Below are 50,389 nucleotides of genomic sequence, written 5' to 3'. Positions count from 1 at the left end.
GGCGAGGCACCGAGTGGTGGGGCAAAGACCTTTTGGTTACTTTTGGGGCGTTTGCCAAAAGTGACCCGCTGTAAGAGCGGAACCCTAAGTAGCCGTTACCTAAATAACGGATATGTACTCAAAAAAAACTCACACCCAGAAACAATTCCCCCCGCACTCCGCCGCTACCAAAACTGTTCCCATGACGCGCACGTAACCCCCGCCTGTGACCTTTCTCTACGGCAAGGTGCCATCACCGCAAATGCAGTTACCCGCCTACACACTTAAACTCGGAAAAATCACGCACCTTTTTCGCGCATGCATTTCCTACACTGCCCTTTCCTGGATCAGAATCCACGGCGAAACCACCACCGCCCACAAACTCGGGTCCCGCTCAACCAGGTCCAATGCCCGCGTCGCAGACACCTCGCCAAGACTCCCCGCAGCCAGCCAGGCAGCGACTTTCTCACGGTTATCCTCAGCCATGCCCTCGGCGGCCTCGATCAAATCCAGCCCGGCGTCGACCCACAATAGGGCACCCTTGGCAAAGAACGGCTCAAGCTCCTTCCAGGAAATTTCGGCAGTTTCACCAAGCAGCTTGGCATAGAGGGTGCTAGGTTCTTGCGTCATGGGAGTTCACCTGAAGAAAAAATCGGCGCAATCATACCGTCGAGCCCCAGGCAGAAAAACCCAGTTGCAAATGAGGCACCGAACGAAAGTGTCAGGAAAGCCAAGGATTGCCCGAAACTCTGGCATCACCCCGCCGCAATTCTGTCTTTTTCTTTCATTTAAGCGACATACCCGGGTTTTGCCCCCAGCAGCCAGCTTTTCAAGCGATCAACCGGCGCTCTACACTGTACCGGTACAGTTGCCAGGCCGCTGCCGGGGGATATCCGAGATATCTGATCCGGTTCTGCAGCTCACAAGGCCGCTAGAACTATAAAAAATACAACAGTAAGAGTGGAGCACTATGAATAAGGCTACTAAGCAGATTTCCAAACTGTTTGCCGCTATGGTCCTGGCCGGGGTTGCCAGCCATTCGTTCGCAGCTGACACCATCAAGATCGGTATTGCCGGCCCTAAAACCGGCCCTGTGACCCAGTACGGCGACATGCAGTTCATGGGTGCCAAGCAGGCCATCGCCGACATCAACGCCAAGGGCGGCGTAGATGGCAAAATGCTCGAAGCCAAGGAATACGACGACGCTTGCGATCCAAAACAAGCCGTGGCCGTAGCCAACAAAGTGGTCAACGACGGCGTCAAGTTCGTGGTCGGTCACCTTTGCTCCAGCTCCACTCAGCCAGCATCCGACATCTACGAAGACGAAGGCGTGATCATGATCACCCCGGCTGCCACCAGCCCGGAAATCACGTCCCGTGGCTACAAACTGGTCTTCCGCACCATCGGCCTGGACAGCGCCCAGGGCCCTGCCGCCGGTAACTACATCGCCGACCACGTGAAGCCGAAAGTCGTAGCCGTTATCCACGACAAACAGCAATACGGTGAAGGCATCGCCACCGCCGTTAAACAAACCCTCGAGAAGAAAGGCGTGAAAGTTGCCCTCTTCGAAGGCATCAACGCTGGCGACAAAGACTTCGGTTCGCTGATGCAGAAGCTCAAGCAAGCCAACGTCGACTTCGTCTACTACGGCGGCTACCACCCTGAGCTGGGCCTGATCCTGCGCCAAGCCAAGGAAAAAGGCGTGAACGCCAAGTTCATGGGCCCTGAAGGCGTCGGCAACGACTCCATCTCGCAAATCGCCCAGGACGCTTCCGAAGGCCTGCTGGTTACCCTGCCGAAATCCTTCGACGCAGACCCTGCAAACAAAGCCATCGTTGATGCTCTCGTAGCAGACAAGAAAGACCCAAGCGGCCCGTTCGTGTTCCCGGCCTACTCGGCTGTTGAAGTGATCGCCGGCGGTATCGCTGCCGCGAAGAGCGAAGACACCGCCAAGGTGGCAGCGGCTATCCACGCCGGTACCTTCAAGACCCCGACCGGCGACCTGAGCTTCGACGCCAAGGGCGACCTGAAGGACTTCAAGTTCGTGGTCTACGAATGGCACTTCGGCAAACCAAAAACCGAAGTTTCCCCTCAGTAAGCCAGGCGTTACTGGTCAACAAGCCCACTGTGCAAGCAGTGGGCTTTGTTTTACGAGGTTTATGGGCCTGTCACCCGCGATCCGGGCGCTGGCTCACCTGAAAATCTTAAAACCGTCACCAGCGGTTCGCTGGCAAACGCTTTGTGCAACCTGATCACAGAACAGGGCACCGAGCCGGAAATTGACTCCACCAGTGAAATGCGTATCGGGTTTTTAGGAGCGCTGTAATGCCTGAGATCTATCATTTTTTCCAAACGCTGGTTAACGGCATGACCGTTGGCAGCACCTATGCCTTGATAGCCATTGGCTACACAATGGTTTACGGCATCATTGGAATGATTAACTTCGCCCATGGCGAGGTGTACATGATTGGTTCCTACGTGGCCTTCATCGCCCTTGCCGGGCTGGCCATGCTGGGTATCCATTCCCTGCCGCTGTTGATGACCGCTGCGTTCCTGGCGTCCATCGTCGTAACCAGTGCCTATGGCTACAGTATCGAACGCGTTGCGTACCGCCCCTTGCGTGGCAGCAACCGCTTGATCCCGCTGATCTCTGCGATCGGCATGTCGATTTTCCTGCAGAACACCGTATTGCTGTCCCAGGATTCCAAGGACAAATCCATTCCCAACCTGATCCCGGGGAACTTCTCCTTCGGCCCAGGCGGCGCACAAGAAGTGCTGATTTCCTACATGCAGGTCCTGGTCTTCGTCGTCACCCTGGTGGCGATGCTTGGCCTGACCCTGTTCATCTCCCGCTCCCGTCTGGGGCGCGCCTGCCGGGCCTGCGCCGAAGACATCAAGATGGCCAACCTGTTGGGCATCAACACCAACAACATCATCGCCCTGACCTTCGTCATCGGTGCCGCACTGGCGGCTATCGCTGCCGTGTTGCTGAGCATGCAGTACGGCGTGATCAACCCCAACGCCGGCTTCCTGGTGGGCCTCAAGGCCTTCACTGCGGCGGTATTGGGCGGCATCGGCAGCATTCCGGGCGCGATGCTCGGCGGGCTGGTGCTGGGGGTGGCTGAAGCCTTTGGCGCCGATGTGTTCGGCGACCAGTACAAGGACGTGGTGGCATTCGGTCTATTGGTTCTGGTGCTGTTGTTCCGGCCGACCGGCATTCTGGGCCGTCCGGAGGTTGAGAAAGTATGAGCAGATATCTTAAATCGGCGTTTTTCAGCGCCTTGCTGGTCTGGGCCGTGGCCTTCCCGGTACTCGGGCTCAAGTTGAGCATTGTCGGGATCAACCTTGAAGTGCATGGCACCGGTCCCGTGACGTTGACCATCATTGCCCTGTGCTCGGTGCTGATGTTCCTGCGCGTGCTGTTCACCCAACAGGTCGGTGCGCTCCTCAAGTCCAACCGTGGCCCGTTGGTATCGCCCAAGGTCAGCCAGTTCCTGACCCTGCCGCGCACCCAGCGCTACATCATCATCGGGCTGATCGTGGCTGCGTTGATCTGGCCGTTCTTCGGTTCCCGTGGTGCGGTGGATATCGCGACGCTGATCCTGATCTACGTGTTGCTGGGCCTGGGCCTGAACATTGTGGTGGGTCTGGCCGGCCTGCTCGACCTGGGCTATGTGGGCTTCTACGCGGTGGGTGCCTACACCTACGCGCTGCTCTCGCATTACCTGGGTTGGGGCTTCTGGATCTGCCTGCCACTGGCCGGCATGGCGGCAGCCACATTTGGCTTCCTGCTGGGCTTCCCGGTACTGCGCTTGCGCGGTGACTACCTGGCGATCGTGACCCTGGGCTTCGGTGAAATCATCCGTCTGTTCCTGCGTAACCTCACCGATATCACCGGCGGCCCCAACGGCATCAGCAGCATTCCCAAGCCAACGTTCTTCGGGCTGACGTTCGACCGCACCGCGGCCGAAGGCATGCAGACGTTCCACGAGTACTTCGGGATCGACTACAACCCGGTGAGCAAAGTGGTGTTCCTGTACCTGGTGGCCCTGCTGCTGGCACTGGCGGCGCTGTTCGTGATCAACCGCCTGCTGCGCATGCCGATCGGCCGTGCGTGGGAAGCGCTGCGCGAAGATGAAATCGCCTGCCGTGCGTTAGGCATGAACCCGACAGTCATCAAGCTTTCGGCATTCACCCTCGGGGCGACCTTCGCCGGTTTTGCCGGCAGCTTCTTCGCCGCGCGCCAAGGCCTGGTGACCCCGGAGTCGTTCACCTTCATCGAGTCGGCAATCATCCTCGCCATCGTGGTACTGGGCGGCATGGGCTCGCAGCTCGGCGTGATCCTCGCGGCGATCGTGATGATCCTGCTGCCGGAAATGATGCGTGAATTCAGCGAATACCGCATGTTGATGTTCGGCGCCATGATGGTGCTGATGATGATCTGGCGACCTCAAGGCCTGCTGCCCATGCAACGTCCCCACATGGAGCTGCGCAAATGAGCCGCGAGATCCTGAAAGTCGAAAACTTGAGCATGCGCTTCGGCGGTTTGCTGGCGGTCAACGGCGTGGCCCTGACCGTGCAAGAGAAACAAGTCGTGGCCCTGATCGGCCCCAACGGCGCCGGCAAGACCACGGTGTTCAACTGCCTGACCGGCTTCTACAAGCCGGCTGGCGGCACCATCCTGCTGGACGGCCAGCCGATCCAGGGCCTGGCCGGCCACGAGATCGCCCGCAAGGGCGTGGTGCGCACCTTCCAGAACGTGCGGTTGTTCAAGGACATGACGGCGGTCGAGAACCTGTTGATCGCCCAGCATCGCCACCTGAACACCAACTTCTTTGCCGGCCTGTTCAAGACGCCGTCGTTCCGCAAGAGCGAGCGCGAGGCCATGGAATATGCCGCGTACTGGCTGGACAAGGTCAACCTCACCGAGTTTGCCAACCGTCCTGCCGGCACCCTGGCCTACGGTCAGCAACGGCGCCTGGAAATCGCCCGCTGCATGATGACCCGTCCGCGGATCCTCATGCTCGACGAACCGGCCGCCGGCTTGAACCCGAAGGAAACAGAAGACCTCAAGGCGCTGATCAGTGTGCTGCGTGAAGAAAACAACGCCACCGTGCTGCTGATCGAACACGACATGAAACTGGTCATGAGCATTTCCGACCATATCGTCGTGATCAACCAGGGCACGCCACTGGCCGACGGTACGCCGGAGCAGATCCGCGACAACCCGGAAGTGATCAAAGCCTATTTGGGGGAAGCGTAAAATGCTGCAATTCGAAAACGTTTCCACTTTCTACGGCAAGATCCAGGCGCTGCACAGCGTCAACGTGGAAGTGCGCCAGGGCGAAATCGTCACCCTGATCGGCGCCAACGGTGCCGGTAAATCCACGCTGCTGATGACCTTGTGCGGTTCGCCCCAGGCTCACAGCGGCAGCATCCGCTACATGGGTGAGGAGCTGGTGGGCCAGGCCTCCTCCGAGATCATGCGCAAGAGCATTGCCGTGGTTCCGGAAGGCCGCCGGGTATTTGCCCGCCTGACCGTGGAAGAGAACCTCGCCATGGGCGGGTTCTTCACCGACAAGGGCGATTACCAGGAGCAGATGGACAAGGTGCTGCACCTGTTCCCGCGGCTCAAGGAACGCTTCAGCCAGCGCGGCGGCACCATGTCCGGCGGCGAACAGCAAATGCTCGCCATCGGCCGCGCGCTGATGAGCAAGCCCAAGCTGTTGTTGCTGGACGAACCGTCCCTGGGGTTGGCGCCGATCATCATCCAGCAGATCTTCGACATCATCGAACAGCTGCGCAAGGACGGTGTGACGGTGTTCCTGGTGGAGCAGAACGCCAACCAGGCGCTGAAGATTGCCGACCGCGCCTATGTGCTGGAAAACGGCCGCGTGGTGATGCAGGGCAGCGGCGAACAACTGCTGACCGATCCGAAAGTACGTGAGGCTTATTTGGGCGGTTGATGCCGCCTGGAAGTAAAAGCCGGCCTCTGTGGGAGCTGGCTTGCCTGCGATAGCATCGCCTCGGTGGAACTGAAACACCGAGGCGTCAGCATCGCAGGCAAGCCAGCTCCCACATTTGTTTTGCGAAACCTGAAATTATTTTCCCCGGCTTTGTAACGAATCCCTTCCCCCTTTCTCTAGTGGTGTAAGCAGGCGAACATGCTTGCCAACTCAACCCACTGCTGGAGATACACCATGACTACCAAAACCCGCTCGCTGTCCGCCGCCACCCTCGTCCTGGCCCTGGGTTCGGCCCTGAGCCTGTCCGCCCTGACCACCACCGCCCACGCTGCTGACGACATGCAGAAATGCTTCGGTGTGGCCGAAGCCGGCAAGAACGATTGCGCTGCAGGCGCCGGCACTTCCTGCGCGGGCACCTCGAAGGTCAAGGATCAGGCCAACGCCTGGAAACTGGTCCCGGCCGGTACCTGCCTGAAAACCCCAAGCACCACCTCGCCAACCGGCTTCGGCCAGGAAGCTGCCTTCACCGCCAAGTCCTGAATCCCTGCGCAGCCTGAGTACTGACGATGACGCTCTCACTCACTCCCACCATCTCCCAGGCTCAGGCGCCCGGCCTCCCCCATCGGGCCGGGCTGGGGCTCAAGAACGAGCACTTCAGCGAAGTGCTCGAGACTGCCCCCGACATCGGTTTTTTTGAAGTCCACGCCGAAAACTACATGGTGGCCGGCGGGCCTTTCCATCACTACCTGGGCTTGATCCGCGAACAGTACCCGCTGTCGCTGCACGGTGTAGGCCTGTCCATTGGCGGCGAAGGTCCGCTGAACGACGAGCACCTTGAGCGCTTGGCCACGCTGATCGAGCGCTATCAACCCCACTCCTTTTCCGAACACCTGGCCTGGTCCAGCCACGGCCCGGTGTTTCTCAATGATCTGCTGCCACTGGCGTATGACGATGAAACCCTGAAGCGGGTGTGCGAACACATCGACCAGGTGCAAACCCGCCTGCAGCGGCCAATGTTGCTGGAGAACCCGTCGACCTACCTGCAGTTCCAGTGCTCCACCCTGGAAGAGACCGACTTCATCAGCGAAGCGATCCGCCGCACCGGCTGCGGGCTGCTGCTGGACGTGAATAATGTGTATGTGTCGTGCATCAATCATCAGCAAGACCCGCTGAAGTACATCGAGGCCTTGCCATTACACGCCGTGGGCGAGATTCATCTGGCAGGGTTTGCCGAAGACACCGACAGCCTCGGTGATCGTTTGCTGATTGATGATCACGGCGCGCCGATCGACAACGCGGTGTGGCAGCTCTACCAACACGTGCTCACCCGCACCGGGCCGGTCGCCACGCTGATTGAACGCGACAACCAGGTGCCGGCGTTCAGCGTGCTGCATGCTGAAGCGCGCCAGGCCGACCGGTTTTTGCTGGAGGTGCGTACATGAGCCGCCAGGATGTATTTGCCAGCGCCCTGCTGTCGCCCGACGAAAGCTGCCCGCAAGGTGTGTTCAGCCGTAACGGCGCCGATCCAGCCAGTCGTTTTGCGGTGTACCGCAACAATGTCCATAGCTCGCTGATCAACGCGCTGGCCGCCGGCTACCCGGTCACCCTGCAACTGGTGGGCGATGAGTTTTTTCGGGCGATAGCCGGTGTGTATGTCCAGGGTTTCCCGCCGAGAAGCCCTCTGATCAATGAATACGGCGGCGACCTGGCGGACTTTATCCAGGGCTTCGCCCCCGCCACCAGCGTGCCTTACCTGGCTGACGTGGCGCGCCTGGAGCGATTGCGGGTGAGGGCCTACCACGCGGCAGACGCACAGCCGCTGGATCAACAGGAGGTCATCGCCACCCTGCAACGACAGTCGAACCTGGGCGAACTGCGCCTGCAACTGCATCCATCCCTGGCCACCCTGAACTCGGCTTACGCCGTGGTGGCTTTATGGGCGGCGCATCAGACCGGCGAATCCCTCGCCACCCTCGACCCCTTCTATGCCCAAAGCGCGCTGGTGCTACGCAATGGCCTGCACGTGCAGGTATTTCACATCGACAGCGGCTCAGCGACGTTTATCAACAGCCTGAACAACGGTTGGCCATTGGAAATGGCCGTGGCCTACGCCCTCGATGCGGCCGCCGAATTTGACCTGCACCAATGCCTGGCCCTGCTGATCGGTCACGGCGCCATCACCCATTTGCACATAGAACCCAAGGTATCGCCATGAACACCACCGCTCCCGGGCTGATCCAACGGATCATCCAGCTCTTCGAGAAAATCCCCTACAGCCTGATCGCCTTCGTCGCACGCTTCTCCATCGCGGCGGTGTTCTGGAAATCCGGACAGACCAAGGTCGAAGGCTTCGCCGTGGACCTGATCGGCAGCACGTTCCAACTGGGCTGGCCGCACTTGGCGCCGTCCACCCTGCCGCTGTTTCGCAGCGAATACCACGTGCCGCTGCTGTCAGCGGAAGTGGCGGCGCATATGGCCGCGTTCACCGAGCATTTTTTCCCGGTGCTGATCCTGGTGGGGTTTGCCACGCGGTTCTCGGCGTTGGCGTTGCTGGGCATGACCCTGACCATCCAGCTGTTCGTCTACCCGGACGCCTACCCGACCCACGGCACCTGGATCGCACTGTTGTTGCTGTTGATGGCCAAGGGGCCGGGCTGCTTCTCCATTGATCACCTGATTGCGCGACGCTTGCGCTAAAGGCGATCCAGGGCCTCGCCGCTGCGCTTGAACCAGCCCACCAGATAATCCGCCAGTACCTGGGTGCGGCGCGGCAGGCCGCCCTGATACGGATGGACCAGGTACATCGGCATGCTGCGAGTCTGATAATCCCGCAGGAGCCAGTGCAGCCGCCCGTCAGCCAATTCCGCGTGCAGCACGTAGGACGGCAAGCGCGCGATGCCCGCCCCCACCAGTGCAGCCTTCTTCAACAAGTTGTAATGGTTGGAGGCAAAGGTCCCGGATACGCGAACCCGCAGCAGCTCATGCTGCTGGTGATACAGCCACTCTTCACGACCACTGTAGTGGCTGTTCAGCAGGCAGTTGTGGCCCACCAGTTCCGCCGGCGTCAGCGGCTCGCCGTGCTGTTCCAGGTAAGCCGGGCTGGCGCAGGTCATCTCGTGCCAGGCAAGCAACGGCTTGGCGACCAGACGCTCGTCGTTGGCGACCTCCGAACGTACCGCCAGGTCGAAGCCATCCCGCGCCAGGTCCCGGTACTGGTTGTTGAGTTCCAACTCGATCTGCACCTGTGGGTACTCCCGGGAAAACTCCAGCAACAGACCGTCGAAGAAGGTTTCGCCCAGGGACACCGGAACCGTCATACGCACCGGGCCGACGAGATCATCCTTGAGCCTGGCCAATGCCTGACGTGCCCGCTCCACCTGGACCACCAACGCCTGGGCTTGCGGCAACAGCGCCGCACCCGCCGCCGTCAGGCTCAGGCGGCGGGTGGTGCGATGCAACAACACCACCGAAAACTGCGCTTCCAACTGGCTGATGCGCTTGGACAGTTGCCCTTTGCTGCAGCCCAGTTGCTGGGCCGCCAAGGTAAAGCTGCCGGCTTCGATCAACACGGCAAACGCGGCGAGGTCATCCATTTCGCTCATGGATTGTTTCCAATTGAAAACCAAAGGTTGCCTATTAGTGCACTTATCCGCGCAAAAAATCACTCTAGACTGAACCCTCACCTACACATCTGGAGGAAGGCACGATGAAAATCCTGTTGATTGGCGCAAGCGGTACCGTGGGTTCGGCGGTGAAAGCAGAACTGTCCCAACGTCATGAAGTGATCAGCATCGGTCGCAAAAGTGGCGACTTCCAGGTCGATATCAGCGACAGCGCCTCGATCCGCAAACTGTTCGAACAGACCGGCAAATTCGACGCACTGATCTGCGCCGCCGGCAGCGTCAACTTCGTGCCCCTGGGCGACATGAGCGAAACCGATTTTGACCTGGGCCTGCAAGACAAGCTGATGGGCCAGGTCAACCTGCTGCTGATTGGCCGCGAGTTCGCCAATGACGGCGCGTCGTTCACCTTCACCAGCGGCATTCTCAACCGCGATCCGATTCGTACCGGTGCTTCGGCTGCCCTGGTCAACGGCGCGCTGGATGCATTCGTGAAAGCCGCTGCGATCGAACTGCCCCGCGGCCTGCGCATCAACTCGGTCAGCCCTACCGTCCTGCTGGAAGCCATGGGCAGCTACGCGCCGTACTTCCGTGGGTACAAACCGGCTCCGGGTGCAGACGTGGCGTTGGCCTACGCGAAAAGCGTGGAAGGCTTGCAGACCGGGCAGACGTTTATCGTTGGTTGATTCAACCTGTGTCCCGGGCTTGTGATGCACCGCCAGCCTGCGTAACGTGGCGGCACTTATCAGGAGACCCGATAATGCGTGCCGCCCGTACCCTAGCCTTGTTTGCCCTGCTGCCCCTGTTCGCCGCCTGCCAGATGTTCGATAACGAGCCGGCCAAGCCCTCTCTCGCCGGGATGACCCGCATGCAGGGCGAGTTGACGGCCCAGGGTGACAAACTGCTGTTCCAGCCCTGCAACGACAAACGCAACTATGTGGTCAACGACACTGGTGGCACCAGCATCCTGCAGGAGGCCGCCTCCCTGGCCGGCCAGCAAGGCGCACTGTTTGCCGACCTGCGTGGCAAGTTCTCCGGCGTCGCCAGCGGCACCCAGGGCACGGTGGACTTGCAACAGGTGTACCGTGTCGAGCGCTCGACCTCGGCCTGCGATGACCCGGATTTCAAGCGCATGATCCTGCGGGCCAACGGCCACAAACCGGCCTGGGCGATGAATGTCACCGCCAAGGGCATGGTGCTGGAGCGTGAAGGCCAGCCACCATTGGCCGTGCCGTATGTGGAAGAGCAATCGGGCGACGGACGGTTCAACCTGATGACCGAAGCGAATAACCAGCACATCGAACTGTGGGTGGCCCCGCAACGCTGTGTCGACAGCGCCAGCGGCAGCCTGCAGCACATGTCCGCCGAGCTGCGGGTCAACGGCCAGGTGCAACGCGGTTGCGCGTCGTTCGGCGGTTCGCGAGACGACTGATTGCGCCCTGCGCTGTTTTAGCATGACGGGAAACCGCTGTTGGGGCTTATAATCGCCGGTTTGCAAAACAGCCGGCCTCTTTGCCCGCCGCCTACCGGATTCCTGTCATGTTACGAATCACCGAACTCAAGCTGCCCATCGACCATCCCGAAGAAGACCTGCGGCCTGCCATTGTGCAACGCCTGGGCATCGCCAGTGATGACCTGCTCGATTTCACCCTGTTCAAACGCAGCTACGACGCCCGCAAGAAATCGTCGGAGCTGTGCTTCATCTACACCATCGACCTGGAAGTCAAAGGCGAGGCGGCCCTGCTGCTCAAGTTCGCCGACGACCGCAACGTCAACCCGGCGCCGGACATCAGCTACAAGGTCGTGGGCCATGCACCGGAAGGCCTGACCGAGCGGCCGATCGTCGTCGGTTTTGGCCCGTGCGGGATCTTCGCCGGGCTGTTGCTGGCACAGATGGGTTTCAAGCCGATCATCCTCGAGCGCGGCCGCGAAGTGCGCCAGCGCACCAAGGACACCTGGGGCCTGTGGCGCAAGAATGTGCTGAACCCGGAATCCAACGTGCAGTTCGGTGAAGGCGGCGCCGGGACCTTCTCCGACGGCAAGCTCTATAGCCAGATCAAGGATCCGAAATTCCACGGTCGCAAGGTGCTGCACGAGTTCGTCAAGGCCGGTGCGCCAGACGAAATCCTCTACGTCAGCAAGCCGCACATCGGTACGTTTCGCCTGACCGGCGTCGTGGAAAACATGCGCCAGCAGATCATCGCCCTGGGCGGTGAAGTGCGCTTTGAGCAGCGGGTCACCGACGTGCTGATCGAAGACGGCCAGTTGAATGGCGTGGTGGTGGATGGCGGCGAGCAGATCCTGTCCAAGCACGTAATCCTGGCCCTCGGCCACAGCGCCCGCGATACCTTCCGCATGCTGCATGGCCGTGGCGTGTACATGGAAGCCAAGCCGTTCTCGGTGGGTTTCCGTATCGAACACCCGCAGTCGCTGATCGACGCAGCACGCCTGGGCAAGTACGCCGGCCACCCGAAACTCGGGGCCGCCGATTACAAGCTGGTGCACCACGCGAAGAACGGTCGTTCGGTGTACAGCTTCTGCATGTGCCCGGGCGGTACCGTGGTCGCGGCGACATCCGAGCCGAACCGCGTAGTGACCAACGGCATGAGCCAGTACTCGCGCAACGAGCGCAACGCCAACTCCGGGATCGTGGTGGGCATCACCCCGGAAGTGGATTACCCGGGCGGCCCGCTGGCCGGGATCGAGTTGCAGGAACGCCTGGAATCCCACGCGTTCATCCTCGGCGGCAGCAACTACGAAGCACCGGCGCAGTTGGTGGGTGATTTCATCGCGGGCAAGCCGTCCACCGCCATCGGTACCGTGGAGCCATCCTACAAGCCCGGCGTAGCCCTGGGTGACCTGGCGCTGGCGTTGCCGCAGTTTGCCATCGAAGCCATCCGCGAAGCGTTGCCGGCGTTCGAGAAGCAGATCAAGGGCTACTCGCTGCACGACGCGGTCCTGACCGGGATCGAGACCCGCACTTCATCGCCGCTGCGGATTACCCGTAATGAGTCGATGCAGAGCCTGAACGTGAAAGGCCTGTTCCCGGCGGGCGAAGGTGCCGGTTATGCCGGTGGGATTTTGTCGGCGGGTGTCGACGGGATTCGGATTGCCGAGGCGCTGGCGCGGGATATGTTGGGTATCGAGGCTTAACCACTGCGCTGAAAACGCAGCAGATCAAATGTGGGAGCGGGCTTGCTCGCGAATGCGGTGGATCAGCCGAATGATGTATTGGCTGACACACCGCATTCGCGAGCAAGCCCGCTCCCACATTGGTAATGCGGTGTTTCAAATATTGGCGCGCAGGATGCTTTCCGGCAACGGTTGCCCCCGCTCGACACTCGCCGCAACGGCCGCAATCAAACCCTCCAACTCATACCCCTGCCCTGCCAGCCAGGCCTGATCGTAATAGGTCGTGGCATAGCGCTCACCACCGTCGCACAAGATCGCCACGATCGAGCCCGACTCTCCCGCTGCTTTCATCTGCTGCGCCGCGATCAACGCGCCGATCAGGTTGGTGCCGCTGGATCCGCCCACTCGCCGCCCCAAGCGCTGCGCCAGGTAATGCATAGCCGCCAGGGACAGCGCATCCGGCACCTTGACCATCGCATCAATCACTTTCGGCAGGAACGACGCCTCAACCCGTGGCCGACCAATGCCCTCGATACGCGAGCCACACTCCAAACGCAGGCTGGCATCGCCGCTCAGGTAGTAGTCGAAAAACACCGAACGCTCCGCGTCCGCGCACAACACTCGGGTGCAGTGCTGGCGATAACGCACATAACGCCCCAACGTCGCCGTGGTGCCACCCGTGCCGGGGCTGGAAATCAGCCAACTCGGCTCCGGATAACGCTCAAAGCGCAGTTGCTGGAAGATCGATTCGGCGATGTTGTTGTTGGCGCGCCAGTCAGTGGCACGTTCGGCATAGGTGAACTGGTCCATGAAATGGCCACCGCTTTCCTGCGCCAGGCGCTCGGATTCGGCGTAGATCTGCGTCGGATCCTGCACCAGATGGCTCTTGCCCCCGTAGAACGCGATCTGCGCAATCTTTTCCTGGGAAGTGGTGGCCGGCATCACCGCAATAAACGGCAAGCCCAACAGCCTGGCGAAGTACGCCTCGGAAATCGCCGTGGAACCGCTGGAGGCTTCGATCACCGGTGCACCGGGCTTGAGCCAGCCGTTGCACAACGCATAGAGGAACAACGAACGCGCCAGCCGATGTTTCAGGCTGCCGGTGGGATGGCTGGACTCATCCTTGAAATACAACTCGATACCTGGCAAACCCTGCATTGGCAAGGGGATCAGGTGGGTGTCGGCGCTGCGCTGGAAGTCCGCTTCAATAATGCGAATGGCTTCGCGGGCCCATTGGCGGTTGTCGCTCATGATCGGTTTCTCTAAGGATTTCAGACCTGATCTTAGGATGTTTCCTACACTCCACACAGATACAGTCATGACTCAATTGGACACACAATTTTCGGGGTCTGGCGCGCAAGTGATCAGACCGATTCCTTATAACAAATAAGAATATAACTTTTGTTTTAACAACTAACGGTACGGGTTAGGGTACCCACCTATTGAACTTTGATTGGAGAGCATCCCTTGCCTCTGCGTAGCACTTTCACCCGTTTTTTCCAGCTGGAAGCCGCCAGCGGTCTGCTCCTGATCGCTGCTGCCGCTTTGGCGCTGATCATCAACAACTCACCGCTGTCGCACCTCTACGCAAGTTTTCTCGACGTGCCGGTGGTCGCACAAATCGGCGCCCTGAAAATCGCCAAGCCGGCGCTGCTGTGGATCAACGACGGCCTGATGGCCCTGTTCTTCCTGCTCATCGGCCTTGAGGTCAAACGCGAGTTGCTCGACGGCCAACTGTCCAAGCCTTCGCAAGTGGTACTGCCGGGAGCGGCAGCCATCGGCGGCATGGTCGTGCCGGCGCTGATCTATTGGGCGCTGAACAAGGACAACCCGGCCGCCCTGGGTGGCTGGGCAATCCCCATGGCCACCGACATTGCCTTCGCCCTGGGCGTATTGGCCCTGCTGGGCAAGCGCGTGCCGGTTTCGCTGAAGCTGTTCCTGATGACCCTGGCCATCATCGACGACCTTGGCGCAATCATCGTGATCGCCATCTTCTACTCCACCGACCTGTCCGGGGCGTCATTGGCCGGCGCAGCGGCATGCCTGATCGCCTTGATAGCCATGAACCGGCTGGGTGTCGTCAAGCTGGGGCCCTACATGATTGTCGGGCTGATCCTGTGGGTCTGCGTGCTCAAGAGCGGCGTACACGCCACCCTGGCGGGCGTAACATTGGCGTTCTGCATCCCGCTGCGCACCAAAAACGCCGAGCCATCGCCGCTGCTGACCCTGGAACACGCCCTGCATCCCTGGGTGGCCTACGCGATCCTGCCGCTGTTTGCCTTTGCCAATGCCGGCGTCTCGCTGGTGGGCGTCAACCTGGAAAGCTTCACCCACCACGTGCCAATGGGCATCGCCGCCGGCCTGCTGCTGGGCAAGACCGTTGGCGTACTGGGTTTCACCTGGGTCATGGTAAAAACCGGCCTTGCCGCACTGCCCGCCGGCGCCAACTGGGGCCAGGTGCTCGGCGTGGCGGTCCTGTGCGGCATCGGCTTCACCATGAGCCTGTTTGTCGGCTCCCTGGCGTTTGTGCCGGGCAGCAGTGAATACGCGGGTATGGACCGGATGGGCATCCTGACCGGGTCGATACTGGCGGCGCTGATCGGGTATGCAGTGACGGCGATGGCCAGTCGCAAGCAGGCGCTTGTTCAGGCGTAACCGCTTTTGGAGCCGGCTTGCCGGCTCCAACCTCCTCTAGGCCCATTCGGCGCCATCTCACAGAACCGTCCTACATCCACCCTCCGCTGCTTGCAATAACGTCGTGCTCCCGGCTCCGCCGCCGGACGTCGTTATGCAACACGCCAGGAGGGCACGATGGCAAACAGCAAGGATATCCCCCAAGTCTGGCGATGCTACGGGACCGGCACGGGGGGTTACCGTCGGCTCGAGAACATGAGCGAGCGCGAGCTGGCTGATCGTGAGGCCAGGCAGCGAGCATACGAAGCCATGCTTGCCCGTCAGGAGGTCTACGAGGCCAGAGGCAAAGTGGAGCGACCGCCAGCAACATTGCCCATCGCGGGCTGCGTCTTCGCCAAGTCCTGCAACCTGCCGGACGCCCACATCGACTACAACAATCCATCCGGCTATGTACCGCTTGACCCCATAGGAGACTATGGCGAGCACGTTCTGCTGGGTGGTCGTGAAACGGACATCGAGGGGCTGCTGTCACTCAAAAAGATCAGCGGCAGCGCACTCCCGGCTGGGCTAGGGACATTGGCACTGGGTGGCTCAGCGGTTAGTGGCGCCTCCAGCATCGCAGCGAGTGTTGGAACAGCTGGGGCCGGACTGATGCTTGGGGTTGCAGCCCTCGTCTGGCCCTCCAGCCTGGGCGATAGTGCGCTTTACAGCGACCGTCAACTGCGCTCAATGCCACGGGCACGCACCCGAGCCCGCCTGCATATCGAGCAACTTGCTGACGGCACGCTCAAGGGATACGCCTTCTACACCGGGAAAAATCGCGACTGGGAAATGGTTGATGTCGTGCAGTTTGGCCAGCGCGGCACGCAGCAGGTCGCGGACTTGGGCGACGGCGTCGAGCTGATCTGGACGCCTGCTGTCGACCCCGCTGACACCCTCGGCATTCCTGCGTTGGAGGCTGCACCGCAGGCGCCGCAAATCTGGGTGTATCCGCCAACCGAGAAGGCCGACAACATCATCGTTGATCCGATCTATCCGCCGGAATACAGGGATTTTATTCTGGTGTTTCCGGCGGGTTCGGGTATTCGACCTCTGTATATCGTCGTAAGCCTGAGGTATGAGGACGCCCCCTATCACGGAAAAAAAGATAACGCTGTCAAAAGCAGAAAGCCGACTAACGGCCTGGATGCGCTTAATAACTCGGTAGAGCTGAATCCGCCAAACTCACGTAGACGCATAGGGATTGACCCACACACAAAAGAGTTTGTAGTGATCGATCGCACCTCAGAAGGCGTTTACCACGGTCATGTGAGACTGTGGAGTGAGCTAAGACAAGAGATGAAAAATGCTTTAATAAAAGCGAACAAAACAGATCGAAAAGGAAAGATTCTGGGAGCCGAAAAATGAGTTTGCGCTATCACGACCCTTCTTTAAGTCAGGATGAAGCTATAAGCTTTATAGCCACTAATGACCTGACCAAGGTCACAGAAGCTCTAATATCCATCGGCCTTAACGAGACAGATGCTATCTGGGCACAAGAAACCTGTCTCAAGTACGCAAACAATGACAACGAGGACATCGCGTCGGCTGCCATCATCGCGATAGGCCACATTGCACGCCGTTTCGGCGAGTTGGACATGGCGAAAGTTACGCCCGTACTGCAACAGGCAAAAAGGAAATCTCCTTCTCTGAGCGGAGTCGTACAAGACACGCTTGACGACATTCAGATGTTCACCTGATATCCCACATATACCCCAACAAAAAACCCCAACCGGCCACCCGGTTGGGGTTTTTCTTTTCCTGCAACCTTACCCTTAGCGAGTAACGCGGCTGGTTCCGTCCACCGTCATGATGCGAACGCGGTCGCCGATGCGGAAGATTTCGTTCTCTTGAACCGCCTGGACGTAGGCGCGCATGCTGCCATCATCTTCGCGGACGGTGATTTCAACACCCTGGGTGCGGGTCAGGCCTTCCTCGGTGGCCGAGCCCAGCAGGCCGCCGGCGACTGCGCCGATAACGGCGGTCACGATGCTGCCACGGCCGCCGCCGATGGCGCTGCCGCCAACGCCGCCGATGACTGCGCCCGCAGCGCCGCCGATTGGGGTCTTGGTGCCTTCGATTTTCACCGGACGCAGGGATTCGATGGTGCCCATGCGAACAGTCTGTACACGACGAGCTTCGTCACGGGAGTACGAGTCGCCGGTCAGACTCGAGGCGCAGCCACCCAGCAGCAGCGACAGGGTGGTAAAGCAGGCAACTAGTAAAACGGACTTACGCATAGCATCAACTCCAAAGGACAGGTATCCATTAAACCGCTGTGGCTTGCCGCCTGTCACGGCATGCCGGGCAGAAAATTGTTTTCATTCAGCCTTAGTACAGAGAACCTGTACCGAAAAACTCGACGAACGGTAGCAATCCCACCTCCCTCAGGATCTCGATGGACGCTGTCATCATTGTAGCTAACGGCCGCATAACGCAGCGCAGCGCTACCCATCCAAGGCCTCTGACTAGAGACTTCGGCGTGCAGCGCTACATTCAGGCGAGGTGACGAAAGGTGGGCTCAGGGCGCCAGGCGCTCACGGGTCCAGTCGGCCCCCTGCAAGCGGAAGTTCAAGCGGTCGTGCAAACGACTCGCGCGGCCTTGCCAGAACTCGATGCGCTCCGGCAGCAGGCGGTAACCACCCCAGTGTTCGGGGCAATCAGGCTGGGTATCGCTGAAGCGTTGTTCGGTGGCCTTGAGCAGCGCCTGCAACTCTTCGCGGTCCCTGATTACCCGGCTTTGCGGTGAAGCCCAGGCACCCAGGCGGCTACCCAGGGGACGGACCTGGAAGTAAGCATCCGACTCCTCGGGCGAGACCTTGACCACCCGACCTTCGATGCGCACCTGGCGCTCCAGGGTCGGCCAGAAGAAGGTCATGGCGGCAAACGGTCGCGCCGCGAGTTGTTCGCCCTTGGCGCTCTGATAATTGGTGAAGAAGGTAAAGCCCTGTGTATCCAGGCCTTTGAGCAGCAGGATCCGGCAGTGCGGGCGACCGTCCTGGTCCACCGTAGCCAGGGTCATGGCATTGGCCTCCACCGGTGGCTGTTCGGTTTTCACCGCGTCGGCGAACCACTGGTGGAACAAGGCAAACGGTTCATCCGGGGCCTGGGCCTCGCTCAAACCGTCCCGTGTGTAGTCACGGCGCATATCGGCCAGTGCCTGGGTCATGCGGCTTTATCCTTCTTGCTCAAATAATCAGTTCTTCGCCTGGTCGTTGGTAGCAGCTGGAGCGGCGGCCTTGGCAGGTGCTGGCTTTTTAGCGGCAGGCTTGGCCGGGGCCTTTTTGGCAGCCGGCTTGGCGGCAGCTTTCTTGGCGACGGTTTTTTTCGCCGGAGCGGCAGCTTTTTTGACCGGAGCAGCGGCTGGAGCAGGAACGTCCTGCACAGCGACCATTTCAGCCTTCGGCGGGTTGGCCGAGTTGTACTTGCTCAACAGGGCCAGCATCGTGGTGCGCTGGGTGAACATGATTTCCATGCGACGGTTCAGGGCGCGGCCCTGGTTGCTGTCGTTGGCGGCACGCGGCATCAGGTCACCCATGCCACGCAGCATCAGGCGGTCCTGCTTCAGGCCGCTGAGGCTGAAGATCGAAGCGATGGACTGTGCACGTTCCTTGGTCAGGGCCTGGCTCACCGGCTCGGCACCCGAGGTATCTACATGGCCCAGGACCAGTACGGCGGTCTTCGGATCGCCTTCAACGGCCTTGGCAACACGGGTGAACGGACCCAGGGTCACGGGCAGCAACATCGCCGGGCGTTTCGGGTTGTAGGAGCCATCAACCGGGGCAATCACCACCAATACGTTGTCACGGCGTTCCAGTTGCAGGTTGCTGTCCTTGATCGCGAGACGCAGGCGTGGCTCGTAGTCGTCCAGCCAGGCCTGGGTGATTTTTGGATCAGGCATCGGGATGTTGGCGACGTCGACCTTGGCCAATGGCTTTGGCTTGCTTTCGAACGGCCACCACCATTTGGTATCGGTATCCGTCTTGGCAACGGCAGGTGCAGCGGCCGGTGCATCAGCCGGTGCGCCGGAGGCAGGCGTTGCCGCCTTGAGGTCGGCCTTCAGGTCTGCCTTGGCGTCGTCGGCTTTCGACGAAAACGGCCACCAGCTCGAGCCGGTATCCGCCTTCGCAACCGGTGCAGGTGCAGCAGCAGCGGGTGCTACCGGCGCTGGCGCCTTGGCGGCGACCGCCGGCTTGGCATCCGGTTTGGTGTCGGCCTGGCTCACTGCGTCCTTGGTAGCAGCCTTATCGGAGCCAAATGACCACCAATGCCCGCCCTCGGCATCATTTTGTGGGGTTTGTGCACAGCCAGTAATAGTGAGGCATAGCGCCAGTGCCAAGGACTTGTTCGATAACATGAGATATCCACAAAATGAGAAAAAACCAGGGGCCTGAATGACCCGTTAAACAGACGCTTTTGGAACATTAAAGTTACAACATTTTGCCTAGCGTCTTTTTGTATGTGCCTTTGTAACAAAAAAACGCAAGACAGCAAGCTATTTACAGACAACCGGCCAATATTCTTACCAACTTTTGCGCCCGCGGGTCCATAAGTACATAAGGGCCCAATGTATTGGTCACGAAACCAAAGGCTACATCATGTTCCGGATCGGCAAACCCCACCGAACCACCGGCCCCGGGATGCCCAAAGGCCCGTGGGCCAAGGCCGAACGTGGCGTTTGGCACGTGCGGTTGATCCAACATGCAACCCAGCCCGAACCGGGTTTGTGTCAATAAGGTTTTATCCGGGCCGATACTGTGTTCGCGGGTCAACTCTTCGAGCATATCGGCTTCCAGCAAACTACCGTCGAGCAGCCCACTATAAAAACCCGCCAGACTTCGCGCATTACCGTGACCATTTGCCGCTGGCTGCTGCATACGCCGCCATTCGGGTTTATTAGTGCTGGTCAGAATAGACGGTGGATTGGTAAATGCACGGGTAGTCATCGCCGTCGGCTCGCGCATCGTTACTTGAAGTAAACGTTGTGCCGCCTCATCGCCAACATTGCCCTTGCCTCGGGCTATATGGGCAACTCGATAAAACTCTTCATCCGCCAACCCCACATGAAAATCCAGGCCCAGTGGCCGTGCAACCCGGGCCACGATGGACTCGCCCGGCCCACGACCGTCGGCGCGGCGCAGCAACTCGCCCACCAGCCAACCATAGGTAATCGCCGCATAACCGTGCCCTTCCCCGAGCTTCCACCATGGCGCTTCGGCGGCGAGGGCGTCGACCATCATCTGCCAGTCGTACAGGGCTTCGGCGGGCAGCGTTTCACGCAGGGCCGGCAACCCGGCCTGGTGGCAGAGCAGATGGCGCAGGGTGATGGCTTCCTTGCCCGCGGCAACAAACTCCGGCCAGTACTTGGCGACCGGCGCATCCAGCTGCAACTTGCCTTCGGCCACCAGTTGCAGCGCCGTGACGGCCGTAAAGGTCTTGGTGCAGGAGAACAGATTGGCAATGGTGTCGCTGTGCCAGGCCTCGGCACCGTCCTTGTCGGCGGTACCGGCCCACAAGTCGACGACGGTTTCGCCGCCAATCTGGATGCACAGCGCGGCACCACGTTCCTGAGGGTCGTCGAACAGCGCGGCGAAGGCTTCACGCACCGCTTCGAATTGAAGCTCGTAATGACCCTGAATCTGCACCTAAGCCCCCTTGGAAAAGTACTACAGAAAGTGGCCGACATTGTTCCAGCCATTGAGCGATTTGTGAACCCGCTCTCGTCGATCAGCCCCCATCAATGACCTTTGCCGGAATGCCCGCCGGAATGCTCTGCGCCCGGCGCTGCTGCATTGCCTTCACGCCCGGGCTTGCCGCCCTCACCGGCGTGGACCGCTGCGGCAGCCTTGGCCTTTTCGGCCTCCTTGCCCAGCTGATCGACGGCAGCCAGGTTACTTTTGCGCACACTGTCGACAAACCCCTGGAACGGCACATCGGTGATGCCGACCAGGCCGAAGTGGCCGTTTTCGCCGTCAAGCAAACGGCCGGTAACCGGCTGGTCCAGGTACTGGAACCAATGCACGCCGACAATCGACGGCTCGGCCATGGCCTGCTTCAGGAAGTTGGCGTAGGCAACCCCACGATCCTCTTCCCGGGCCAACTGCGTCACGCCGCCCCAGAACGGGCCGCGGTCCGCCGAGCCGAAGTTGAATTCGGTGATCAGCACCGGCTTGTCCAACGTCCGCAGGGCCGCGAAGTCGTAGCCGTCCTGAGGCTTGAGGGTGTACATGTTGAAGCTCAGCACATCGCAATATTGCGCGCAGGACGCCACCGCTTCCGGCGTGCTGACCGCGTATCGGCCACCCAGCAACAGCTGGTTGGGCGCATGCCATTTCAATGCATCGGAGATGGTCTTGAAGTAGGCGTCGGCAAAGGTCTTCTGGAAGTACTTGAAGTCCGCTTCGATTTCCGGGTGCTCCGGGCTTGGCATTGGCGGCACAAAGCCCGGGTCTTCCATCAGTTCCCAGGCGGGCAGCTCAATGCCCCAGGCCCTGGAAAGCCCCTCCTGGTTGCGGTACTTGTCGCGCAATTGCTTGAGAAACGCGCGCTTGGCCGGCACGTCGGTGGTCATGCGCAGGGTGCCGTAGGCCAGGGCGTAGCGGGATTTCGCATCATCACCGGGACCGGCCCAGGCCAGTTCGTTGTCGGCAAAGAAGCCGATCAGCCACGGGTCGTCGCGATGGTCACGGGCGGCAATTGCCACCGCACGCTCGGTGGCCATGGCGAAGCGCGGGTCGAACGGGTCGGGCATGCCGCCCCACCAATCGGTGCCGGTGCTGATGCTCGCGTAATCACCGACGATCGACAGTGGCAAGGTGTAAGGCACGCGGTCGGCGGTCGCCAGCTGCGGCGCACTCCAGTTGCCGACAGTATTGAAACCCCAGGCCCGCAGGCGGTCGAGGGTGTGGCTGACCCAGCGTTTCTGGTCGAAACCTTCCGGAGCACAAGGTGCCGGCGGCACGCACGGCTGGCCATAGGTACGCTGCAGGTTGGCGCCATAGAAGTCGTACCAGCGGCCGACATTAAAGCTGCGCCCCTGATCGGCACCATTGCCGCTGCGGCTGTCACCGCTGCCGTAGTATTTGTCGAAAGGCTCGCCGGCCTTGGGCAGCGCGGCAAACATCCATTCGCGGCCCGCTACGTAGGTCTGGCTGTTGTCCGGGGCGACGGTGTTGACGCCCAGGGAGTAGAACGGATGGCCTTCCGGTGTCACCAGGTACCAGCGCCCGTCGCGCTTCTCGGTGCGGAAGAAGCCGCTGGCGTCAAAGGCCGGGCCCTTGTTCCAGCCGCCGAATTTGTCCAGGGAGGCCTTGTCGCGCTCGGCCAGCCAGCCCTTGAGCTGTTGCTGTTCCTTGACCGCTGCGGCCCTCAACTGCTCGTCGCTGCTGACTTTCTCCGGCCACCGGGCGCGGGTGGACTGCCCATAGGCATCCACCAGATCGCTGTAGGTAGCCTTGAGTACCGGCGCGATGTCCTGCACGCCAAAGCGTTCGAGCAAGATGCTTTGGGCAACGTTCGGCTTGATCATCGACAGGGTCACCGACACGATCTGGCTGCGGTCGATCTCCCCTTCGCTGCTGGCCAGCAGCACGCGCTGGCCATCGACGGTGATCGGCATCGGCGGGCCGGCCTTCATCCCCTGGCTCAGGGGCGAGTTGGCTTGCAGCGGAATCAACAGCGTTTGCGCGGGACCGGCTGGCAGGTCGATACGGCTGAACAGCGTTCGGCCGTCATTGCTCTGCACCTTGACGTACAGGGTCAGCGCCCAGTCCATCGCACTTTGAATACGCAGGCTCATGGCACCGGATTGCGACCAGTCCCAGGCCCCGGTCTGCGGGCTGAGCACCAGGCTCGGTTCGGCCACCGGGTTGAAGGTGATACGGCGCAGCACTTCGCCTTCAGCGGTTTGTTCGGCGTTGTATTGCGGCAGGCTGGCGTCCTGGGTCGCCACCTTGACCACATCGGCGGGCCGTACAAAGTTGAACAAGGTTTGTTGCCCGGCAGGCGCAGCCAGCAATGGCGCGGCAAACAACAGGGCAAAAACAGCGGGCAGCGTGCGAATCATGTGAACAAGGTTCTCCCAAACGGCCGGTGACTGGCCTGATGACGTGAAGCGATGGTGAGATAGACCACAAAGTGGGCGAATTCGCCCACTGGGCCTTAAGAAATTTCCCGCCGAAACGGCGGTAAAGCATTCAGGATAGCTTTCCCATAGCGCTGGGTAACCAGACGCCGGTCAAGCAAGGTGATGGTGCCGCGATCTTCTTCGGTACGCAGCAGGCGGCCGCAGGCCTGGACCAGTTTCAAGGAAGCGTCCGGCACCGAGATCTCCATGAACGGATTGCCGCCCCGGGCTTCGATCCATTCGGCCAACGCGGCTTCCACCGGATCATCCGGCACCGAGAACGGGATCTTGGCGATCACCACGTGTTCGCAGTAGGCACCGGGCAAATCCACACCCTCGGCGAAACTCGCGAGGCCGAACAGCACGCTGGAATCGCCGCCATCCACCCGCGCCTTGTGCTTGTTCAGGGTTTCCTGTTTCGACAGGTTGCCCTGGATAAACACCTGCTTGCGCCAGTCACGGTCGAGGCCGTCGAACACGTCCTGCATCTGTTTGCGGGACGAGAACAACACCAGCGTGCCCCGTGAGCCCTCCACCAATGATGGCAGGTCACGAATGATCGCCGCCGTATGGGCCGGCGCATCCCGTGGGTCGGCCTTGAGGTCCGGTACCCGCAGCACACCGGCGTCGGCGTGATGGAACGGGCTGGGCACCACGGCGGTGACGGCCTTCTTCGGCAGCCCGGCGCGCATGCGGAAGCGGTCGAAGGTGCCCAGGGCCGTCAGCGTAGCCGAGGTGACCAAGGCACCGTAGGCCACGTTCCACAGATTGCGTCGGAGCATTTCCGCCGCCAGGATCGGGCTGGCGTTGACCTCGATATCGAACAGCGCACCGCTTTCCGACAGGGTCAGCCAACGGGCCATGGGCGGGTTGTCTTCCGGGTCTTCGACGGTAAAGGCGGTCCACAACTCCCAGTTGCCCTGGGACCGGGACAGCAGGCTGCCAAACAGCGGGTACCATTCTTCAGCCTGATTGCTGGCGATGCCGATATTGACCTCGCCATCCATGCCTTCCTTGAGCAAATCGGTGAGACGGGTGAACAAGTCGGTCAGGCGCGAAAAGCCCTTTTTCAGCTCGACGCCCATTTCGCGCATGTGCTCGGGGATCAGCCCGCCAACGAAACGATGGCGCGGCCGTTCGCGGCCTTCCACATCTTCGCCGGGCTTGAAGTCTGCCACCTGCTCGCAGGCGCTGAACATGAATTGCTGCTGGGTCTTGATCTCCCGCGCCAGCTCCGGCACCTGCTCGATCAACTTGCCCAGGTCGCCCGGCAGCGGGTGCTGGGCGAGCAACTTGGTGAGGTTCTTGGCGGTGGTTTCCAGCCAGTCGGCGGTGGAGCGCAGCCGCGTGTAGTGAGCAAAGTGGCCGATGGCCTTGTCGGGCAGGTGATGGCCTTCGTCGAACACGTAGAGTGTGTCGCGCGGGTCGGGCAACACGGCGCCGCCCCCCAGGGCCAGGTCGGCGAGGACCATGTCATGGTTGGTGACAATAACGTCGACCTTGCCCATGCCCTCCCGGGCCTTGTAGAAGGCGCACTGGCCGAAGTTGGGGCAATGCCGGTTGGTGCACTGGCTGTGATCGGTGGTCAGCCGTGCCCAGTCGGCGTCTTCCAGGGCATTGGGCCAGCTGTCGCGGTCGCCGTCCCATTTATTGCCCGCCAGTTTCTCGATCATGCTGGTAAACAGCTTCTGACTGACCTCATCGACTTCGATCTTGAAGCCTTCTTCTTCGAACAGCGAGGCAGTGGCAGTTTGCGCGTGGCCTTCCTGCAACAGCACGTCGAGCTTGGACAGACACATATAACGCCCACGGCCCTTGGCCAGGGCGAAGGTGAAATTCAGGCCGCTGTTGCGCATCAGGTCGGGCAGGTCCTTGTAGACAATCTGCTCTTGCAGGGCGACGGTGGCGGTGGCAATCACCAGGCGCTTGCCGGCGGCCTTGGCGGTGGGGATCGCCGCCAGGCTGTAGGCCACGGTTTTACCGGTACCGGTGCCGGCCTCGACGGCCACCACGGCGGGGTCGCCACTGCGCCGACCTTCGTCGTCGGTGTCGATATCCCCGAGGACCTTGGCGACTTCGGCGATCATCAGGCGCTGGCCGTACCGCGGTTTCAAGCTCTTGGCTTCGAGAAAACGCGAGTAGGCGCCCTGGATCGTGGTTTTGAGTTCAGTGCTGATCATGGATAGTCGGGCGCAAAAAACGCTGGATAAATTTTCAGTGGTTCGGATCGGCCGCTATCATACCCCGCTAATTAATCCCGCGCAGAACGGAGTACCCCAATGACCGTCTTTAGCTTCGCTTACACCCTGCATGTACTGGCCGCCCTGATCTGGGTCGGCGGTATGTTTTTCGCCTGGATGATCCTGCGCCCCGCCGCCATGGCCGCGCTGGACGGGCCGGCCCGGCTGAAACTCTGGGTAAATGTGTTTCAACGTTTTTTCGTGTGGGTCTGGGTGGCGGTGCTGGTGTTGCCGATCAGCGGTGTCGGCCTGCTGCAACTGCGCTTCAGCGGGTTTGAGACCGCGCCGCGTTATGTACAGGTCATGATGGGGTTGTATGTGGTGATGACGGCGCTGTTTATCCGGATTCAGGCGCTGAAGTTGCCGGAGCTGCGCGTGGCGGTGGCGGCGGAGGATTGGCCGGCCGGGGCTGCGGCATTGGGGCAGATTCGTAAATTGGTGGGGATCAACTTGATAGTGGGGTTGGTGCTGGTGGCGATTGCTTCGGCACGGCCGATGTTCTGAAGCGCCTAGTAGACCGCTTTCGCTAGCAAGCCCGCTCCCACATTTGGAATGCGTTTCAAATGTGGGAGCGGGCTTGCTAGCGAAAGCGTCAGGCCAGTCGCCTCAGAGCCTCTGAATGGTCACAGCACCCGCAGGCCCCGCTGGCCCCGCCTGCCCTTCCAACCCGGCCCGGCCCTTTTCGCCGCCATCCGCGCGGTACACCAGGCACCCCTTGGACTGCCCGCCTTTACCCGGCTTGCCCGCCGTGCCCGCCAAACCACCGGCTCCGCCGTCCACCCAGACCTTGATCTTCTCGCCCGGGAAGTCCTGCGGCAATTCCACACGGACCTGCGCGCCCGCCGCGCCCGGCAGCCCGTCGCCGCCGTTGTCGCCATTGGCGCCGCGCCCGGCAGAACCCCAGGTGCAGCCAGGGTCTTCGCCGTTGGCACCATCCAGCCCGGCATAACCCTGGGCACCCGCGCCACCGCGGGCATCCACCGACAGCTCATCGGCCGTCAGCGAGTTAATCCGCAACACCAGGTCACGCCCCGCCTTGGCCGGGCGCTCATGGGTACCGGGAGCGCCGCGTGAGGTGATCTGGCTGCCCTGCTCCAGCTGCGCCTGACGCACCTGCAGTTGCAACGTGGTGCTACCGGGCACGATGGCGATTCGCGCGTCGCGGCCCAGGTGCAGTTCATCCACGGTCACCTGGGTGATATTGGCGGGAATCAGCAAGGTGCCGTAATCCGCCACGTCCAGTCGCTCCAGTTGCAACACGCCACTGCTGTTGGGCAGGCGCATCAACGAGTTGGTCTCGACGCTGACGCTCTGGGCCAGGGCAATGGGGCTGACCAGCAGGGCCAACAGAAAAACCTTACGCATGATTGGCCTCCTTGTTTACATCATTAGCCGGTGTCGGCGTCGAAAAGCTCTGCACATGGAACATACCCACCAGCAGGATCTGCAAGCGGTCACGCCAGGGATGGGCACGGGTTTTCACACTGCCGTTGAACAACAGCAGTTCCAGAACATGGGTCAGCAACAACAGGCTGCCGGCCAGGTTGACCAACAGGTGGAACGGGTTGATCAGCGGTGTGATCAGGTTGACCACCACCACGACCCAGAACAGCAACGTCAAGAATTTACCCAGCCCCCAAAACACCTTCATCCCGCACGCTCCCCTTGCACATTATTCTTTGGGCGCACAGTAACGACTTCTACAGGCGTTGTGCCAGTGAAGGATTAAAAAATTGATGAAGGGGCCCCTGGGGATTCCACAGGGGCCTTGAGGCGGGGTCAGCGGTTGATCTGGATTTCCACGCGGCGGTTCAGCGCGCGGCCATCAGCGGTTTTGTTATCGGCTACGGGGTGGCTTTCGCCGGCGCCGGTCACGGAGACAAAACTGCTGCGCGGGATGCCGGAACTGACCAGGTAGTCGGTCACCGAATGAGCGCGTCGTTCAGAGAGTTTCTGGTTGTAGGCATCTTTACCGACACTGTCGGTATGCCCGCTGACGCGCAGTTGCGCACTCGGGGCCTCTTTTTTCAGGCGGGTTGCAATCACGTCGAGCTTGGTTTTGTCGGCAGCGGTGAGCTTCGCGGAGTCGAACTCGAAGTGCACGTCACGAATCACGATGGTTTCTTCCTTGACCACCACCACTTCCTCTTGAACCACCGCTACCGGCACCGGAGGGCAGCCATTGGCGTCGACCTGCACGCCTTTTGGCGTGCCAGGGCACTTGTCGCGACTGTCCGGTACGCCGTCGCCGTCTTCATCACCGTCGCCATGCACCCAGCAATAGGCGCCAGCCATGCCGCCAATCAGCAGTGCGCCGTAGCCTGCATAGGACGAGCTTTGGGTCGCACCAATGGCAGCACCGGTCACACCGCCGACGGCGGCACAGGTGGGCCAGTCGGTTTTTTGCAAGCCTGCGCAACCTGTCAATACTCCGGTTAGCAGAACCAAGGGTAGAGCTGTCCGCATGATGCTCATCTGACTTTCTCCTGAGGGGATCGGCGGGGGCCGACGAGTGGAGTAAAGACGGCTCTTTTCATCTGCGCCAGCGTGTCACACCCCAGTATTCATTGGGCCGAGCGGTTTATTCTCGCCGCCCGCTCTAGGCCCGCACGCTCAGGCAGGCTAGTCTCTACGGTCCTGATGTGAGGATCTTCGATGACTGCCGGTATTTCTTCCCGTACACCCCAGCAAGCGCTCGCTGCGCTGCTTGATCTTCACGCGCCCAAACGCCTGCTGTTATTGGGCGCCAGCCAGTTCCCGGCGCTGGACGCCTTTAAGGAAGCACACCCGGATACCGTGGTGTCCTTCGCCGAGCCCGGCCCCTTGCCCACCGACCTCGCGGCCCAGCGTTTTGACCTGGCGCTGGTGGTCGGTTGCCTGGAACACCTGTCAAAACCTGCGGGCCTGACCTTGCTGGGGGGCATTCGCAACCTCAATGCCAGTCGCATTGCGGTGCTGGTGGACCTGGAGGCCTGCCACTGGAAAGACACCGATTTCTTCTCCCTGGCCCTGCAAGCCAGCGAGCGTTTCCAGCGCGACGATCAGGTTTTGACGCTGTTTACCTATGATCTGCTTGACTATAAACAGGTGCCGGATTGGCTGAACGCCCGCTTCTGGGCCAACCCGCAAAATTTTGGAAAGTATTGGTGGTAACCCGATGAGTACATCCATTTGCCCCTGCGGCAGCGGCAACCTGCTGGATGCCTGCTGCGGTCATTATCACGCCGGCCACCCGGCCCCCTGCGCCGAAGCGTTGATGCGTTCGCGCTACAGCGCCTATGTGCTGGGCCTGGTGGACTACCTGGTGGCAACCACCCTGCCTGCGCAGCAAGCCGGGCTGGACACCACCGCCATCGGCGCCTGGAGCGCCCAAAGCACCTGGCTGGGCCTTTCAGTGGAAAGCTCCGAGGTGTTCGGCGGCCAGCCGGAACACGCCTTCGTGACCTTTACCGCTCGCTGGCATGACAGCACCGGCGAACACAGCCACCGCGAGCGCTCATCTTTCGTACAGAACAATGAGCACTGGTACTTTATCGACCCGACGGTGGACGTGAAGGCCGGGCGTAATGACGCCTGCGTGTGTGGCAGCGGGCAGAAATTCAAGAAGTGCTGTTCCGGCTACCTCTGACATTCATTGATACCCGACAGGCTCTCGCTTGCTATGCTGACTCTTCACACGGAGTAACGGCATGGTTTCTCAGGCGCGGGTATTCAGGACTTACAGCCTTCTGCTGGCATTGATGCTGGGGCTCTCCGGCTGCGCGTCGTGGTTCGCCGACGATACGCCCGCCCCCGAGGTGCGTCTGGTCAAGGTCGACCCCGTGCGGGTCAAGTTGCTGGAGCAGAAGTTCAAGCTGTATTTCCGCGTGGATAACCGTGACGACAACGACCTGACCGTACGCGGCCTGGTTTACAAGGTCAGCCTCGGCACGATGGTGCTGACCGAAGGCGAGTCCAACGAATGGCTGACCGTGCCACCCCACAGCCACGCTTTTTTCCGGGTATCGGTGCGCACCAACCTGTGGCCGCAGATCCGCGATGTGGTCGACATGCTGAAAAATCCGCGCGATCCCGTGCCCTATCGCCTTGAAGGCGAGTTGAAAACCGGTTTATTTATCGGGAACGACGTGCAGGTGTTGCGCAATGGCGAGATAATCCCCGGCGATTTTATTCCGGAGCGACATCGATGACTCAGCAACCCCATGTCCATGGTCCTGACTGCAACCACGATCACGATCATCATGATCACGACCACGGCCATGTCCACGGCCCGAACTGCGGCCACGCTCACCAGGAGCCGGTGCGCAATACGTTGAAGGACGTGGGTCGTAACGATCCTTGCCCGTGCGGCAGCGAGAAGAAATTCAAGAAGTGCCACGGGGCTTGAGTTAAGAAACCCGATTCTCGAAACACTGCACATCCAAATGTGGGAGCGGGCTTGCTCGCGAAAGCGCAGTGTCAGTCAACCTCTCTGTTACTGATACACCGCTTTCGCGAGCAAGCCAGCTCCCACATTTAGCCTGCATTTCAAGGCCAGGATTTGCGCTGAAACTCCAACACCACCTCCAATCCCCCACCCTCCCGATTGCTCAAGCTCAACCGCCCGTCATGGGCACTGGCGATCGTATGCGCGATACTCAGCCCCAGCCCGTAACCACCGGTTTCCACATTGCGTGAGCCTTCCACCCGGTAAAACGGCTCCATCACCTGTTCCAGTTGCTCCTGGGGAATCCCCGGCCCACGGTCGCTGATGACGATCTTCAAGCTGTCCGCCTTGTCTTCTACCCGCACCACCACCTCGGAGCCATAACGCACCGCGTTCTCCAGCAGGTTCTGCACGCAACGCTTGAGACTGCGGGCATACCCCGGCAATGGCTGTTTGGCCCGCCCTTCTATCGTCACCGTCTCGCCCACGTCCTGCAGGTCCGCCTGCAAGCTTTGCAACAAGGCGTTGATGTCGATGTTCTGGCGCTTCTCGTTGATTTCGCCGCTGCTGACGAAGTCCAGGGTGCTGGAAACCATGTGCTCCATTTCTTCCAGGTCGCTGCGAAAACGTTCCTTAGTGCGGTTGTCGTCGAGCATTTCCGTACGTAACCGCAGGCGCGTAATGGGCGAGCGCAGGTCGTGGGAAATCGCCGCCAGGAAGCGGGTGCGCTCGGCGATATTGGCGATCAGCCGCTGCTGCATGGCGTTGAACGCCTGGGCGGCACGGCGCACTTCGGTGGGCCCATCGAGGGCCAGCGGTGGCCGCTGGATGTCCCGGCCCAAGGCTTCGGCAGCCTTGGCCAGGGCGTTGAGCGGGCGAATGGCCAGGCGCACCGCCACCAGGGCAATGATCACCAGCACCAATACCCGCAGCAGATAAATGCGCATCACGTAATCGAACAGCAAGTCCATCGGCGAAGTACTGGTCCAGCCTTGTTCCTCGGTGGCCTGCACTTGCAGCCAGCGCCCGTCCGGCAAACGCAGGTCAATCAGGAATTGCCCCACCACAGGCCTGGAGCTGAGCAGAGTCGACAGCCCGGCATGCTGGCCCTCGGCATCCAGCAGCTTGAGGCTCAACAGATGCAGGTTCTGGGTGTAGCCGGTTTTCTCCGAGAGCACTTTATTCAGCAAGCGCTCGGTGGCCTGGTCGCTGTCGCTGATGCTGCTTGTCACATCACTGGCCTGGTCACTCAGGGTCAGGCGAAAGCGCGGCGTATCAAGCAGCTTGATCAGCACATCCGCCTGCGCCGGATCGCTGTGTACCAGCCGCACCACGTCCGCCAGCCGCGTGGCGATCAGCCGGCTGGGGATTTCCAGCACCTGGCCGTGGCGCATGTCGTACCAGATGCTGCTGGTCAGGGCCTGGGCCGCGAGCATGCCGCTGACCAGGATCAGCACCAGCCGGCCGAACAGCGAACGCGGCAGCAGTTTCACGATTGCAGCGCCACGTCGTCGGCGGTGAGCATGTAACCCTCGTTGCGCACAGTCTTGATCAACCCGGCCGGCAACTGCGAGCGCAGTCGGCTGACGCACACATCAATCGAGCGGTCGAACGGCGTGCTGTCTTTGTCGAACACGTGGTTGAGCAAAAAGTCGCGGCTCAGCGGCCGGTTGGGATGCTGCAACAACAGGCGCAACACCCGGTAATCGGAGTTGCCGAGGCTGACCACCACGCCTTCCGGCGAAAGCAATTGGCGGGCCCGGGTGTCCAGCTGCCAGCCGGCAAAGCTGATGCTCGGTGCTTCATCGAGCCGCGCCCGGTCCGGAAAACTCTGCACCCGGCGCAGCACCACCTTGATCCGCACCAGCAACTCCCGCGGGTCGAACGGCTTGGGCAGGTAATCGTCGGCGCCGATTTCCAGGCCGACGATCCGGTCGATCAGCGTGCCCTTGGCGGTGAGCATGATCACCGGCGTGTTGGAGCTGACGCGCAATTCGCGGCACAAACTCAGGCCGTCTTCGCCGGGCAACATCAGGTCGAGGACGATCAGGTCGATGACATTCAGCGCCAGGCGGCGGCGCATTTCCTTGCCGTCGCCGGCGGTGGACACCTGGAAGCCGGCGTCACTCAGGTAGTCGCACAGCAATTGGCGGATTTGCGGGTCGTCATCAACGATCAGCAGGTGGTCTTGCTTGGCCATGGGGCAATTCGTCCGAAACTCAAAAGGCAGGAGATAGCCGAAACTTCAGCCAGGAGTACGCGCAAATGTAATGGAATGTTGTGGGAAGCGGTAATCACGCATCCACATTACAAAGCCACGGCATGGCGGCCGGTATCGGTCTTTAGACTACCGAATCTAAATGAGATTAATTGTAATTTAGCCTAGGTCACTCCGAATGCCATTGCCTACCCCTCGCGCCCTGTCGCTGCAATCTACCCTTGCGCCGATGTTCGGCCTGCTTGCCGCCGGCAGCGTTTCTCCCACCGCCTGGGCCGATGCGCCGGTGGCGGCGTCGAATGATTCAGTGCTGAGCCTGCCGGAAATCAAGATCGACGGTGAAGCCACATCCGCCTTTAAAGTCGACCGGGTGACCTCGGCAAAGATCAGCCAGCCGCTGCTGGACGCCCCGCAAAGCGTAACCATCGTCCCGCAGCAAGTGCTCAAGGAGCAAAACGCGCAGACCTTGCAGGAAGTGTTGCGCAACGTGCCGGGCATCACCTTCATGTCCGGCGAAGGCAACCTGGGCTGGGGCGACCTGTTTTCGATTCGCGGGTTTTCTTCGGAGCAGAGCCTGACCGTCGACGGTGTGCGCGATGCCGGCCAATCGACCCGCACCGACACCTTCAACCTGCAACAGGCAGAAGTGTTCAAGGGCACCGGCTCGATCGAATCCGGCGTTTCCGCGGTAGGCGGCAGCGTCAACCTGGTGAGTAAAGAGGCGCACCTGGGGGATGCCAACAAACTCTCGGCCGGCATCGGCACCGACAGCTACCGCCGCCTCACCGGCGATTTCAACCAACAACTGAATGACACCACCGCCCTGCGCATCAACCTGATGAAGCACTACAACCAGGTGGCCGAGCGTGACGACGTGGACTACGACCGCTGGGGCATCGCGACCTCCCTCGGTTTCGGCCTGGGCACCGACACCCGCCTGTTTATCGACACCTTCTACCAGAAGGACGACAACACGCCGGACGGCGGCGTGCCGATCCAGCGCGGCACCGACGGCGACCGCATGCCGGGAGTCAAGCGCTCCAACTGGTATGGCGACTCGCACCTGTACACCCAGCAGACCAAAACCACTTCGCTGACCACCCGCTTCGAGCATGATTTCGACTGGAACGAAGCGACCCTGAAGAACCAGACCAAGTGGGAGCGTACCGACAACTTCGCGGTGCTCTCGCCCGCGCGCTTCTTCGCCGCCAACGGCAATGGCCAAAAAACCTGCACCGGCACGCGCTGTGCGACCTTGGGCTACACCGGCGTAGGACCGATCAGCCAAGTGCCCGGCAGCACGGTAAATGCGTACCCGGGATACGCCAACAGCGGTAACACCGCCTACGGTATTTTGCGAGGGAGCGACTTCGGCCAGTCGACGCGCTACACCATCCTCGACAACCAGACCGACTTCGCCTTCAAGCTCAATACCGGCGGGCTGGAACACGCAGTGGTCAGCGGGCTCGAGTTCTATCACGAGACCTACGGCGGCCTGAAACGCAACGCCGAAGTGCCGGCCGGCGACCTGTTCTTCGACATGAACGACCCGAACCACAGCTTTGCCAGCACCGAAGTGACCAAGGGTGAAGGCCAGCCACGCTCGGTGATCGACAACGCCGGCATCTACCTGGGCGACACCGTCACCCTGAATGAACAGTGGCAAGTGCTCGGCTCCCTGCGCTACGACAACTGGCAGGCCGAGACCACCCAACGTGGTCAAGCTTCAATCAACAGCACCGATGGTGCCGTAAGCGGCCGGGTCGGCGCGGTGTACAAGCCGTTGCCTAATGGCAGCATCTACGTGTCCTACAGCGAAGCGGCACAACCGTCAGCCCTGGGTGCATCGACCAACAACCAGATCTACGGCGCCGCGAGCACCAGCAACTACACCCCGGCCAAGTCGAAGACCTACGAGATCGGCACCAAGTGGGACATTGCCCACGACCTGCTGAACGTCACCGCCGCGATCTTCCGCACCGAACTGGACAACTCCTGGGAATACCAGGACGGCGAAAGCGCTCCGGTACGCGCCCTCCCCGCCAAGCGCGTAGACGGTGTAGAACTGGGCCTGCAAGGCAATATCAGCCCGCGCTGGACGGTGTACAGCGGGTTCTCCGCGCTGAAAAGCACCCAGACCAAAGGGGCCAACAAAGGCGAGGAAGCCAAGAACGTTCCCGACCTGACCGCCAACCTGTGGACCACCTACGCCGTTACCGACGACCTGAGCCTGAGTTACGGCGCGCAATACGTAGGACGCCGCCGCTACAGCGACAACAAATACGTCGGCGGCCTGAACAACAACAGCAGCTACGCCACCGGCCCGTCCGGCGTGTACGCGATCTACACCCGCGACCACGAAAAGGCGCCCGGCTACTGGCTCAACAACGTGGCTGCGCAATACAAGGTGAGCAAGCAGACCACGGTCAACCTCAACCTGAACAACGTGTTTAACAAGTTCTACTACAGCCAGATCGGCGCGTCCCTGGACGGCTTCCAGCTCTACGGCATCCCGGGCGCCGGGCGCACGCTCACCGCCAGCGTCGACTATGAGTTTTAAGCCGTGCTGATCGAAATCCCCGGCCTGTTGAGTGCCGAAGAAGTCGCGGTGGCCGTCGCCACCCTGCTCGATCAACCGTGGGTCGACGGCAAGGTCACTGCCGGGCAGCGCTCGGCCATGGCGAAAAACAACCGGCAGCTGTCGGAAGACGCGCCGGTAGCGATTCGCCTGGGTGAGCAGATTCTGTCGCGGCTGTCGGACAACGCGCTGTTCATGTCCGCCGCCCTGCCGAAGAAAATCTACCCGCCGCTGTTCAACCGCTACAGCGGCGGCGAGGCCTTCGACTGGCATATCGACAATGCGATTCGCGGCCTCAAGGGCGTGCGCGAACGGGTGCGCACCGACATCTCCGCCACCTTGTTCCTGGCTGATCCGGCCAGCTACGACGGCGGCGAACTGGTGATCCGCGACACCTTCGGCGAGCACGCGGTGAAGCTGCCCGCCGGGCACCTGCTGATTTATCCCGGCAGCAGTTTGCACAGGATCAACCCGGTCACCCGCGGCGAGCGCATCGCCAGTTTCTTCTGGATCGAAAGCCTGGTGCGCGAAGACAGCCAGCGCCAACTGCTGCTGGACATGGACGTGGCGATTCAACGCCTCACCGCGCAACACGCCGACGACCACGCGTTGCTGCAACTGAGCGGCGCCTATCACAACCTTTTGCGGCGCTGGAGCGATGTCTGATGCGCCGCCTTCACCTGGAGTTCTCGCCATGCTGAAACCCCGCAACTTCCTCAAGCTGGGCGCACTGTTTGCCGTGCTGATCCTCGGCCACGCCGAAACCGCCGCCGCCCATGAAGTCACCGACGTGCTGGGCCGCAAGGTCGAGGTGCCAGACCACGTGCAGCGCGTGGTGCTCGGCGAAGGCCGGCTGATTTCGGCCTTTGCCTTGCTGGACAAGGACGCGCCATTCCAACGGATTGTCGGCTGGCAGAATGACTTGAAACTGTTGGACGCCCACACCTATAACGCCTACGTGGCGAAATTTCCGACGGTAAAAGACATTCCGCTGATTGGCCAGGCGTCGGAGCAAAGCGTCAGCGCCGAGGAAATTCTTTCGCTGAAACCGGACCTGGCGGTGTTCAGCATTTCCGGCCATGGCCCGACTGAACACAGCCCGGTGGCGGACGTGTTGGCCAAGGCGGGCATTGCAGTGTTGTTCGTCGACTTCCGCATCAACCCGGTGCAAGGCACCCACGCCAGCATGACCGCCCTGGGCCAGGCCCTGGGCCGGGAAACCCAGGCCAAGGCGTTCCTCGACTTTTATGACCAGCACATCAAGGTGATCACCGACGCCGTCGCCACCTTGCCGGCCGGGCCGCGCCCGAGCGTGTTCCTGGAATTGCTGGCCGGCGCCTGGCAGGCACCGGGGCACACCACTGGCAAGAGCGGCATGGGTGAAGTGATCAAGCTGGTGGGCGGGCGCAACATCGCCGCCGACGTGGTGCCGGGGGCGCTGGGAGATATCAGTGTCGAGTACGCGCTGAAGGCTGACCCGGATGTGTATGTGGCCACCGGCAATCACAAGCCCGGGTTGATTCTGGGTGCTGGCGTGAGCAACGAAGACGCGCGTGCCGCGTTTGATACCGTGCTGGCCCGCCCTGAGTTTGTGAACCTTCGGGCGATTCGTGAGGGCAATTCCCACGGTCTGTGGCATGACTTCTACAACTCGCCGTACAACCTGCTGGCGATTGAAGCGCTGGCCAAGTGGGTGCATCCGGAATTGTTCGCCAAGCTGGATCCCAAGGCGACCATGGAAGCGATGAACCAACAGTTCCTCGGCATGCCGCTGCAGGGTGCTTACTGGATTGATGGCAAACCCAAGTAATTCTTCTGTAGGAACACGGTAAGTGTGGGAGCGGGCTTGCTCGCGAATGCGGTGCACCCGTCAGCGAATATGTCGACTGATACACCGCATTCGCGAGCAAGCCCGCTCCCACATTTTGATCTCCATCGTTTTCGAGATTGTGTAATCCAATGACCACTCAAACCCTCGACCTCGCCACCGCCAGCCAAGGCTATCGCCGCCTGCTCGCGCGTCGTTGCTGGCTGCTGGCCCTGCTGGGTGGCGCGCTGATGTGCGCGATCCTCGTGGACCTGGCCAGCGGCCCGTCGGGCATGGGCCTTGGCGCCCTGCTCGATGGCTTGCTGCACCCGGCCCACCTGAGCGCCACCGACCAGGTGATCATCTGGAACGTGCGCCTGCCCTACGCCTTGATGGCGGTGTTGGTCGGTTGCGCGCTGTCGCTGGCGGGCGCCGAGATGCAGGCGATCCTTAACAACCCGCTCGCCAGTCCATTCACCCTGGGGGTTTCCTCGGCGGCGGCGTTGGGCGCGTCCCTGGTGATTGTGTTTCCGGTGACGACGCTGTGGGTGTCGGCCAATACGGCGATTTCCATTTCAGCCTTTGTGTTTGCCGCCGCCTCGGTCTTTTTGCTGCAAGCCATGTCGCGCCTGCGCGGTGCCGGGGTGGAAAGCCTGGTGCTGTTCGGGATTGCCCTGGTGTTCAGTTGCAACGCGGTGGTCGCCCTGTTGCAACTGGTCGCCACCGAAGATGTGCTGCAACAACTGGTGTTCTGGACCCTGGGCAGCGTGACCCGGGCCAACTGGGACAAGCTCGGCATCCTCGCGTTGGTGGTCGCCGTGGTCATGCCCTTTTCCTTCGCGGCCGCGCCACGCCTGACCCTGTTGCGCATGGGCGAAGACCGCGCGCAAAGCTTCGGTGTCGATGTGAAGCGCCTGCGGTTTTTCTCGTTGTTGCGTATCAGCCTGCTGTCGGCCACCGCCGTGGCGTTTGTGGGAACCATCGGATTTATCGGCCTGGTGGGTCCGCACATCGCGCGGATTCTGGTGGGTGAAGACCAGCGCTTCCTGCTGCCGGCCAGCGCGCTTGTCGGCGCGTTACTGTTGTCGCTGTCATCCATCGCCAGCAAGCTGATCATGCCCGGGGTGATCGTACCCGTGGGTATCGTCACCGCGCTGGTGGGCGTGCCGATTTTCGTGTTGCTGGTGTTCAAGCGCGGGAGGCAGTTATGAGCAGCGGGCTGTCGATTCAGAACGCCCAGGTCAGTTATGGCCGGCGCCAGATTGTGCATGACCTGAGCTTGCCAACCCTGGCCCACGGCAGTTTGACCGCGTTGATCGGACCGAACGGTGCGGGCAAGTCGACGTTGCTGCGGGCGGTGGCGGGGCTGGAAAAGATGCAGGGCGTTGTCAGATTGGGTGACCTGGACCTGACGAAAATGTCCGTCGGTGAACGCGCCCGGCGTGTGACCTATATGCCGCAAAACCTTCCGCCGGGCTTGAGCCTGAGTGTGATGGAAAGCGTGATCGCCGCGCTGCGGGTGGCGAACGTCGAGGGCATTGCGCTTTCAAGCGACGTGTGCATGCGCGAGGCCTTTGATGCGTTGCAAAGGATTGGCATCGCTCATCTGGCGGATCAGCTATTGAGCACGTTATCCGGCGGCCAGCGGCAACTGGTCAGCCTGGCGCAACTGATTGCGCGCCGGCCACAGGTGATGCTGCTGGATGAACCCACCAGTGCGCTGGACTTGAACTACCAGTTGAAGGTCATGGATTGCGTGCGCGACCTGGTGCGGGAACACAACCTGATCGCCGTGGTGGTGCTGCACGACATCAACCTCGCGGCGCGCTATGCCGACCATATCGCGGTGCTGCGCCAGGGCCGGCTGTACGCCAGTGGCGCGGCGGATGACGTGCTGGATACGGCGCTGTTTGCCGAAGTCTATGGTGTGCGGGTACGCATCGAGCGATGCTCACAACAAACGTTGCAGGTGTTGGTGGACGGCGCGGTGGCTTAGATCCTCTGTGGCGAGGGAGCTTGCTCCCGTTGGGCTGCGTAGCAGCCCCAAAACCTGGGCACGCGCGTCTTCAGGCGGACTGAGGTGAGGCACTCGGGAGCGCTTCGCACTGGAGCTCCAGCCTGGTCCAGCGGGAGCAAGCTCCCTCGCCACAACGGTCACTCCAGCAACTGTTTGGAGGAAATCACTGTGGCGTACTCGCCGTGCAGGTTGCCCAACGACATGGCATGTACCGCCTGCGCCGAATGCATCTGCCCGAAAAAGTCCGCCTTGTCGAAGGTGTAGCAGGCATCTTCGATAACCCACGTCTCAAACCCCAGGTTGCCGGCACTGCGGGCCGTGGCCTCCACCGAGTTATGGGTGGCCACGCCCACCAGCACCACTTGCCGAAGCCCGGCCTCATGCAACCTCGCTTCCAGCCCCGTCCCACAAAATGCGTCCGGCACCCGTTTCTGGATCAACTGCTCACCCGCCTGCGGAATAAACGCGTCCTGAAACTCCACCCCCGACTGCTGCGGCCAGAACACCGACTCCGGCGAATGGGACAGATGCTGCACATGAATCACCGGCCAGCCTTCGCGCCGCCAATGCCCCAGCAACGCCAGCATGCGCGCCTCGGCGTGCGGATTATTGCGCCGTCCCAGCCTGGGATGGTGAATGCCTTTTTGCTGGTCAATCAGAATCAACGCTGCGCCCGCACGAATTTCCATATCGATAGACCCAAATGTTTCATTGAATTTTCGTCACCCTAACATCACCTATACCTACAGGCATTCGCTCAAGCATCACCACCCTTGGAGAGCTTCATGATCGACCTGTATTACTGGACCACCCCCAACGGTCACAAAGTGTCGTTGTTCCTGGAAGAAGCCGGCCTGCCTTACGAGGTACACCCGATCAACATCGGCCAGGGCGATCAGTTCAAGCCCGACTTCCTGAAGATCGCCCCCAATAACCGCATCCCGGCCATCGTCGATCAGAACCCGACCGACGGCGGCGCGCCGATTTCCCTGTTCGAATCCGGCGCAATCCTGCTGTACCTCGCGGAAAAAACCGGCAAGTTCATTCCCCAGGACCTGCGTGGTCGTCAGGAAGCGCTGCAATGGCTGTTCTGGCAAATGGGTGGCCTGGGCCCGATGGCCGGCCAGAATCATCACTTCAGCCAGTTCGCCCCGGAAAAGATTCCCTACGCGATCAAACGCTATGTGGATGAGACCGCCCGCCTGTATGGCGTGCTGGACCGGCGCCTGGCCGACCGCACGTTCGTGGCCGGCGAGGAATACAGCATTGCCGACATGGCGATCTACCCGTGGATCGTTTCCCACAAGTGGCAGAGCCAGAAGCTGGAAGACTTCCCACATGTAGAACGCTGGTTCAACCACATCAAGCAACGCCCGGCGACGGTGCGTGCCTATGAGCTGGTGCAGAAGGTCAATCCGCCAAAATCCTGAAGGTCAACGGGATCAAAATGTGGGAGCGGGCTTGCTCGCGAATGCGGTGGATCACCCACAACTCTTTTAGCTGATACACCGCATTCGCTAGCAAGCCCGCTCCCACACTGATTTGTGCCCGACTGGAAACCTTACGCAAATCCTGAAATAAGCATCGCCTCCCGCTTGCGTCGTTTCGCCGCGCTCACTAACGTAGCGCCTTTACTGACGCTACCCCCCGCAGGAGCTTTGCCATGGCCTCGCCAGCCCTCTCACATTTTCTTCCCCGGTTCGGCGTTGCCGCGGCAATTGCCAGTGCCTTGGGCCTGGCCGGTTGCCAGTTACAGAGCACCCAAGACACCCTGCCTCCGGTTTCCGGCGTACAGCCGATCAAGGGCCTGGCGCAGAACGTTTCGGTGCGCCGCAACGGCCAGGGCATCCCGCTGATTGAAAGCAGCACCTTCCACGATGCGCTGTTCACCCTGGGCTACGTGCACGCCAGCGACCGCATCACCCAGATGGTCACCCTGCGCCTGCTGGCCCAGGGCCGCCTGGCGGAAATGTCCGGGCCGGATGTGCTGGATGTCGACCGTTTCATGCGGGCGGTCAACCTGCGCAAAAGCGCCGGCGAGCTGTATAACGCCTCGTCGCCGCGCCTCAAGCGCTTCTTTGAAGTGTACGCACGCGGAGTCAACGCCTACCTGTTCCGCTACCGCGACAAGCTGCCGCCAGACCTGGCCCAGACTGGCTACAAGCCTGAATACTGGAAGCCGGAAGATTCGGCGCTGCTGTTCTGCCTGCTGAATTTCAGCGAGTCGACCAACTTGCAGGAAGAGCTGTCGTCATTGGTGCTCGCGCAAAAAGTCGGTGCCGACAAACTCGCCTGGCTGACCCCGAGCTACCCGGATGAACCGCTGCCAGTGGCCGAGTCCGACAAGCTCAAGGGCATCAACCTGGGCCAGATCCCGGGCCTCGCTGCGCTGACCCGCCTCAGCGAGCACCTCGGCACCCTCAACACCCTGGGCACGTCCAGCTCCAGCAACTGGGCGATCGGCCCGCAGCGCAGCCGCAGCAACAAGAGCCTGCTGGCCAATGACCTGTCGACCTCGATGCAGGCCCCGTCGCTGTGGAACTACGTGCAGATCCGCTCGCCGAAATACCAGGCCGCCGGTGTGTCCATCGCCGGTTTGCCAACCCTGCTTTCCGGCTTCAACGGCAAGGTGGCCTGGAGCATGAGCCAGGTCTCGGGTGACACCCAGGACGTATTCCTGGAGAAGGTCAAGCGCCAGGGCAACGCGCTGTACTACGAGAACAACGGCAAATGGCTGCCCGCCATCGTGCGCAACGAAACCTACTTCGCCAAGGGCCAGCGGCCGATTCGCGAAGCGGTGTACGAAACCCGCCACGGGCCGCTGCTCAACAGTGCCCAGTCGCTGACCAGCGGCTACGGCCTGGCGTTGCAAACCGCCGATTTCAAGGACGACAAGAGCCTGGACGCGTTCTTCGACCTGTCCCGTGCGCAAACCGCCGGTAAAGCGTCTGACGCCACCCGGGAAATTCGCGCAATTGCCTTGAACATGGTCTTCGCCGACGCCAGCAGCATTGGCTGGCAAGTGACCGGGCGGTTCCCCAACCGCCGTGAAGGCGAAGGCCTGGTGCCATCGCCGGGCTGGGACGGGCGTTTCGACTGGGATGGCTACGCCGACGCGATGCTGCACCCCTACGATCAGGACCCGTCCCAGGGTTGGATCGGCACGGCCAACCAGCGCACCATTCCCCGTGGCTACGGCATGCAACTGTCCAACTCGTGGGCCGCGCCGGAACGCGCCGAACGTATCGCGCAACTGGCCGGCAGCGGCAAGCATGACAGCCGCAGCATGATTGCCATGCAGTACGACCAGACCACCACGTTTGCCGCCAAGCTCAAGAGCATGTTCCAGGCGCCGGGCATGGCCCAGCCGCTGAATCAGGCGATCGATGGATTGCCGGTGGCAGACCAGGCCAAGGCGCGGGAAGCACTGGGCCGCCTGATGGCCTTCGACGGTCGACTGGCATCCACCTCCGCCGACGCGGCGATTTATGAGTTGTTCCTGCAGGAAAGCGCCAAGCAGATTTTCCTCGACGAACTCGGTCCGGAAAACAGCGCCACCTGGAAAGCCTTCATCGGCAACGCCAACCTGTCGTACTCGGCGGTGGCCGACCACTTGCTGGGGCGCGAAGACAGCCCGTTCTGGAATGACGCCCGCACCGGGCAGAAAACCGACAAGCCGGCGATCCTCGCCCGCAGCCTGGCCGCCGCGATCACCGCAGGCGACAGCGCGCTGGGCGCCGATCACAAGGCCTGGCAGTGGGGCAAACTGCACAGCTACACCTGGAAGAACACCAGCGGCCAGGCCATTCGCGGCCCACTGGCCGCGGGCGGCGATCACAACACCCTGAACAGCGCACCGTATAGCTGGGGCCAGAGTTTCGACACGACCCAGGTGCCGGCGCTGCGGATGATTGTCGACTTCGGCCTGGCGGAACCGATGATGGGCCAAAGCGGCATCGGCCAATCCGGCAACCCGGCCAGCCCGAACTATGCCAATGGCATCGACCCGTGGCTGAAGGCGCAATACCTGAGCTTCCCGATGCAGCCGCAGAACTTTGACGGGGTGTACGGGAAGACGCGGTTGACGCTGGTGCCGGGCAAATAACCCGGTTTCCCTGACTCAACCGGATCAAAATGTGGGAGCGGGCTTGCTCGCGAAAGCGGCGGATCAGTCACCAGATCTATTGACTGACACACCGCATTCGCGAGCAAGCCAGCTCCCACATTTGATTGCATGCATTCCGATAGAACTTCTCCACCCGCCCCCGCCTCATAATTAACAAGCCCACCTCCACGGCACGCCCATGGACCTTGTTATCGCCCGGCCCGAAGGCCTCTACTGCCCCGCCGGGGATTTCTACATCGACCCCTGGCGCCCGGTGGAACGTTCGGTCATCACCCACGCCCACGGCGACCACGCCCGCACCGGCAACCAACACTACCTGGCCGCAGCCCCCGGCGAAGGCATCCTGCGCTCGCGCCTCGGCCAGGACATCAACCTGCAAACCCTGGCCTACGGCGAAAGCCTGCGACACCACGGCGTCACCTTGAGTTTCCACCCCGCCGGCCATGTCCTCGGCTCCGCCCAGGTGCGCCTGGAATACCAGGGTGAAGTCTGGGTCGCCTCCGGCGACTATAAAGTCGAGCCCGACGGCACCTGCGCGCCGTTCGAACCGGTGCGCTGCCATACGTTTATCACCGAATCGACCTTCGGCCTGCCGATCTACCGCTGGCAGCCCCAGGCGCAGATTTTTGCCGGAATCAACGACTGGTGGCAGGCCAATATCGCCGCCGGCAAGGCGAGCGTGTTGTTCTGTTATTCCTTCGGCAAAGCCCAGCGGATTCTCCACGGCATCGACGCCAGCATCGGCCCGATCCTCAGCCATGGCGCGGTCGAACCCTTGAACCGGGTGTACCGCGAAGCTGGCATCTATATCCCTGAAACCCTCTACGCCGGCGACTTCAAAAAGACCGACCCTTTATTGCGCCAGGCCCTGATCATCGCCCCGCCCTCGGCCGGCGGCAGCACCTGGATACGCCGCTTCGGCGACTACAGCGACGCCTTCGCCAGCGGCTGGATGCGCCTGCGCGGCACCCGGCGGCGGCGCGGCGTGGATCGCGGCTTTGTGCTCTCGGACCACGCCGATTGGCCCGGACTGTTATGGGCCATTGAGCAAACCGGTGCCGAGCGGGTAATGGTCACCCACGGTTCTGTGGGCGTATTGGTCAGGCACCTGCGGGAAAAGGGCCTGGATGCCCAGGGATTCACCACCGAATACGGCGATGACGAAGAGGAGGCCACGTCATGAAAGCCTTCGCCGAGCTGTACGCCAACCTCGACGCCACCACCTCCAGCAACGCCAAGCTCGCCGCCTTGCAGGCTTATTTCCTACAGGCGCCCGCGGAAGATGCTGCGTGGGCGGTGTACTTTTTATCCGGCGGCCGGCCCCGACAACTGGTGCCCACCCGGTTGCTGCGGGACATGGCCACCGAAGCCGCGAGCATTGAGCCGTGGCTGTTCGAAGAGAGTTATCAGTCGGTAGGCGACCTGGCGGAAACCATTTCCCTGCTGTTACCGGAATCGCCCCACACCTCGGACGATGGTCTGGCCGTGTGGCTGGAAGAAAAACTCCTGCCCTTGCGTGGCCTGCCGCCAGAAGAACTGGCAGAACGCCTGCCCGCGTTGTGGGCACAGCTGGATCAGCCGAGCCTGATGCTCTGCATCAAGCTGATCACCGGCAGCTTCCGGGTCGGTGTGTCGAAGCTGCTGGTCACCCGCGCCCTGGCCGCCATGGCCGGGCTGGACAGCAAACGCGTGGCCCAGCGGCTGGTGGGCTACACCGACCTGTCGAACCGTCCGACGGCCGAAGGCTATTTGAAGCTGATTGCCGCCGAATCGTCCGACGAACACGCCCAGCGTGGCGGGCAGCCTTATCCGTTTTTCCTGGCCCATGGCCTGGCCCAGCCGGTGGAGCAGTTCGATGCCTTGCTCGGCTCCCCTGCTGGCTGGCAAGTGGAATGGAAGTGGGACGGTATCCGCGCACAACTGGTCAAGCGCGAAGGCCGCTTGTGGGTCTGGTCTCGGGGCGAAGAACTGGTCACCGAGCGCTTTCCGGAGCTTCATGACCTGGAAAACAGCCTGCCCGATGGCACGGTGATCGACGGCGAAATCGTGGTGTGGAAGGACTCGGTGCAACCCTTCGCCCTGCTGCAACAGCGCATCGGCCGCAAGACCCTGGGCAAGAAAATCCTCGAAGACGCGCCGGTCGCCGTGCTGGCTTATGACCTGCTGGAACACCACGGCGAAGACTGGCGCAACCACACCCAGGCCGAACGCCGGGCGCAACTGGAGCTGGTGGTCAGCGACTGCGACCAGCCAACATTGCGCACGTCGCCATTGCTGATCGGCGATAGCTGGCAAGACTTGGCCGAGCAGCGTGAGGCGTCCCGCAGCCTGGGCGTGGAAGGCATGATGCTCAAGGCCCGGGACGGGCTCTACGGCGTGGGCCGGACCAAGGACATGGGCGTGTGGTGGAAGTGGAAAGTCGACCCGTTCAGCGTCGATGCGGTGTTGATCTATGCCCAGCGCGGCCATGGCCGGCGCGCCAGCCTGTACAGCGACTACACCTTTGCGGTGTGGGACGGCCCGCCCGGTACTGAGCGTACGTTGGTGCCGTTCGCCAAGGCGTATTCGGGGCTGACCGATGAAGAAATGCGCAAGGTCGACGCCATCGTACGCAAGACCACCGTGGAGAAATTCGGCCCGGTCAGCAGCGTCACGCCGAGCATGGTGTTTGAACTGGGTTTTGAAGGGATTGCCCTGTCCAAGCGGCACAAAAGCGGGATTGCGGTGCGTTTCCCGAGGATGTTGCGCTGGCGCCAGGACAAGGCCGTCGAGGAAGCCGACAACCTGGCGACCCTGCAGGATTTACTGGCCTGACACGCCTCTCACGAACGCCACCGATCAATGTGGGAGCGGGCTTGCTCGCGAATGCGGTGTGTCAGTCAATACATGTACCGACTGATCCACCGCATTCGCGAGCAAGCCCGCTCCCACATTTGAAAACCTCACACGCCCCAAAATAATGCATAGATTGATCAATGCCCATTTTCGGGCATTTCCTACTGGCACAACTCCTTAATCTCACCTTTTAAAACGACCATTCGGAACTATGGTGCAGAAATTGCTACTTGAGTCCGGTCTGACACCGTTCAGTAACAGTCCTAACCGCGCCACAAGCGCTTATCTTGGTTTCCAGGGATTACATAATGAAAAAAGCATTGCTGACCCTTTCTGCACTGGCTCTGTGCATGGCCGCCGGTTCCGCGCTGGCCAAGGAATACAAGGAATTGCGTTTTGGTGTCGATCCGTCCTACGCGCCATTTGAGTCTAAAGCCGCTGACGGCAGCCTGGTGGGCTTCGATATCGACCTGGGCAATGCCATCTGTGCCGAGCTGAAGGTCAAGTGCAAGTGGGTCGAAAGTGATTTCGACGGCATGATCCCAGGCCTCAACGCCAACAAGTTTGACGGCGTGATTTCCTCGATGACCGTGACCGAAGCCCGTGAAAAGGCGATCGACTTCTCCAACGAGCTGTTCTCCGGCCCAACTTCCCTGGTGTTCAAAAAGGGCGCGAACTACTCCACGCCTGAGTCCCTCAAGGGTAAAAGCGTTGGCTACGAGCAAGGCACCATCCAGGAAGCCTACGCCAAGGCCGTACTGGACAAGGCCGGTGTCACCACCAAGGCCTACGCCAACCAGGACCAGGTGTACGCCGACCTGACTTCCGGCCGCCTGGACGCTTCCGTGCAGGACATGCTGCAAGCCGAACTGGGCTTTTTGAAGTCGCCAGCCGGTGCTGACTACGAAGTCAGCAAGGCCATCGACGATCCACTGCTGCCGTCCAAAACTGCGGTCGGTATCAAAAAAGGTAACAAAGACCTCAAGGCCTTGTTGGATAAAGGTATCAAAGCGTTACACGATGATGGCACCTACGCCACCATCCAGAAGAAACACTTTGGCGATCTGAACCTGTACAGCGGCAAATAATGCCTGGGGCGCCCTTCCTCTGGAGGGGCGCTTTTTTATCGCCATAGGTCCTGATTTATGTTCGAAGATCTTTTGCAAACCCTGGGGCTCAGTGCCTTCAGCTTGAAGGGTTTCGGCCCGCTGTTGCTGCAAGGCACCTGGATGACCGTCAAGTTGTCGGTGTTCTCCCTGGCCGTCAGCGTGTTGCTGGGCCTGCTCGGGGCTACTGCCAAACTGTCCAGCCTGCCGTTCCTGCGGATTCCCGCGCAGATCTACACCACCCTGATTCGCGGCGTGCCCGACCTGGTGCTGATGCTGCTGATTTTCTACAGCCTGCAAATCTGGCTGACCAGCTTTACCGACTTTATGGAATGGGACTACATCGAGATCGACCCATTCAGCGCCGGGGTGATCACCCTGGGCTTTATCTACGGTGCGTATTTCACCGAGACCTTTCGCGGCGCGATCCTCGCCGTGCCCCGTGGCCAATTGGAGGCCGCCACGGCCTACGGGCTCACGCGTGGCCAGCGGTTTCGCTTCGTGACCTTCCCGCAGATGATGCGCTTCGCCCTGCCGGGCATCGGCAATAACTGGATGGTGATGCTCAAGGCCACGGCACTGGTGTCGATCATCGGCCTGGCCGACCTGGTCAAGGCCGCGCAGGATGCCGGCAAGAGTACTTATCAGCTGTTCTATTTCCTGGTGATCGCCGCGTTTATCTACCTGTTGATCACCAGCGCATCCAACTTCGTCCTGCGCCGCCTCGAACGGCGCTACTCCGCAGGCTCCCGGGAGGCAGTGCGATGATCGAACTTATCCAGCAATACTGGCGCCCCTTCCTTTATAGCGACGGCCAGCACATCACCGGGCTGGCCATGACGATGTGGCTGCTCAGCGCGTCGATCTTCATCGGCTTCCTGGTATCGATCCCGCTGTCCATTGCGCGGGTGTCGCGCAATCGCTGGGTACGCTGGCCGGTGCAGTTCTACACCTACCTGTTTCGCGGCACGCCGCTGTATATCCAGTTGCTGATTTGCTACACCGGGATCTACAGCATCGCGGCGGTTCGCGCGCAGCCGGTGCTGGACGCGTTCTTTCGTGATGCGATGAACTGCACGATTCTCGCCTTCGCCCTCAACACCTGCGCCTACACCACGGAGATTTTTGCCGGGGCGATCCGCAGCATGGCCCACGGCGAAGTCGAAGCGGCGAAAGCCTACGGCCTCAGCGGCTGGAAGCTGTATGCCTACGTGATCATGCCGTCGGCCCTGCGCCGCTCGCTGCCGTACTACAGTAATGAAGTGATCCTGATGCTGCACTCGACGACGGTGGCCTTCACCGCGACCATCCCGGATATCCTGAAAGTCGCCCGGGACGCCAACTCGGCCACCTACATGACCTTTCAATCATTCGGTATCGCTGCGCTGATCTACCTGACCGTGACCTTTGCCCTGGTCGGTCTGTTTCGTCTGGCGGAGCGTCGCTGGCTGGCCTTTCTCGGCCCCAGCCACTAAGGAGCCTTCATGCGTCATCAGATTCATCCACTTGTGGCGCCGGTGCCGGGCACGGAGCGACAAATCCACAGTTTCCACTTCGGGCCGAAGCAGGCCGAAGGCAAGGTCTACATCCAGTCGTCACTGCACGCCGACGAATTGCCGGGCATGCTGGTGGCCTGGCACTTGAAGGCGCGCCTGGCGGAGCTGGCTGCGGCCGGCCGCCTGCGCAGCGAGATCGTGCTGGTGCCGATCGCCAACCCGACCGGCCTGGAACAGGTGTTGATGGACATCCCCCTGGGCCGCTACGAGCTGGAAAGCGGGCAGAACTTCAACCGCCTGTTTGTCGACCTGTCCGACGAGGTTGGCAATCAAGTCGAAGGCCTGCTGGGAGATGATCCTGCGCACAACGTCGAACTGATCCGCGATGCGCTGACCATGGCCCTGGCGGCGCAAACGCCCGTCACACAACTGGAATCCCAACGCCTGGTGCTGCAACGACTGGCGTGTGATGCCGACATGGTGCTGGACCTGCACTGCGACTTCGAAGCCGTGGCGCACCTGTACACCACCCCCGAGGCGTGGCCCCGGGTGGAGCCGCTGGCGCGCTATATCGGTTCGGAAGCCAGCCTGTTGGCCACCGACTCCGGCGGGCAGTCATTCGATGAATGCTTCACGCTGGTGTGGTGGCAATTGCAACAACGGTTTGGCGAGCACTTCCCGATCCCGATGGGCAGCTTTTCGGTGACCGTCGAGTTGCGCGGCCAGGGCGACGTCAACCACGGCCTGGCCAGCCTCGACTGCCAGGCGATCATCGATTACCTGATTCACTTCGGCGCAATCAGCGGCGAGCCGGCACCGCTGCCGGAATTGCCCTACCCCGCCACACCGCTGGCGGGCGTCGAGCCGGTGGCCACACCCGTGGGCGGCTTGCTGGTATTCAGCGCGCTGCCTGGGGAATACGTGGAAGCCGGGCAACTGATCGCCGAAATCATCGACCCCATTTCCGACCGCGTAACGCCAGTGCATTGCCGCAATGCCGGGCTGCTTTACGCTCGTTCGCTGCGGCGCATGGCCACTGCCGGGATGGTCATTGCCCATGTCGCAGGCACTGAAGCCTATCGCAGCGGCTACCTACTTTCGCCTTGAGGATGCACGCCCCATGTACAAATTGACCGTTGAAGGCCTGCATAAAAGCTATGGCGATAATGAGGTGCTCAAAGGTGTCTCGCTCAAGGCCAGGACCGGTGATGTGATCAGCTTGATCGGCGCCAGTGGCTCGGGCAAGAGTACCTTTTTGCGGTGTATCAATTTTCTTGAACAGCCGAATGACGGCGCCATGACGCTGGATGGGCAGCAGATTCGCATGGTCAGTGACCGCCATGGGATGCGCGTGGCGGATGATGCTGAGTTGCAGCGTCTGCGTACGCGGTTGGCGATGGTGTTTCAGCATTTCAATCTGTGGAGCCACATGAGTGTGCTGGAGAACATCACCATGGCGCCGCGCCGGGTGCTGGGTTGCAGCAAGAAGGACGCCGAGGATCGCGCTCGCCGGTATCTGGACAAGGTTGGGTTGCCGGCGCGGGTGGCCGGTCAATATCCGGCGTTTTTGTCGGGTGGCCAGCAACAGCGGGTGGCGATTGCCCGGGCGCTGGCGATGGAGCCGGAGGTGATGCTGTTTGACGAGCCGACTTCGGCGCTGGACCCGGAGTTGGTGGGTGAGGTGTTGAAGGTGATCCAGGGTTTGGCTGAGGAAGGCCGGACGATGATCATGGTGACCCATGAGATGAGCTTTGCGCGCAAGGTGTCGAGCCAGGTGCTGTTTTTGCACAAGGGGTTGGTGGAGGAACAGGGTGCGCCGGAGGATGTGCTGGGGAATCCCAAAAGCGAGCGGTTGCAGCAGTTTTTGAGTGGGAATTTGAAGTAGCCGGTCGGGGTGGGGTGTATATCCGTTATTTGGGTGATGGCTGGTATTGGTTCCGCTCTTACAGCGGCTCACTTTTGAACAGCGCAAAAGTAAGCAAAACGCTCTTGCCCCACCACTCGGCACCTCGCCTAGGCTCGGTGTGCCCTCACTCCGGCTTTGG

At 61.2% G+C, this 50,389-nt stretch carries 50 protein-coding genes; 35 read left to right on the top strand and 15 right to left on the bottom strand.

Features of this window, described 5'->3' with window-relative positions; genetic code table 11:
• Window positions 1-306: 306 nt before the first annotated feature.
• Entirely contained in the window at window positions 307-609 is a 303-nt protein-coding gene (locus HX811_RS26875) for a DUF2288 domain-containing protein (protein WP_003211652.1), read from the bottom strand.
• A gap of 340 nt (window positions 610-949) precedes the next feature.
• Here HX811_RS26875 and HX811_RS26870 point away from each other — a divergent pair, with 340 nt between their 5' ends.
• The 10 genes from HX811_RS26870 (at window position 950) to HX811_RS26825 (ending at window position 8,642) form a co-directional block, all read left to right on the top strand.
• Window positions 950-2,077 carry a branched-chain amino acid ABC transporter substrate-binding protein gene (locus HX811_RS26870; protein WP_177048194.1) on the top strand — a complete coding sequence of 376 codons (1,128 nt, stop codon included), beginning with the start codon at window positions 950-952 and terminating at the stop codon, window positions 2,075-2,077.
• Window positions 2,078-2,122: 45 nt separating this feature from the next.
• Window positions 2,123-2,305 carry a hypothetical protein gene (locus tag HX811_RS26865; protein ID WP_003211657.1) on the top strand — a complete coding sequence of 61 codons (183 nt, stop codon included), beginning with the start codon at window positions 2,123-2,125 and terminating at the stop codon, window positions 2,303-2,305.
• Window positions 2,305-3,228: a high-affinity branched-chain amino acid ABC transporter permease LivH gene (gene livH / locus HX811_RS26860; protein ID WP_177048192.1), complete on the top strand. Its 924-nt coding sequence runs from the start codon at window positions 2,305-2,307 to the stop codon at window positions 3,226-3,228. The genes HX811_RS26865 and livH overlap by 1 nt, the downstream gene beginning before the upstream one ends.
• Window positions 3,225-4,478, top strand: a complete 1,254-nt coding sequence (locus tag HX811_RS26855) for a high-affinity branched-chain amino acid ABC transporter permease LivM (protein WP_003211661.1) — start codon at window positions 3,225-3,227, stop codon at window positions 4,476-4,478. The genes livH and HX811_RS26855 overlap by 4 nt, the downstream gene beginning before the upstream one ends.
• Window positions 4,475-5,242, top strand: a complete 768-nt coding sequence (gene livG, locus HX811_RS26850; RefSeq protein ID WP_003211663.1) for a high-affinity branched-chain amino acid ABC transporter ATP-binding protein LivG — start codon at window positions 4,475-4,477, stop codon at window positions 5,240-5,242. The genes HX811_RS26855 and livG overlap by 4 nt, the downstream gene beginning before the upstream one ends.
• A gap of 1 nt (window position 5,243) precedes the next feature.
• The gene (locus HX811_RS26845) at window positions 5,244-5,945 is read left to right on the top strand and encodes an ABC transporter ATP-binding protein (protein ID WP_003211664.1); all 702 of its coding nucleotides are present in this window, start codon (window positions 5,244-5,246) and stop codon (window positions 5,943-5,945) included.
• 234 nt (window positions 5,946-6,179) lie between these two features.
• A complete protein-coding gene (locus HX811_RS26840; protein WP_003211666.1) occupies window positions 6,180-6,485 on the top strand; it encodes a DUF2282 domain-containing protein in 306 nt (101 codons plus the stop codon).
• A 26-nt stretch (window positions 6,486-6,511) separates the two neighbouring features.
• On the top strand, window positions 6,512-7,387 hold the full coding sequence (locus HX811_RS26835) for a DUF692 domain-containing protein (RefSeq protein ID WP_177048190.1): 876 nt from the start codon (window positions 6,512-6,514) through the stop codon (window positions 7,385-7,387).
• Window positions 7,384-8,160, top strand: a complete 777-nt coding sequence (locus tag HX811_RS26830) for a DUF2063 domain-containing protein (RefSeq protein WP_177048188.1) — start codon at window positions 7,384-7,386, stop codon at window positions 8,158-8,160. Before HX811_RS26835 ends, HX811_RS26830 begins: the two co-directional genes overlap by 4 nt.
• Window positions 8,157-8,642, top strand: a complete 486-nt coding sequence (locus HX811_RS26825; RefSeq protein WP_177048186.1) for a DoxX family protein — start codon at window positions 8,157-8,159, stop codon at window positions 8,640-8,642. Before HX811_RS26830 ends, HX811_RS26825 begins: the two co-directional genes overlap by 4 nt.
• Here the strand turns inward: HX811_RS26825 and HX811_RS26820 are convergent.
• Window positions 8,639-9,547, bottom strand: a complete 909-nt coding sequence (locus tag HX811_RS26820) for a LysR family transcriptional regulator (RefSeq protein WP_177048185.1) — start codon at window positions 9,545-9,547, stop codon at window positions 8,639-8,641. The genes HX811_RS26825 and HX811_RS26820 overlap by 4 nt on opposite strands.
• Before the next feature lie 104 nt (window positions 9,548-9,651).
• Between HX811_RS26820 and HX811_RS26815 the strand changes: the two genes are divergently transcribed.
• From HX811_RS26815 to HX811_RS26805, 3 genes are all read left to right on the top strand, one after another.
• Window positions 9,652-10,251 carry a short chain dehydrogenase gene (locus HX811_RS26815; protein WP_008432071.1) on the top strand — a complete coding sequence of 200 codons (600 nt, stop codon included), beginning with the start codon at window positions 9,652-9,654 and terminating at the stop codon, window positions 10,249-10,251.
• A gap of 74 nt (window positions 10,252-10,325) precedes the next feature.
• A complete protein-coding gene (locus HX811_RS26810; RefSeq protein ID WP_003211681.1) occupies window positions 10,326-10,997 on the top strand; it encodes a COG3650 family protein in 672 nt (223 codons plus the stop codon).
• Between the two features lie 107 nt (window positions 10,998-11,104).
• A complete protein-coding gene (locus HX811_RS26805; protein WP_177048182.1) occupies window positions 11,105-12,718 on the top strand; it encodes an NAD(P)/FAD-dependent oxidoreductase in 1,614 nt (537 codons plus the stop codon).
• A 135-nt stretch (window positions 12,719-12,853) separates the two neighbouring features.
• Here the strand turns inward: HX811_RS26805 and HX811_RS26800 are convergent, their stop codons facing one another.
• Window positions 12,854-13,951 carry a PLP-dependent cysteine synthase family protein gene (locus HX811_RS26800; RefSeq protein WP_177048196.1) on the bottom strand — a complete coding sequence of 366 codons (1,098 nt, stop codon included), beginning with the start codon at window positions 13,949-13,951 and terminating at the stop codon, window positions 12,854-12,856.
• 213 nt (window positions 13,952-14,164) lie between these two features.
• Here HX811_RS26800 and nhaA point away from each other — a divergent pair, with 213 nt between their 5' ends.
• The 3 genes from nhaA to HX811_RS26785 all read left to right on the top strand — a co-directional run bounded on the left by nhaA (window position 14,165) and on the right by HX811_RS26785 (window position 17,070).
• The gene (nhaA, locus tag HX811_RS26795) at window positions 14,165-15,352 is read left to right on the top strand and encodes a Na+/H+ antiporter NhaA (RefSeq protein WP_003211688.1); all 1,188 of its coding nucleotides are present in this window, start codon (window positions 14,165-14,167) and stop codon (window positions 15,350-15,352) included.
• 156 nt (window positions 15,353-15,508) lie between these two features.
• The gene (locus HX811_RS26790) at window positions 15,509-16,738 is read left to right on the top strand and encodes an S-type pyocin domain-containing protein (protein ID WP_177048180.1); all 1,230 of its coding nucleotides are present in this window, start codon (window positions 15,509-15,511) and stop codon (window positions 16,736-16,738) included.
• On the top strand, window positions 16,735-17,070 hold the full coding sequence (locus HX811_RS26785; protein WP_008432085.1) for a hypothetical protein: 336 nt from the start codon (window positions 16,735-16,737) through the stop codon (window positions 17,068-17,070). Before HX811_RS26790 ends, HX811_RS26785 begins: the two co-directional genes overlap by 4 nt.
• Window positions 17,071-17,145: 75 nt before the next feature.
• Here the strand turns inward: HX811_RS26785 and HX811_RS26780 are convergent, their stop codons facing one another.
• The 6 genes from HX811_RS26780 to dinG all read right to left on the bottom strand — a co-directional run bounded on the left by HX811_RS26780 (window position 17,146) and on the right by dinG (window position 25,675).
• Window positions 17,146-17,610, bottom strand: a complete 465-nt coding sequence (locus HX811_RS26780) for a glycine zipper 2TM domain-containing protein (RefSeq protein ID WP_003189251.1) — start codon at window positions 17,608-17,610, stop codon at window positions 17,146-17,148.
• A gap of 281 nt (window positions 17,611-17,891) precedes the next feature.
• Window positions 17,892-18,539 (bottom strand): pyridoxamine 5'-phosphate oxidase, encoded by a 648-nt coding sequence (gene pdxH, locus HX811_RS26775; RefSeq protein ID WP_003211693.1) that lies wholly within the window; start codon window positions 18,537-18,539, stop codon window positions 17,892-17,894.
• Window positions 18,540-18,566: 27 nt separating this feature from the next.
• Entirely contained in the window at window positions 18,567-19,727 is a 1,161-nt protein-coding gene (locus tag HX811_RS26770) for an OmpA family protein (protein WP_177021286.1), read from the bottom strand.
• Between the two features lie 142 nt (window positions 19,728-19,869).
• A complete protein-coding gene (locus HX811_RS26765; RefSeq protein WP_177023316.1) occupies window positions 19,870-21,015 on the bottom strand; it encodes a serine hydrolase domain-containing protein in 1,146 nt (381 codons plus the stop codon).
• A 92-nt stretch (window positions 21,016-21,107) separates the two neighbouring features.
• Entirely contained in the window at window positions 21,108-23,435 is a 2,328-nt protein-coding gene (locus tag HX811_RS26760; RefSeq protein WP_177048178.1) for a beta-galactosidase, read from the bottom strand.
• Between the two features lie 95 nt (window positions 23,436-23,530).
• The gene (gene dinG / locus HX811_RS26755) at window positions 23,531-25,675 is read right to left on the bottom strand and encodes an ATP-dependent DNA helicase DinG (RefSeq protein ID WP_008432096.1); all 2,145 of its coding nucleotides are present in this window, start codon (window positions 25,673-25,675) and stop codon (window positions 23,531-23,533) included.
• A gap of 99 nt (window positions 25,676-25,774) precedes the next feature.
• Between dinG and HX811_RS26750 the strand changes: the two genes are divergently transcribed.
• On the top strand, window positions 25,775-26,239 hold the full coding sequence (locus tag HX811_RS26750; protein ID WP_003213709.1) for a CopD family protein: 465 nt from the start codon (window positions 25,775-25,777) through the stop codon (window positions 26,237-26,239).
• 102 nt (window positions 26,240-26,341) lie between these two features.
• Here the strand turns inward: HX811_RS26750 and HX811_RS26745 are convergent, their stop codons facing one another.
• The 3 genes from HX811_RS26745 to HX811_RS26735 all read right to left on the bottom strand — a co-directional run bounded on the left by HX811_RS26745 (window position 26,342) and on the right by HX811_RS26735 (window position 28,210).
• A complete protein-coding gene (locus HX811_RS26745; RefSeq protein WP_177048176.1) occupies window positions 26,342-27,100 on the bottom strand; it encodes a collagen-like protein in 759 nt (252 codons plus the stop codon).
• The gene (locus tag HX811_RS26740) at window positions 27,093-27,386 is read right to left on the bottom strand and encodes a DUF1145 domain-containing protein (protein WP_087694264.1); all 294 of its coding nucleotides are present in this window, start codon (window positions 27,384-27,386) and stop codon (window positions 27,093-27,095) included. The genes HX811_RS26745 and HX811_RS26740 overlap by 8 nt, the downstream gene beginning before the upstream one ends.
• A 128-nt stretch (window positions 27,387-27,514) precedes the next feature.
• Window positions 27,515-28,210, bottom strand: a complete 696-nt coding sequence (locus HX811_RS26735; protein ID WP_008432103.1) for an OmpA family protein — start codon at window positions 28,208-28,210, stop codon at window positions 27,515-27,517.
• Between the two features lie 180 nt (window positions 28,211-28,390).
• Here HX811_RS26735 and HX811_RS26730 point away from each other — a divergent pair, with 180 nt between their 5' ends.
• The 4 genes from HX811_RS26730 (at window position 28,391) to HX811_RS26715 (ending at window position 30,122) form a co-directional block, all read left to right on the top strand.
• On the top strand, window positions 28,391-28,888 hold the full coding sequence (locus HX811_RS26730) for a DUF6231 family protein (protein WP_177048174.1): 498 nt from the start codon (window positions 28,391-28,393) through the stop codon (window positions 28,886-28,888).
• A 4-nt stretch (window positions 28,889-28,892) separates the two neighbouring features.
• Window positions 28,893-29,363, top strand: a complete 471-nt coding sequence (locus tag HX811_RS26725; RefSeq protein WP_177009888.1) for a YchJ family protein — start codon at window positions 28,893-28,895, stop codon at window positions 29,361-29,363.
• Between the two features lie 61 nt (window positions 29,364-29,424).
• Window positions 29,425-29,925 (top strand): LEA type 2 family protein, encoded by a 501-nt coding sequence (locus HX811_RS26720; RefSeq protein WP_003213697.1) that lies wholly within the window; start codon window positions 29,425-29,427, stop codon window positions 29,923-29,925.
• Window positions 29,922-30,122 (top strand): SEC-C metal-binding domain-containing protein, encoded by a 201-nt coding sequence (locus HX811_RS26715; RefSeq protein WP_003213695.1) that lies wholly within the window; start codon window positions 29,922-29,924, stop codon window positions 30,120-30,122. Before HX811_RS26720 ends, HX811_RS26715 begins: the two co-directional genes overlap by 4 nt.
• 140 nt (window positions 30,123-30,262) lie before the next feature.
• Here HX811_RS26715 and HX811_RS26710 read toward each other — a convergent pair whose 3' ends face one another.
• Both HX811_RS26710 and HX811_RS26705 read right to left on the bottom strand, forming a co-directional pair.
• Complete coding sequence (locus HX811_RS26710; RefSeq protein WP_087694265.1) at window positions 30,263-31,654, bottom strand: ATP-binding protein; 1,392 nt, start codon at window positions 31,652-31,654, stop codon at window positions 30,263-30,265.
• The gene (locus tag HX811_RS26705) at window positions 31,651-32,361 is read right to left on the bottom strand and encodes a response regulator (RefSeq protein ID WP_003213692.1); all 711 of its coding nucleotides are present in this window, start codon (window positions 32,359-32,361) and stop codon (window positions 31,651-31,653) included. Before HX811_RS26705 ends, HX811_RS26710 begins: the two co-directional genes overlap by 4 nt.
• Before the next feature lie 196 nt (window positions 32,362-32,557).
• On the opposite strand from HX811_RS26705, the gene HX811_RS26700 reads away from it, so the two are divergent.
• The 5 genes from HX811_RS26700 to HX811_RS26680 all read left to right on the top strand — a co-directional run bounded on the left by HX811_RS26700 (window position 32,558) and on the right by HX811_RS26680 (window position 38,760).
• Window positions 32,558-34,939 (top strand): TonB-dependent siderophore receptor, encoded by a 2,382-nt coding sequence (locus HX811_RS26700; protein ID WP_177048172.1) that lies wholly within the window; start codon window positions 32,558-32,560, stop codon window positions 34,937-34,939.
• A gap of 3 nt (window positions 34,940-34,942) precedes the next feature.
• Window positions 34,943-35,623 carry a Fe2+-dependent dioxygenase gene (locus HX811_RS26695; protein ID WP_177048170.1) on the top strand — a complete coding sequence of 227 codons (681 nt, stop codon included), beginning with the start codon at window positions 34,943-34,945 and terminating at the stop codon, window positions 35,621-35,623.
• A gap of 28 nt (window positions 35,624-35,651) precedes the next feature.
• Window positions 35,652-36,767 (top strand): ABC transporter substrate-binding protein, encoded by a 1,116-nt coding sequence (locus tag HX811_RS26690; RefSeq protein WP_102368242.1) that lies wholly within the window; start codon window positions 35,652-35,654, stop codon window positions 36,765-36,767.
• Between the two features lie 149 nt (window positions 36,768-36,916).
• The gene (locus HX811_RS26685; protein WP_134325843.1) at window positions 36,917-37,975 is read left to right on the top strand and encodes an iron ABC transporter permease; all 1,059 of its coding nucleotides are present in this window, start codon (window positions 36,917-36,919) and stop codon (window positions 37,973-37,975) included.
• Window positions 37,972-38,760, top strand: a complete 789-nt coding sequence (locus tag HX811_RS26680) for an ABC transporter ATP-binding protein (RefSeq protein ID WP_177048168.1) — start codon at window positions 37,972-37,974, stop codon at window positions 38,758-38,760. The genes HX811_RS26685 and HX811_RS26680 overlap by 4 nt, the downstream gene beginning before the upstream one ends.
• 158 nt (window positions 38,761-38,918) lie before the next feature.
• Here the strand turns inward: HX811_RS26680 and HX811_RS26675 are convergent, their stop codons facing one another.
• A complete protein-coding gene (locus HX811_RS26675; protein ID WP_177048166.1) occupies window positions 38,919-39,470 on the bottom strand; it encodes a cysteine hydrolase family protein in 552 nt (183 codons plus the stop codon).
• A 96-nt stretch (window positions 39,471-39,566) separates the two neighbouring features.
• Between HX811_RS26675 and HX811_RS26670 the strand changes: the two genes are divergently transcribed.
• The 9 genes from HX811_RS26670 to HX811_RS26630 all read left to right on the top strand — a co-directional run bounded on the left by HX811_RS26670 (window position 39,567) and on the right by HX811_RS26630 (window position 50,229).
• Window positions 39,567-40,211, top strand: a complete 645-nt coding sequence (locus tag HX811_RS26670; protein ID WP_003213676.1) for a glutathione binding-like protein — start codon at window positions 39,567-39,569, stop codon at window positions 40,209-40,211.
• Between the two features lie 233 nt (window positions 40,212-40,444).
• Window positions 40,445-42,886, top strand: a complete 2,442-nt coding sequence (locus HX811_RS26665) for a penicillin acylase family protein (RefSeq protein WP_177048164.1) — start codon at window positions 40,445-40,447, stop codon at window positions 42,884-42,886.
• A 199-nt stretch (window positions 42,887-43,085) separates the two neighbouring features.
• Entirely contained in the window at window positions 43,086-44,090 is a 1,005-nt protein-coding gene (locus HX811_RS26660; RefSeq protein ID WP_008432130.1) for a ligase-associated DNA damage response exonuclease, read from the top strand.
• A complete protein-coding gene (locus HX811_RS26655) occupies window positions 44,087-45,721 on the top strand; it encodes an ATP-dependent DNA ligase (protein ID WP_177048162.1) in 1,635 nt (544 codons plus the stop codon). The genes HX811_RS26660 and HX811_RS26655 overlap by 4 nt, the downstream gene beginning before the upstream one ends.
• A 329-nt stretch (window positions 45,722-46,050) precedes the next feature.
• Window positions 46,051-46,830 (top strand): transporter substrate-binding domain-containing protein, encoded by a 780-nt coding sequence (locus HX811_RS26650; protein WP_003213667.1) that lies wholly within the window; start codon window positions 46,051-46,053, stop codon window positions 46,828-46,830.
• Window positions 46,831-46,887: 57 nt separating this feature from the next.
• The gene (locus HX811_RS26645; protein ID WP_008432134.1) at window positions 46,888-47,616 is read left to right on the top strand and encodes an ABC transporter permease; all 729 of its coding nucleotides are present in this window, start codon (window positions 46,888-46,890) and stop codon (window positions 47,614-47,616) included.
• The gene (locus HX811_RS26640; RefSeq protein ID WP_003209532.1) at window positions 47,613-48,323 is read left to right on the top strand and encodes an ABC transporter permease; all 711 of its coding nucleotides are present in this window, start codon (window positions 47,613-47,615) and stop codon (window positions 48,321-48,323) included. Before HX811_RS26645 ends, HX811_RS26640 begins: the two co-directional genes overlap by 4 nt.
• Before the next feature lie 9 nt (window positions 48,324-48,332).
• Window positions 48,333-49,451, top strand: a complete 1,119-nt coding sequence (locus tag HX811_RS26635; RefSeq protein WP_177048160.1) for a succinylglutamate desuccinylase/aspartoacylase family protein — start codon at window positions 48,333-48,335, stop codon at window positions 49,449-49,451.
• A gap of 13 nt (window positions 49,452-49,464) precedes the next feature.
• Window positions 49,465-50,229, top strand: a complete 765-nt coding sequence (locus HX811_RS26630) for an ABC transporter ATP-binding protein (protein ID WP_008432141.1) — start codon at window positions 49,465-49,467, stop codon at window positions 50,227-50,229.
• The last annotated feature ends 160 nt before the right edge of the window (window positions 50,230-50,389 follow it).

This window comes from Pseudomonas sp. F8002 (assembly GCF_013385495.1).
Classification (GTDB): domain Bacteria; phylum Pseudomonadota; class Gammaproteobacteria; order Pseudomonadales; family Pseudomonadaceae; genus Aquipseudomonas.
The sequence above is the reverse complement of the archived record's forward strand: the minus strand, read 5'-3'. Positions and strand labels throughout refer to the sequence as shown.

What these genes read in the sequence shown, in the direction of transcription:
- HX811_RS26720 (WP_003213697.1), top strand. Translation starts at nt 29,425, where the DNA reads ATGGTTTCTCAGGCGCGGGTATTCAGGACTTACAGCCTTCTGCTGGCA.
- HX811_RS26740 (WP_087694264.1), bottom strand. Translation starts at nt 27,386, where the DNA reads ATGAAGGTGTTTTGGGGGCTGGGTAAATTCTTGACGTTGCTGTTCTGG.
- HX811_RS26870 (WP_177048194.1), top strand. Translation starts at nt 950, where the DNA reads ATGAATAAGGCTACTAAGCAGATTTCCAAACTGTTTGCCGCTATGGTC.
- HX811_RS26650 (WP_003213667.1), top strand. Translation starts at nt 46,051, where the DNA reads ATGAAAAAAGCATTGCTGACCCTTTCTGCACTGGCTCTGTGCATGGCC.
- HX811_RS26635 (WP_177048160.1), top strand. Translation starts at nt 48,333, where the DNA reads ATGCGTCATCAGATTCATCCACTTGTGGCGCCGGTGCCGGGCACGGAG.
- livH (WP_177048192.1), top strand. Translation starts at nt 2,305, where the DNA reads ATGCCTGAGATCTATCATTTTTTCCAAACGCTGGTTAACGGCATGACC.
- HX811_RS26855 (WP_003211661.1), top strand. Translation starts at nt 3,225, where the DNA reads ATGAGCAGATATCTTAAATCGGCGTTTTTCAGCGCCTTGCTGGTCTGG.
- HX811_RS26825 (WP_177048186.1), top strand. Translation starts at nt 8,157, where the DNA reads ATGAACACCACCGCTCCCGGGCTGATCCAACGGATCATCCAGCTCTTC.
- HX811_RS26820 (WP_177048185.1), bottom strand. Translation starts at nt 9,547, where the DNA reads ATGAGCGAAATGGATGACCTCGCCGCGTTTGCCGTGTTGATCGAAGCC.
- HX811_RS26665 (WP_177048164.1), top strand. Translation starts at nt 40,445, where the DNA reads ATGGCCTCGCCAGCCCTCTCACATTTTCTTCCCCGGTTCGGCGTTGCC.
- HX811_RS26630 (WP_008432141.1), top strand. Translation starts at nt 49,465, where the DNA reads ATGTACAAATTGACCGTTGAAGGCCTGCATAAAAGCTATGGCGATAAT.
- HX811_RS26785 (WP_008432085.1), top strand. Translation starts at nt 16,735, where the DNA reads ATGAGTTTGCGCTATCACGACCCTTCTTTAAGTCAGGATGAAGCTATA.
- HX811_RS26810 (WP_003211681.1), top strand. Translation starts at nt 10,326, where the DNA reads ATGCGTGCCGCCCGTACCCTAGCCTTGTTTGCCCTGCTGCCCCTGTTC.
- HX811_RS26840 (WP_003211666.1), top strand. Translation starts at nt 6,180, where the DNA reads ATGACTACCAAAACCCGCTCGCTGTCCGCCGCCACCCTCGTCCTGGCC.
- HX811_RS26725 (WP_177009888.1), top strand. Translation starts at nt 28,893, where the DNA reads ATGAGTACATCCATTTGCCCCTGCGGCAGCGGCAACCTGCTGGATGCC.
- HX811_RS26805 (WP_177048182.1), top strand. Translation starts at nt 11,105, where the DNA reads ATGTTACGAATCACCGAACTCAAGCTGCCCATCGACCATCCCGAAGAA.
- HX811_RS26760 (WP_177048178.1), bottom strand. Translation starts at nt 23,435, where the DNA reads ATGATTCGCACGCTGCCCGCTGTTTTTGCCCTGTTGTTTGCCGCGCCA.
- HX811_RS26655 (WP_177048162.1), top strand. Translation starts at nt 44,087, where the DNA reads ATGAAAGCCTTCGCCGAGCTGTACGCCAACCTCGACGCCACCACCTCC.
- HX811_RS26700 (WP_177048172.1), top strand. Translation starts at nt 32,558, where the DNA reads ATGCCATTGCCTACCCCTCGCGCCCTGTCGCTGCAATCTACCCTTGCG.
- HX811_RS26875 (WP_003211652.1), bottom strand. Translation starts at nt 609, where the DNA reads ATGACGCAAGAACCTAGCACCCTCTATGCCAAGCTGCTTGGTGAAACT.
- HX811_RS26730 (WP_177048174.1), top strand. Translation starts at nt 28,391, where the DNA reads ATGACTGCCGGTATTTCTTCCCGTACACCCCAGCAAGCGCTCGCTGCG.
- HX811_RS26690 (WP_102368242.1), top strand. Translation starts at nt 35,652, where the DNA reads ATGCTGAAACCCCGCAACTTCCTCAAGCTGGGCGCACTGTTTGCCGTG.
- HX811_RS26640 (WP_003209532.1), top strand. Translation starts at nt 47,613, where the DNA reads ATGATCGAACTTATCCAGCAATACTGGCGCCCCTTCCTTTATAGCGAC.
- HX811_RS26685 (WP_134325843.1), top strand. Translation starts at nt 36,917, where the DNA reads ATGACCACTCAAACCCTCGACCTCGCCACCGCCAGCCAAGGCTATCGC.
- pdxH (WP_003211693.1), bottom strand. Translation starts at nt 18,539, where the DNA reads ATGACCCAGGCACTGGCCGATATGCGCCGTGACTACACACGGGACGGT.
- HX811_RS26680 (WP_177048168.1), top strand. Translation starts at nt 37,972, where the DNA reads ATGAGCAGCGGGCTGTCGATTCAGAACGCCCAGGTCAGTTATGGCCGG.
- HX811_RS26675 (WP_177048166.1), bottom strand. Translation starts at nt 39,470, where the DNA reads ATGGAAATTCGTGCGGGCGCAGCGTTGATTCTGATTGACCAGCAAAAA.
- HX811_RS26745 (WP_177048176.1), bottom strand. Translation starts at nt 27,100, where the DNA reads ATGCGTAAGGTTTTTCTGTTGGCCCTGCTGGTCAGCCCCATTGCCCTG.
- dinG (WP_008432096.1), bottom strand. Translation starts at nt 25,675, where the DNA reads ATGATCAGCACTGAACTCAAAACCACGATCCAGGGCGCCTACTCGCGT.
- HX811_RS26845 (WP_003211664.1), top strand. Translation starts at nt 5,244, where the DNA reads ATGCTGCAATTCGAAAACGTTTCCACTTTCTACGGCAAGATCCAGGCG.
- HX811_RS26750 (WP_003213709.1), top strand. Translation starts at nt 25,775, where the DNA reads ATGACCGTCTTTAGCTTCGCTTACACCCTGCATGTACTGGCCGCCCTG.
- HX811_RS26705 (WP_003213692.1), bottom strand. Translation starts at nt 32,361, where the DNA reads ATGGCCAAGCAAGACCACCTGCTGATCGTTGATGACGACCCGCAAATC.
- HX811_RS26670 (WP_003213676.1), top strand. Translation starts at nt 39,567, where the DNA reads ATGATCGACCTGTATTACTGGACCACCCCCAACGGTCACAAAGTGTCG.
- HX811_RS26815 (WP_008432071.1), top strand. Translation starts at nt 9,652, where the DNA reads ATGAAAATCCTGTTGATTGGCGCAAGCGGTACCGTGGGTTCGGCGGTG.
- HX811_RS26835 (WP_177048190.1), top strand. Translation starts at nt 6,512, where the DNA reads ATGACGCTCTCACTCACTCCCACCATCTCCCAGGCTCAGGCGCCCGGC.
- HX811_RS26790 (WP_177048180.1), top strand. Translation starts at nt 15,509, where the DNA reads ATGGCAAACAGCAAGGATATCCCCCAAGTCTGGCGATGCTACGGGACC.
- livG (WP_003211663.1), top strand. Translation starts at nt 4,475, where the DNA reads ATGAGCCGCGAGATCCTGAAAGTCGAAAACTTGAGCATGCGCTTCGGC.
- HX811_RS26830 (WP_177048188.1), top strand. Translation starts at nt 7,384, where the DNA reads ATGAGCCGCCAGGATGTATTTGCCAGCGCCCTGCTGTCGCCCGACGAA.
- HX811_RS26660 (WP_008432130.1), top strand. Translation starts at nt 43,086, where the DNA reads ATGGACCTTGTTATCGCCCGGCCCGAAGGCCTCTACTGCCCCGCCGGG.
- HX811_RS26645 (WP_008432134.1), top strand. Translation starts at nt 46,888, where the DNA reads ATGTTCGAAGATCTTTTGCAAACCCTGGGGCTCAGTGCCTTCAGCTTG.
- HX811_RS26735 (WP_008432103.1), bottom strand. Translation starts at nt 28,210, where the DNA reads ATGAGCATCATGCGGACAGCTCTACCCTTGGTTCTGCTAACCGGAGTA.
- HX811_RS26770 (WP_177021286.1), bottom strand. Translation starts at nt 19,727, where the DNA reads ATGTTATCGAACAAGTCCTTGGCACTGGCGCTATGCCTCACTATTACT.
- HX811_RS26715 (WP_003213695.1), top strand. Translation starts at nt 29,922, where the DNA reads ATGACTCAGCAACCCCATGTCCATGGTCCTGACTGCAACCACGATCAC.
- HX811_RS26780 (WP_003189251.1), bottom strand. Translation starts at nt 17,610, where the DNA reads ATGCGTAAGTCCGTTTTACTAGTTGCCTGCTTTACCACCCTGTCGCTG.